Below are 57,671 nucleotides of genomic sequence, written 5' to 3' on the forward strand. Positions count from 1 at the left end.
TGCGGCACACAACACGCACCGCTTAATGCTGCTCGGTCTCCCGCCTGACATGGTTCACGGGGTCTTGTTGCACAGGGCCCACACATCTATATTTCGGAATTTCACACCCGTTTATACGAGCAGACGATGCTCTTTTAATATATTATCATAAAAGCAAACTTTTGTCAAGCAAAAATTTGAACAGAGCCCAGGTTCCCTGTACAGTCCTCGTTTTTTTCTGCAAAAAACAAGATTTATTGACATAATTTATACCTTGTGCTATACTTATATAAAATTACTTTTACGAAAGGACACGTTATGGACTCTCCCGAAATACTATACATGGTCGTTCCCTGCTATAATGAGCAGGAGGTCCTTCCCGAGACCTCAAAGCAGCTCAGGACTAAGTATTCAGCCCTTATGGAGCAAGGGCTCATCTCCCGTGAGAGCCGAATTGTTTTCGTGAACGACGGCTCAGCAGACCGTACTTGGAGCATTATACAGGAGCTTCACCGTACCGAGCCGCAGTTTTTCTCGGGTATCGACCTCGCCCACAACAGCGGTCATCAGAACGCTGTGCTTGCAGGACTCATGACTGTCAAGGATCTATGCGATATGTGCATAACTATAGACGCTGACCTGCAGGACGATATAAATACTATCGACGAAATGGTAAAGAAGTACTACGAGGGCAATCAGGTGGTATACGGTGTAAGAAGCGCCCGTGATACCGATACATTATTTAAGAAATCCACTGCCGAGGGCTTCTATAAGTTCATGAAGATAATGGGCGCGGACGTAATATACAACCACGCGGATTTCCGCCTTATGAGCAAAAGAGTTCTACAGGAGCTGTCAGGCTTCAAGGAGGTCAATCTCTTTCTCCGCGGAATGGTACCCCTTATCGGCTTTCAGAACTGCAAGGTGTACTACGAGCGCCATGAAAGAGCCGCAGGCGAGAGCAAATACCCTCTGAAAAAAATGCTCTCATTCGCCATAAACGGCATAACTTCCTTCAGCACCAAGCCGCTGAAGCTCATAACAGGTCTTGGACTTGTCATGTCCGCAGTCAGCATAATCGCGTTCATATGGGCGTTCATAACCAAAATAGTAGGCTTCACCGAGCACGGCTGGTCAAGCACCATGTGCTCTATATGGCTCATCGGCGGCCTGCAGCTGTTCTGCCTGGGTATAATCGGCGAGTACATTGGCAAGATATATGCCGAGGTCAAGCAGAGACCGCGTTATATCGTGGCGGAATTTCTCAGCGACGTGAATGAAAAGGAAAAGAAATAGCAGGTTATGGCTTTTTTCTCCTGCCCCCCTTGACAAACAGGAAAAACTGTGCTAAGATATTTGTATAATATTGCGAAAAACGTTGATGAGGAAGGCTTTTCCGATACCGTTTCAGAGAGCAGCCGCTCGGTGCGAGGCTGCACGGCATGGGATACCACAGCACACCGCCTCTGAGTACGCCCAATAAGCGTCGGGAGCTCCCGTTACAGAGCACTTGAGATACGGAGTATGCTCCGTGTGAATCAGGGTGGAACCACGGTGATCATCGTCCCTTATGCCTTATTACAGGCGTGAGGGGCGTTTTTTGTTATCATTTGCAGGGGAGGTGAGTATTTGAGCAATATCAGCTACAATAAGCAGGAAGAAGCCTTTGAGCTTCCATATAAGCTATGGGATAAGCCCATGACCGTCCGCTTCTACGTGGACGACGAAAAGCAGATAATGGATAACCTTTCCTCTATCGCAAAAAAACTGTCAAAGCTTGACAGCAGCCGCCGTCAGATAGCAGAGATCATCATAGACGAGGGCTACTATGAGGGCGCCGATCCCGACGCACTGGCTAAACTGCTGGAGCTCAGAAACGTCCATATTGATCTGGACGACGGAGATGTCATAGTCTGCTTCGATACGGGTACAAATGACGGATATATGAAGGATTTCGTGTACGTCGAATTGTTCGCCGAGATGTTCGAGATAACAGGCTGGGCGGATTGATATGGAAAGACCGGTACGAAAGGATATACGCCTCGATAATTACGATTATTCCCATAACGGCGCATATTTCATTACCATTTGCACCAAAAATAAAATGTGCATTTTCTGGGATAAAAACGATAAATATAAACCAATTGCGGACAACCAACCGCCAATTGTAGGGGCGCACAGTGTGCGCCCGCCCAAAGCCAATCAAAGTAAAAAGATACATTTGTCCGAAATCGGAAGAATAATAAAAATCGGATTACAGAATATAAACAATTATTATCCAATGGTATATGTAGACAAATTTGTAATTATGCCTAACCATATTCACGTAATTATTCGTATTGAAACGGATAATTTATTGAGTGTTGTTGGAAACGGGCGCACAATGTGCGCCCCTACATTATCAATGATAATAAAAAATTTCAAAGAATTTGTTACAAAACAGATTGGTTTTTCCGTGTGGCAAAAATCGTTTTACGACCGTATATTGCGGAATGAATGGGAATACCGCAACGCATGGCAATACATCGAAAACAACCCGATAAATTGGGAGAATGATGAATTATTCTGCAAGGAATAACAGTCATCACACAATTGATACGATAATTATGCATTACGCATTATGCATTATGAATTAATAAAAAGGAGAGATCATCATGATCAAATTAACATTACCAGACGGCAGCGTTCGTGAGATCGAGGCTGCACAGTCAGCAGCAGAGGTCATCAAGGGCATAGGCATGGGACTTTACAAGGCAGCTTGCTGTGTAAAGATAAACGGCGAGGTCAAGGACCTCCGCACTGTTATCGACAGCGACTGTCAGTTCGAGGTCTGCACATTTGACAGCCTTGACGGCAAAAAGACCTTCTGGCACACAGCTTCTCATATCCTTGCACAGGCTGTAAAGAGACTTTACCCTGCTGCAAAGTTGGCTATCGGTCCTGCTATCGACAACGGCTTCTACTATGACTTTGACCTCGAAAAGCCATTTACTCCCGAGGAGCTTGAAAAGATCGAGGCTGAGATGAAGAAGATCGTCAAGGAAGAGCTTGAGCTCGAAAAATTTGAGCTCTCACCTGCTGACGCTATCGCTAAGCTGAAGGAAATGGACGAGCCTTACAAGGTTGAGCTCTGCGAGGAACACGCTGACAAGGGCGAGCCTATCTCATTCTACAAGCAGGGCGAGTTCATCGACCTCTGCGCAGGTCCTCACCTTATGACAACAGCTCCTGTAAAGGCATTCAAGCTTCTTTCATGTACAGGTGCTTACTGGAGAGGAAACGAGAACAACAAGATGCTCAGCCGTGTATACGCTATCGCATTCCCGAAGGCTTCACAGCTTGACGAATACATCAAGATGATCGAGGAAGCTAAGCTCCGCGACCACAAGAAGCTTGGCAAGGAGCTCAGTCTCTTTATGTTCGACCACACAGCTCCCGGTATGCCTTACTGGCTCCCAAGAGGCTGGAAGCTCTTTAATGCACTTCTTGAATACTGGAGAGGCGTTCACGAGGATCACGGCTATACAGAGATCTCAGGTCCTGTTCTCTCAAAGAAGGAGCTCTGGGTAACATCAGGTCACTGGGACCACTATCAGGACGGTATGTTCGTTATCCCTTCCGAGGAGGAGAACGAGGTCTACTGCGCTAAGCCTATGAACTGCCCAAATGCTATCAAGGTTTATATGAACAAGCAGCGTTCCTACAAGGAGCTTCCTCTTAAATTCAATCAGGTTGACGTTATCCACCGTAAGGAGAAGTCAGGCGAGCTCAACGGTCTTTTCCGCGTACAGCAGTTCAGACAGGACGATGCTCATATCCTCGTAACTGAGGAGCAGATAGCTTCCGAGATAAACGATATAATGGACATCGCAACCGAGATATACAACACATTCGGTCTTGAATACAAGGCTGAGCTCTCAACTCGTCCTGACGATTTCATGGGCGATATAAAGGTATGGGACAAGGCTGAGGCTGATCTGAAGGCTATCCTCGAGGAGAAGTACGGTCCTGACGGATACGAGCTCAACGAGGGCGACGGTGCATTCTACGGTCCTAAGATCGACCTGAAGATGAAGGACGCTATCGGACGTGAGTGGCAGATGGGTACTATCCAGCTCGACTTCCAGCTTCCTCTCAACTTCAAGATGAAGTACATCGCTTCTGACGGCTCAGAGAAGCAGCCTGTAATGATACACAGAGCTATATTCGGTTCATTCGAGAGATTCATCGGTATCATCACCGAGAACTTCGCAGGCGCATTCCCGTTCTGGCTCTCACCAATGCAGGTAGGTATCGTTCCTATCAGAACAGACCACAACGACTACGCTAAGAAGGTAGCAGACCTCCTCAAGAAAAACCACATCAGAGCAGAGGTAGACTACACCGACGACAACATGAAGAACAAGATAAGACGCTTCAAGGACTACAAGGATCCGTATGTTGTCATCATTGGTGACAGCGAAGCTGAGAACGAGCAGGTCTCCATCAATATCAGAGGAAACAAGCAGCTCAAGAACGTGCCTCTTGACAAGTTCATCGAGATGTGCAGAACTATGAACGATGAGCACTCTCTCGATATCATAGACACTATTTGATAAGCAAATTAAGTGGCTGCCAACGGGCAGCCACTGATTTATACAGAATTATCATGTACAGGGCGGATTTTTTCCGCCTGTAAATAAAAAACAAACGGAGGGATATTTATGAACGAGCTTTGCATGATAATCAAGGACATGGTAATACCTAACTTTATGAACATAAGGACTTCTCTGCGAACTTACGACCGTGACGCGCTCTGCTGCGGAGCTCCCTGCTGGCGCTGGGCTTATCACGCTATCCATTCGGCGGACAAGTGGTTCATAAATCCCTGCGTTTACGATGAGCCGCCTTTCCATGAGGAGGGCATGGACAACCCCGATAATTCTACATCGGTAGTCCTCTCCGATGAGCAGCTTTTAGAGTACCTCGACGCGGTAGAGAAGAAAACTCTGGACTACATCGACACGCTCACAGATAATATGCTCTATGAGAAGCCCGAAAACTGCGAACATACACGCATGGAGCTTGTGCTCAGACAATTCAGGCATATATCATTCCACACGGGAATGCTCAACGGTCAGACAGCTCTGGCTACAGGAAAATTCCCAATGTGGGTTTCACAGGCTGATAAATACGTCGATGACGGCATATTCTTCGGCAGATACCGCAAGGGACAGGTAACTAAATGATAAAAGGACACCTATTAGGTGTCCTTTTTATGCATAATTAAAGGGCGGATAATATCCGCCCCTACTTTTTTGTGAATTGCGGAACTCCGAGAACGGCGTTCCCTGCAATCAGAATATCATCTTAGCTTCGAGGTATGCAACGAGGTCGTTGATATTTACTCTCTCCTGCTGCATTGTATCACGGTCGCGGACAGTTACGCAGTTGTCATTCTCCAGTGTATCGAAGTCGTATGTAATACAGAATGGTGTACCGATCTCGTCCTGACGGCGGTATCTCTTACCGATAGTACCTGCCTCGTCGAAGTCTACCATGAACTTCTTTGAAAGCATATCGTATACTTCCTCAGCCTTTGGTGTGAGCTTCTTGACCAGTGGGAGTACAGCTGCCTTGTAAGGTGCAAGAGCAGGGTGGAAGTGCATAACAGTTCTTGTTTCCTTCTTCTCCTTGCCGTCCTTGTCTGTGGAAACAAGCTCCTCCTCATCGTAAGCCTCTGTAACAACTGAGAGGAAGAGTCTCTCAACACCGAGAGAAGGCTCGATAACGTATGGTATATACTTCTCGTTTGTCTCAGGATCGAAGTATTCAAGTGACTTGCCGCTGGTGTTGATGTGCTGTGTCAGGTCATAGTCTGTTCTGTCAGCAACGCCCCAGAGCTCGCCCCAGCCGAATGGGAAGAGGTACTCGAAGTCTGTTGTAGCCTTTGAATAGAAGCAGAGCTCCTCCTTGTCGTGGTCACGGAGACGGATATTCTCCTCCTTGAGACCAAGTGAGAGAAGGAAGTTCTTGCAGTAGCTTCTCCAGTAGTCGAACCACTCAAGGTCAGTACCGGGCTTGCAGAAGAATTCAAGCTCCATCTGCTCGAACTCACGTACACGGAAGATAAAGTTACCGGGAGTTATCTCGTTACGGAAGGACTTACCTACCTGAGCAACACCGAAAGGAACCTTTTTACGTGTGGTTCTCTGGATATTAGCGAAGTTTACGAAGATACCCTGTGCAGTCTCGGGACGGAGATAAAGCTCAGACTTGCTGTCCTCGGTAACGCCCTGGAAGGTCTTGAACATAAGATTGAACTGACGTATATCTGTGAAGTTCTGCTTGCCGCAGTTAGGGCATACTATGCCTTTTTCCTTGATATAATTCATCATCTGCTCGTTGGACCAGCCTGCAACGTTAGTGCCGTCGAAGTCTTCGATGAGGTTGTCTGCACGGTGACGTGTCTTACACTCCTTACAGTCCATGAGAGGATCAGAGAAGCCGCCGATATGTCCCGAAGCCACCCATGTCTGAGGATTCATAAGGATAGCGGAGTCAAGACCTACGTTGTACTTATTCTCCTGTACGAACTTTTTGAGCCAAGCCTTTTTGATGTTGTTTTTGAGCTCAACGCCCAGCGGACCGTAGTCCCATGTATTTGCAAGACCGCCGTATATCTCAGAGCCCGGATAAACGAAGCCCTTTGACTTACAAAGGTCAACTATCTTGTCCATTACTTTTTCATTGTTTTTAAGCATAATAAGCAACCTCGCTTTTATTATTTAATAGTTACATTATATTGTAACTCAAACGGAAAAAAAAGTCAAGTGCTTAATAACATAGAGCGTAAACAGCGCACCATGCAGGCTGAAATTCAACATTCTGTTGAATACAACGTTAAAAATACCAAATTGACGGGTTGAAATGCGCCAAAAAATGTGATATAATATCAGCATAGCAGATATTATGATCATAAAATCCCCTCGCAGACAGTCATTCAGGGCAATAGTATCACAATGCTTTGCTTTTGTGATACCACACATAACTATACGGAAAAGTGATATTTACTATGGATAAGAATTTTGACCTTCAGAAATACCTGACCAACGGCGTTGAGAGCATTGTTGCCGAATCGCTCAGGGCAGTTCTGAAAGATCCGCGCGAAACAGCCTTCATGCTGAAATTCGCCGCGGCAAGCAAAAAGGCTTCAAAAAAACGTGCTCAGAGCGCTGAAAAAGGCGAGCACATACCGCCCTTTCTCATTGCCAGCATAACGTCAAGCTGCAACCTCCACTGTGCAGGCTGTTATTCAAGGTGCAGCAGCGCCACTACAGATACACCTCCCAAAGACCAGCTGACCGCCGAGGAATGGCTGAAAATATTCACCGAAGCTGATAATATCGGCATAAGCTACATACTCCTTGCAGGCGGCGAGCCCCTTATGCGCCGCGACGTTATAAACGCAGCAGCTTCTGTTAAAAATATCATATTCCCCATTCTCACTAACGGAACATTTATTAATCAGCAATACTTCGATATATTTGAAAAAAACCGCAACCTCATACCCGTTATGAGCATAGAGGGAGGCCGTGAAGCCACAGATTCAAGGCGCGGTGAGGGCGTTTATGATATGCTCTGCGGAAATATGGAAAAATTCCGTGAAAAGAGCCTGCTTTTCGGAGCCTCAGTAACGGTTACCACCGAAAATATCAGCGAGATAAGCTCTGACGAATTCATCGGCGGACTTGCGGAAAAGGGCTGCAAGCTGGTGATATTCGTGGAATACGTGCCTATGGACTCTGACAGCGAAGGGCTTGCTCCCACTGACAGCGAAAGGCAGCTGCTTACGGACAGGATAACTGCTCTCAGGAGCATCCACACCGATGTAGTGTTCCTGTCATTTCCGGGAGACGAAAAGTCCTCGGGCGGCTGTATCGCCGCAGGCAGGGGATTTTTCCACATCAATTCACACGGCGGTGCAGAGCCATGTCCCTTCTCGCCATATTCCGACATAAATGTCCGCGACACATCGCTGAGAGAGGCTTTGCGCTCACGGCTGTTCACTGCGCTCCGCAGCGGTGATATCCTTGCGGACGACCATGCAGGCGGCTGTGTGCTGTACCAAAAACGTGCAGCGGTAGAAGCTCTGCTAAAAAAATGATCATATAGGAGACCTTTAATGAATATTGAAATAACAAGAATAAATCAGGGAATAGAAAACGATCCAAAGGGCTATGTCAGGGTAGTCAACGAGGACTACCTCTACAAGCTGACACAGATAGCCAACGAAATAGCCGAAAATCACACCGAAAAGCCCGTAATACTCCTTTCGGGGCCATCAGGCTCGGGCAAGACAACAACGGCGATGATGATAGAAAAGCTCCTTGACGACATGGGGCACGAAACACACACTCTTTCTATGGATAACTGGTTCTGTCCGCTGACAGAAGCCGAAAAGGCTCTTGCGGCTGAGGGCAAAATGGACCTCGAATCTCCGCTCCGCGTGGACAGCCAGCTCCTCAACCAGCAGATAGAGGCTATAAGTGCCTGCCGCGAGATAGAGCTGCCCAAATACGACTTCAAGACCTCCACCCGTACAGGCTCGGGCAGGAAATTCAAACGAAACAAGGGCGAAATAGTTATATTCGAGGGCATACACGCTCTCAATCCCGCTGTCATAACCGTTCCCGACAGCATGATAAGCAAGATATATGTCAGCGTCCGCACCAGAATATCAGGGGAAAACATTCTTCTTCACCCATCAAGGGTAAGACTTATGCGCCGCATGATACGCGACAAGAACTTCCGCAAGCGCTCTCTCCGCGAGACCATGAATATGTTCCACAGCGTTGAGGCAGGCGAAAACAAGTACATAATGCCCTATAAATACCGCTCTGACTATGATGTTGACACATTTATGTCATATGAGCTTTCAGCCTACAGAAACGACCTCCTTGCACAGCTTGGCGAGCTTTCTGACGTTCCCGAGGTAAGAGAGTGCATAGCTGTGCTTGAGCAGCTCACTCCGCTTGACAAGGCGGATATAACTCCCGATTCGCTGATATGCGAATTTATAGGCCACGGACAATTCAAATACTGATGATCGGGACGGATAGTCCCATATAGAATAGGAGACAGAATAATATGGAATATCTCGAAAACCGAGAGCTTTCTTGGATAAAATTCAATAAAAGAGTCCTTGAAGAAGCTGTCGATCCCGATACGCCCCTTCTTGAAAGACTTTCATTTTCCGCAATATATCAGAGCAATCTGGACGAATTTTTCATGGTCCGTGTGGGCTCTGTAACAGAAAAAGCTAAGAAAAAAAATACTAAGCCCGACAAATTCTCGGGTATGACGCCTTCACAGCAGCTTGACGCTATTTTCACCGCTGTCCGCAGACTTCAGCCCTCTGTTGAGGGAGCTTTCCTCACCACCATGAGCGAGCTGGCAGAATTCGGCTATGAGCACGTTTCCTTTGACAAAATGACAAAGGAGGAGCTCTCACAGCTTGAGCTGTACTTCAAGCGCGAGATCAAGCCATTTATCTCGGGCATAGTCATCAATGACGCCCTGCCTTTCCCATTCCTCCAGAACAAGGAGATATACGCCGTGGTACAGCTGGGCTCAAAAAAAGGCATATCCATAGGTCTGATACCTGCCACCATAAACCGCTCTGAGCGCATAATCCCACTGGACGAAAACGGCAAGCGCTTTATCCTCGCCGAGGAGGTAATACTGCACTTTGCTCATCAGATGTTCAAGAATTACAAGGTCATAGACCGCACTCTCATAAGAGTTACCCGAAGCGCCGCTATTACGGCTTCGGGAACAGGTCCCGAGTTCCGCAGACGCATGGAGGAGCTGGTTGACAAGCGCCAGAAGCTCCAGCCTATGCGCCTTGAAATGTCGGGAGTTTTCAGCCGCGACGCACTGGATTACCTCTGCAAGAAGCTGAAAATAAAGAACGCCCGTGTATTCACATCGAGAATACCTCTTGACCTATCATACCTGTTCACATTGCAGGAATATGATGATGATCCCAAGCTCCATTATACTCCGCGTACTCCGCGAAAGCCTGCGGCTCTCTCAGATACGCGCCCTGTATTTTCACAGGTCAAGTCAAGGGATATACTGCTGAGCTATCCGTTTGAGTCCATAAATCAGTCGTTTATCAGGCTCTTACAGGAGTCTGCAAACGATCCTAAGGTTACCTCTATAAAGATAACTCTCTACCGTCTTGCACGAAACAGCAAGGTCATAGACGCACTGTGCACCGCCGCCGAAAACGGCAAGGACGTCCTCGTTATGATAGAGCTCCGCGCCCGATTTGACGAGGAAAACAACATAGAATGGTCAAAGCACTTGCAGGAGGCAGGCGTAAATGTCATTTACGGTCCCAAAGAGTACAAGGCTCACTCAAAGCTCCTGCTCATCACACGCAAGGCACAGGGCGGAAGCTTCGACTACGTGACACAGATAGGCACGGGCAACTATAACGAAAAGACCGCTGCCCTCTACACCGACTTGATGCTGCTGACCGCCGACAGGGACATAGCTGCCGACGCAGAGGCGGTATTCACAGCTCTGCAAAACGGCACTTTCGTAGAAAAGACCAATAAGCTCCTTGTGTCGCCCCTTGCTCTGAGACCGCAGGTGCTGGCTATGATGGACGAACAGATAGCTATTGCCAAAAGCGGCGGAAAGGGCTATATCGCCGCAAAGATAAACTCCCTCAATGACTCAGCCATTATCGCAAAGCTTGTTGAGGCTTCACAGGCCGGTGTCAAGGTAGAGCTCATAGTCCGCGGGCTGTGCTGCCTTATCGCAGGAGTTCAGGGATATACCGAGAATATCACCGTCCGCAGCATCGTGGGACGATTCCTCGAACACAGCCGTATATTCATATTCGGTGAGAACGGTGCTGACCAGAAGATATACATCGGCTCAGCCGACTATATGAGCAGAAATACTGTCCGCAGAGTAGAGGTCGCAGCTCCTGTCGAGGACGAGCGCCTGAAAAAGCGTATCCGCGAGATGTTCAGCGTCATCATGCGCGACAATACAAAGGCAAGGATAATGCTCAGCGACGGCACTTATATCCGTGAACGCAGAAATTCGGATATACCGTTCAATTCACAGGAATACTTCTACGAGGAGGCTTACAAAGCCCTTGAAAGCAAAAGCTCCCGTCAGGAGCAGCTAAGGAAAAACCGCGAAAAGGGCGCTGCTAAAAAGTCGGCTGCCAAAAAAGCTCCTGCTAAGAAAGCAGCAGAAAAAACTACAGCGGCAAAGACCACGGGAAGAAAAAAGACTGCAAAGCCTGCTCCCGGAAAGAATGAAACAGCTCCTAAAAGACGGGGAAGACCTAAAAAGACGGAATGACCGAAATTTTGCGTAAAATTCACAAAAAGTCCATATTTTACCTGAGGCATTTGAAAGAAAATACTTGAAACAAGTCGTTTTTTGTGATATAATAATCTGGTATTAAACTATCTGAGGTTTGGTTAAATGATTGGATACTATAACTATACGGTTATTCTTACATATATGAGCCTCGTTTCCTCCGTTATCGGTATGCTATTTGCAATAGGCTACGGCGGAACGAGACCTCACCCCGAATATGCCATAATATGTCTTATGGTGTCGGGGCTCTGTGATATGTTCGATGGTAAGGTCGCCCGTACAAAAAAAGACCGTACCGAGAGCGAAAAAAAATTCGGGATACAGATAGATTCCCTATGTGACGCTATCTGCTTCGGTGTCCTTCCTGCGGTGATCGGATATTCCATAGGCATGAAGGACTGGTGCGATCTGCCTATCCTTGTGCTTTTTCCGCTTTGCGCTGTCATAAGACTTGCATATTTCAACGTAGCCGAGGAGGAGCGCCAGAAAAAGACCTCTGAAAACCGCAAGGTCTATGAAGGTCTGCCCGTTACCAGTGTTGCGCTGATAATACCGCTGCTTTACAGCTTCCACAAGGACATCGGCGGAGACTGGTTCCCCGAGATATACGGCGGAGCTCTGCTGCTCATCGCACTGGCTTTCATAACTCGCTTCAAGGTGAAAAAGCCAAGCATGAAGACCATGCTGTGCTTCATCGGAGTAGGTATTATCGAGCTTATTTGGATGCTCTATAAGACCAAAACAAGGTAAGATCACAGGCTGCCGCACACTGCGGCAGCTTTTTTCGCAAAAAAGGACTTTACAACCTTTAAAATATAATGTATAATAATATGACCAAGATACTATACGAATCTTAGAAAGGATCACATATATGAAAAAGCAGTTTTTCTGCATATGCGCTGCGGCGGTACTCACTGTCTGCGGAGCCTCCTGCGGCAGCCGGCCTGCTTCAAAAAACGGGATAACGGTTTCCGTCGAGACTGTGAACAATGTCCCGATAAAGGACATCATTGCCAATACCACAGGCAAATGGGAGACTACAAAGGAATACCTCAACGGCAGAGAGCGCAGCAATTCAGATATGACCTATAACTGCTATGACCTTGCTGCTGACGGCAGCGGTATCTGCTATACCCCCGACGGAAACAAGCAGCAGGTAAGCTGGGAGGTCACCTCAGACGGCGGCGTAAGGATACTTTACGAGGAAATGGGCGAGCTCACCGAGTACTACGACTTTCTGGGCTGCGACCTCGTTACAAAAAAACAGACCGATGAGGGAACTCTCGATATATACCTTGCAAAGGTTACTAAATTCTCAGGCAAAGGAGCTGAAACATGAGAAAAATAATAGCTTTTACTCTTTCAGCCATAGTCCTTCTGTGCTGCCTTTCAGGCTGCGGTGCAAAGCGTGATCCCAAGTATTACGGCAAATGGGAAGCAGACTATATGACAATTGACGGTAAAAAGTATGAGGATATCATGCTCCCTGTAGGTGCGCTGTTCCGCTTTGAGCTGACAGACGACGGCAAGGTCACATGGAAATCTGCGGTGGATAATGCCATTATCCAGAACGCCAACGAGGACAAGGACATGATATGGAAGAATATCGAGGATAACAGGATAGAAATAAAAGTCACCGACCTTTCAGGCAAGACCGAACCTCAGACTATGGAGCTTGAATATATCGATGACGCTCTTGTCATTGATATGGACAGCACTCAGGTACACCTCGTCAAGGTCGACGAATTCAGCGAGATAGATCCGTATCTGATAAACAGCGTTGGAAGCGCTATACAGAATTTCGGCATTAAGGAGTAATAAAGGAGATATTATGAAAAAGATAATTTGTTTTTGCTTGTCAGCCTTCCTGCTTGCAGGTACCTTCTGCGGCTGTTCCGACAAAAAGTCCAAAAAGTCCGATAAGGAGAGCACCACAGAATCTACAACAGCTGAGACCACTGCAAATAATGAGCCAATAGACAACGAGGGAAAGCCTTTCCTCGGTAAATGGGAGTCATACAAGGCTCTTGTAATGGGCGAGGAATACGAAACAGAATATGCAGGCTATCCTCTCAGCGCAGTTGCGAAATTAGAGGTAAATGAGGATAAGACCGCTACGATGATAGTTGCTCTCAATCCCCACGGCAAGGAAAATACCTTTGATTTCTCATGGAACATCACCAATACCGATGGCGAGGACGTGCTTCATCTGGCAAGTCCTACTGACTTTTATGACTGCACCATAAAGCAGGGACAGATGCTTATGAGATACGGCGATTACGATGACGGAACTATCATCTATCTCATGAAAACCAATGAATTCACCGAGATAGAGCGTCCTACAGAGCCCGGGCTGGACAAAGCTGATTTCAGCGGCTTCATGGGCAAGTGGGAAGCTGAGGAGGTAACCTCTGACGGCACCGTATATAACGATAAGCTGGGCGAATACCCAATAAATGCGGCATTCAGGCTTGAGGTCTTTGAGGACAACAACGCGGCAATGTCAATAATCGGCGAAAACTCGTCCTATGAGTGGGAGCCCGACAAAAAGGATCAGCTCTATATGTGGCGTGATTACGAGGGCTTTACCATGAAGATAAACGACGGAAAGCTTTATCTTGACAACGAAATGGGACTTAAACTCAGACTTAAAAAGGTCGATAAATTCTCAGAGTACGACTTTAATGTGAGTCCCGAGGATATCCCCGAGGAGGATATTATCCTCAATCCCGAGGAGGGAACAGAAACCACAACATGATAAGCCTTGCGCTGATGCGCAAAGTTCAGAGTTGAGAGTGAAGAGTTTAGAGTTAATGTGTTCGCTCACATTATTTAAATCTTGTCGCCGCAGGCGACTCCATAACTCTCAGCTCTAAACTGAATAATGATCTCAAAAACAAGCGCAAAGTATCTTTTGCGCTTGTTTTTTTGTGGTTTTTTCAACATTCCCTTTGACATTGAACATCAAGGGTGATATAATAAATTAAGTGTTGATTATTAGCGCAGTCTCTGCGCTTGATCCTATTTTATGATAAAGGAGAGATCATATGCATAAGGAATTCTTAATGGGCAATGCCGCTATTGCAAGAGGTGCTGTTGCGGCAGGTCTGAATCTGGTCTCAGGCTATCCGGGTACTCCATCAACAGAGGTACTCGAAACTACCGCAAAAGTAAACGACGGTTCTATCTATGTTGAATGGTCGGTAAACGAAAAGGCTGCTCTGGAGCTTGGCGCAGGCGCTGCTTACAGCGGTGCCCGTTCAATGGTCACCATGAAGCAGGTAGGTCTTAATGTTGCCTCCGATCCTCTCATGAGCCTTGCCTATATCGGCGTAAAGGGCGGTATGGTAATACTCGTTGCCGACGATCCGGGACCTATATCCTCACAGACAGAGCAGGATACCCGTCATTTTGCTTCATTCTCAAAGCTCCCGTGCTTCGATCCGTCATCGGTTCAGGAAGCCTATGACATGATACAGGAGGCTTTTGAATATTCCGAAAAATACCATACTCCCGTGCTTTTCAGACCTACTACAAGAGTCTGTCACGGCTATGCTTCGATAGAAGTCAAGGATAATGAGGAATACAAGGTAAACAAGCCCGAGGGCTTTGTGAAGGATTCCTCAAAGTGGGTAATATTCCCACGTCTTTCCTATAACGCCCATATAAATATCGAAGCCAGAAATGTTGAGCTTTCGCAGGTATTCTCGGATTATAAGCGCAATATCATAACTGAGGCTGCCGATAAGAGCTGCCGCAGGGGTATCGCTGCTCACGGCATAAGCTATACATACACTTTGGAGGCTCTCCGCGGAAAGAGCGCACCTAAGGTATTCAAGGTTTCAACTCCTTTCCCGTTCCCCGAACAGGCAGCGTTGAAGTTCTTGGAGGGACTTGATGAGGTGCTCTGTATCGAGGAACTTGACCCCGTTATCGAGCGCGAGCTCACCTATATATGCGGAAAATATCACCTGAACACAAAAATACTCGGCAAGCTCACACACCATGTCAAGAACGCAGGCGAGAACACCTGTGCTTCTGTGGCTGAAAATATTGCCGATTTCATGGGCTGGGAGAAGCCTGCCGCTGCTGAAATGGAAGCTCCCCCTGCACTCCCTGTAAGACCTCCCGTACTCTGTGCAGGCTGTCCTCACAGAGCTTCATTCTTCGCAGTCAAGGAGGCGATGAAGGGCAAAAAATCCGTATTCTGCGGAGACATCGGCTGCTATACCCTCGGAAACGCTATGCCGCTCGATATGGTAGATACCTGCCTCTGCATGGGCGCAGGCGTGAATATCACACAGGGTATCGGCAAGATAGAGCCTGATACAAACTGCTTTGCATTTGTGGGAGATTCAACATTCTTCGCCTCTGCTATCACAGGCGCTGTAAATGCTGTTTACAATCAGGCTGATATGACTCTGGTAGTTCTTGATAACTCAACAACTGCCATGACAGGTCATCAGCCTCACCCCGGCACAGGACGCACCATGATGGGCGAGGTAGTCGAAAAGGTGAGCATACAGGATGTCCTCAGGGGCGTTGGCGTCAAGACAGTTGAGACCGTAAATCCGCTTGAGCTCAACAAGGCTATCGACACTGTAAAGCGTGTTTCCGCCGAAAAGGGCGTAAAGGCTATTATATTCAAATCTCCATGTGCTGTACTCATAAAGGGCAATAAGCCTGCTGTTATCGACAACGCTAAGTGTACATCATGCAAAAAGTGCATCAAGACTCTGGGCTGCCCGGGCATCGTACTTCGGGACGGCAGGGTAACTATAGAAAATTCGCTCTGTACAGGCTGCGGACTCTGTTCACAGGTATGTCCTTTCGGAGCAATAGGAGGTGGCGAAAATGCAGAGTAATATCCTTATCTGCGGCGTAGGCGGTCAGGGAATCGTCCTCACATCAAAGCTCATTGCCGCAACTGCTATGGAGCATGATATTCCCGTAATGAGCGCCGAAACTATCGGTATGGCTCAGAAGGGCGGAAGCGTTTTCAGCTTCCTCAGACTGGGTGATGATATATACTGCCCTATGTTTCCCGAGAAAACTGCTGATATAATCATCGGATTCGAGCCCGCAGAGGCAGTACGTATGCTGCCGTATCTGAAGGACGGCGGTCAGGTGGTAGTCAATACCCACCCTATAATGCCTGTTACCGCTACTCTCAGCGGCTCTGACTACACAGGACAGGAAATGATAGAGTACCTTCAGCGCAACGTGAAGAACGTACTTCTTGTTGACGGCACTAAAGCCTGTGAGGAGATAGGCTCGCCAAAGGTTCTCAATATGATAATGCTGGGAGCGTCAGTGCGCAACGACGTGCTGCCATTCTCTGTAGACGATATAGAAGACACCATGAAAAAGACAGTAAAACCACAGTTTGTGGAAATGAACAGCAAAGCACTTCGTTACACTAAGTAGGGGAGAGCGCCTTGCCCTCCCGAGACAAAAGAGAATCGTACAATGGGAGCCCGAGGGCTGGCTCCCCTACAAGTTATCAATCAAAAAACGAAAGGTATGAGAAAATGCAGATAACACAGGCACAGCTCGACCTGGTCAACGACCGTATACGCGCTCTCGTTGAAGCAGGCAGCTTCTACGGAAAAAAGCTTGCAGAGGCAGGCATAACACACGTTGATTCACCCGAGGACTTCACAAAGCTCCCGTTCTCAGAGAAAAAGGACCTCCGCGATGCTTATCCTCTGGGACTTATGACAGCTCCCGAGGAGGAGATTGTCCGTATCCACTCATCATCGGGAACTACAGGTACTCCCGTAATTATCCCCTATACAGCCAAGGACGTTGACGACTGGGCTATCATGTTCAAGCGCTGCTACGAGACAGCAGGCATCACAAACATGGACAGGATACAGATAACCCCAGGCTACGGTCTCTGGACAGCAGGTATCGGCTTCCAGAACGGCGCTGAGAAGCTTGGCGCTATGGTAATACCTATGGGCCCCGGAAATACCGACAAGCAGCTCCAGATGATGCAGGACATGAAGAGCACGGTTCTCTGCTCTACATCTTCATATGCACTTCTTCTCGCTGAGGAGATAGAAAAGCGCGGTATCAAGGACAAGATACACCTTAAAAAGGGCGTTATCGGCTCTGAGCGCTGGAGCGACAAAATGCGCGAGCGTATCCACAATGAGCTTGGGATCGAGCTTTTCGACATCTACGGCCTCACAGAGATATACGGCCCCGGCATCGGTATAAACTGCCCGGGCGAAACTGCTATGCACTATTGGGACGACTTCCTCTACATAGAGATAATCGATCCTAAGACAGGCGAGCCCGTTCCAGACGGCGAAATGGGCGAAATAGTCATCACAACTCTCGTCAAGGAGGGCGCTCCGCTTATCAGATACAGAACTCATGACCTTTCAAGGATAGTTCCCGGCAAGTGCAAGTGCGGACGCTGCTATCCGAGAATAGATGTTATCATGGGACGTACAGACGACATGATGAAGATAAAGGGCGTAAACGTATTCCCGAGCCAGATAGAGGAGGTCCTCGGTACCTTTGGTGAGATCTCCAGTGAGTATCAGATACGTATCTCTCATCTTGACGGCAAGGATACCATGCGTATCTACGTTGAGTCTACAGGCGATGTGGACTTCGCTTCACTCAGCAGCAAGATAGCCGAAAAGGTCAAGAGCAGAATAGGCTTTACTCCTATCGTAAAGGTAGTCGAGGTAGGTGTGCTCCCGAGAAGCATGAAGAAAACTGCCAGAGTTATCGACGAGAGATTCGACTAATAAAATACAGCTTTTACAGGGGCTCTCTCAGAGCCCCTCATATATACTCCCAAAAAGGCATTTTTTCAATGCAAACGGGTTGAATATCAGAAATATTTTTTTATTTTAATTATTACATGAACAGAAACGAACTTATTGCACTTCTCATTACAGGGCTTATAATAGCCTTTTGCGTGTGGCTGTACAGAAAGCTCCGCAAGCCCGACATAACCAAGCTTTACAACGCAAAGACCGTACTCACAGACCGCGAGTATGAATTCTACAAGAAGCTGAAGCCCCTCGCCGACGAGTACGGGCTGAGCATTTTCACAAAGGTGAGGCTTGCTGACCTTATCGAGCCGAAGCCCAAAGCCGAGAATCCATTCTGGATGGAATGCTTCAACAAGATAAAGTCAAAGCATATCGACTTTGCTCTTGCAGATGAGGATACGTCCATAGTGGCGCTTATCGAGCTGGACGATACCACTCATGCACGTCCTGACCGCGTTGAGCGCGATGACTTCGTGAATGCGGTGCTGGCAAATACGGGATATACCCTGCTCCGCACATACGGAGAGCTGGACGTTATTGAGGAATACCTTCGGTAATTTAGAACTAAGAGCTAAGAACTAAGATTGTAGGGGCTGATGCCTACATCAGCCCGATAAAATCAATCATAGATCACGGGGCGATGTGGGTGACTCCCTGTAGTACAGGGAGATGTCCGCAGGACAGAGGGTACGGGTGCCTGTTAGGCATCGCCCCCTACAATTCGTTTTTTTCGATGTTTTGCGCGGGCGCACAATGTGCGCCCCTACAGCTAAAGGCTAACGACTAAAAAAGGTGCGGAGATCCGCACCTTTTGTTATTTCTTCTTTACGATATATATCTTGTCTATTCTTTCATATTGGTGTGTATAGTCTGACGTATATGCATAAGATATTCCGCCGTTTTCATCCATGACCGCATATTCTTCCTGCATTTCTCCGTTTTCATCATCAAATACTGCCCCCGTCTTTATTACCTCCGTCTGACGGCTTGTCTCATTAAAAGTCAAACTGTCGGAAGTTATGCTCAGATCGCTGTAAATGCCGTCACTGACTATGGGATAGGTTATGCCAAGCTCGGGTATTATGCAATATACAGGCATTTTGAAGTTATTTCCCCTGTTTCCGATAAACAGCATACCGTTATACATCTCTATTTCATTGCCGTAGCCGTCTATGTTTGTAATGCGATGCTCCATTTTTTTAAGGTCGTATATATGGAGCTTCACGTTGTCATACAGCACAGCTATCCCATTATCGGCGTAGATTATACGTCCCGCGGTAAAAGCCGTGGGTATACTGTATAAGTCGTTGACCAACTCTAATTTCCGCTTGCCCTCACGCTTTACAAGATAGGAATTTATGCCATTTAAAAGATAGCTGTCTATAATTTTTCCCTCGGGAGCCTCTATCTCGCTATTTTTCACGAATTTGCCCTCTCTGCTGTTGTATATATAGCTTACAGCAGGCTCGCCGCTGACATTATGATATTCCATGAGCAAAATAATTCCATAACTATCTCTGCTGAGCCATATGTTTACATCTATGCCCTTGTCCTCATAAACCACAGTCTCTTTGCCTGTTTCAAGGTCAACCCGCCTTACCTGCGTCAGCAAGTTATCATTTTCCTCGTTTTTAAAATAATAGCAGAACATAGCTCCATCTTCAAAGCATACCTCTATGGCGGAGTGTTCATCGGGAGTTTCCGCTGACCAGCTGCATATCTTCTCAGGCTCACCGCCTGCCATATCATAGCTGTAAAGCTCCCAGTCAAATACTTCCAGATTATCATACATGACATAGATATAGCATTTGTCGTTCCAGATAAAGCACTTAGTTGGCACTCCCTTTACAGGCTTATCAACAAAATTCTGCCACTGAAACACAAGCTGTCCGTTGGCGCGCTCTTCTCTTTTATTGTAATAGTCCTCGACGAATTCTGCCTTATTGCACACGGGCACCTTCTCGCCGAAGTCAAAGCTGCTTATATCAATGCTTGTGACCTCTACAGGGGGCTCCTTGTCCACTACGCTCAGGTTAAGAGTCACGTCCTTGAAATCGGTCTCGGCATACTCTTTGAATACGGGCATTCCTGTCACCTCGGGAGCTTCGCTGGTTTCCTCGCGGTAGTCACCGACTGTTTCGCTCTCTGAGGGAACAGGCTCAGGCTTTTCCCTGTCCTCACAGCCCATATTTACCGATACTGCGAAAAGTATAAGAGCTGCCGCAAATGCTCTGATTCTTCTCTTACCCATTCATTTCATCTCCGTTCACCCAGTATATTATTTCCTCGTTATCATAATCCGCGTGTTTGATCTGACCGGTATCGGGATCTCTTTCCTCATTTTTCATTATGGCAATACTCTCCTGAAAACCGAAGCTCCTGTCGCCTCTGAACGCACCAAAGCTCATGCTAACTCTCTCGTCAGATATTTCGGGGAGCTTGCAAAGAGTGAATGTAAGTCCTATTTCGGGCATAATATAGTAAATATAGCCGCTTCCGCTTTGTGGATATACAAAGAGTCCGCCCTCGAAATACTGGCACATAGTCGCTAAGCCCGAACAATCCAACACATAATGCTCCATTTTTGCCATATCAAAGATGTGGACGATATTCTTGTTACTGAGCTTGACCACCAGCCTGTCGTGGTCTGCATAGAGGATATCCAAGCCCGTGATACCTGTACTTATACGGTATTCGTCGGTAACAACGTCCAGCTTGCGCTTTCTCTCGGGCTTTTCCGTATGCGCAGCAAGCTTGCCGTATACCCGAGGAAAATTATAATCAGGATCAACGTCCGAATACACTTCTTCCTGAGTGTATGTTTTTCTTGCTATCTCTTTCCACTCGTCTTTATCGGGAAGATACTCACTATAAATTCTTTCCTGCCCCGTAATAAGGTATTTCCTGCCGTCTTTTTCTTTCCAGTGCTCAGAGGGCTGTGGTTCGTAATCGTCGGGGAGCTGCTCTAATATGTCTTTAGTGCTCAAAAAGACCATTTTATCTGCGGCATCGCCCATAAGATAGTGGGAATAACCGTCAAGATAATTCATGGGTACCAGCTTGCCGCCGTCAAGGTACATCAGACCTTTATCCCTTATGGAAAGATATACCTTTCCATTGGGCGCAGCGATAGTATCTACACCAAAGCTGTTCTCGGGATCGGAATGACGGTATATCTCCGTGACTTTGCCTGTGAGACCGCCAACTCGGAATATTGATACATCATGGAGTCCGCCTGTGCAGTACTGGTCGTAGCTGACAGCGGCGTATATATCGTTTCCGCACATACGCCAGAAGCCGATACCGCCCTTTGTGGGCTCGGTGCATAACTTCTCCCAATCTGCATTAGCCTGTTCCATATATTCTCTGTATTCATCATCTGCATTATTCTCGGCGTCGAAAACAGGCTTGTATTTATCACGGTATTCGCCCTGCTTACATGGTGAGATACGCTCGCCGAAGTCTATATCGTTCAGCTTTATGCTGTGAAGCTGAAAAGACGGCTCCTTGTCGGTCTTGGAGAGGTTTACATTGATGGTTTTGAAGTCATCCTCTTTGAATTCGCGCAGCTCGGTCTGCTGCTGGATCACAGGCTCCTCTGCCGAGCCGTCTGTCACGGTTACAGATGTATCGCCGTCTAAAGGCTTACTATCGGACTTTGTGTCCTTTTCCTCGCTGCACGAAAAGCAGCCTGTCATAAGAGTAAAAGCAGCTAATATACTGATAATTTTTTTCATAATACCGCCCCTTTCGGAAGTTTAGAAATATTCTTATATATTTAAGTGATTTCTGAGAACAAAAAAGACGAAGTTTTTATTGTTAAAATATAAAAATATTTTACAGAGTTTATTTTTATATTACTATGTTTTCGGTATCATGTCAATAGGGGGTTTATATGGGCGATGCGGGCATCAGCCCCCTGCATGGCTATTTTTGCCATAAACTTGATATTTTTTTAAAGATGTGTTATAATGTTTTTTGGCAAACGTTTAACAATGTCTATAGGAGATGAAATATGAGTACCGAAACTTTAATGAAATACGATTTCCCAGCTGAGAGCTTCAGCGAAGCTCTCCCTATAGGTAACGGACGTATCGGAGCTATGATCTATGGTACTCCTGATAAGGAGTCTATAGTCCTCAATGAAGACTCCATATGGTCGGGCGGTCTGCGCCACAGGATAAATCCCGAGGCAAAAGACGGTTTCAGGGAGGCAAGAGCTCTCCTTATGGAGGGCAAGGCTCACGAGGCTGAGGAGGTCGCTCTCAGCAAAATGAAGGGCATTTCTCCAAATATGAGGCGGTATATGCCCCTCGGCGAGCTCCACATCGACCTTGAGCTGGGCGGTAAGGCTCTCAGCTACTCACGAAGCCTCGACATCGGCAGCGCAGTTGCGGACGCTTCATTTACTGCGGCGGATATAGTCTATACAAAGGAATATTTCATATCAGCTCCCGATGAAGTCATGGTGGTGCGTATCTCGGCTTCACAGCCTCAGTCGGTATCCCTTTCCTGCTATATGGACAGCCGTGAGGATAACTTCGACGACAACCGCCCCTGTGCAGACAATATGATACTATTTAACGGCGGCACAAACGGCAGCGGAGGCATACTATATGCCGCCTGTCTCGGTGCGGCTGCCAAAAACGGCGAGGTAAAGACACTTGGCAGCAAGCTCTGCGTAAAAAATGCAGACGAGGTAATGCTGATACTCTCTGTCCGCACAAGCTTCTACAGCCAGATATTCGAGGAATCCGCTCAGCTTGATGCGGAAATGGCTATGCAGTGCGACTTTGACGAGCTCTACTACCGTCATGTCAACGACTACAGAGAGCTTTTCGAGCGCGTTGAGCTCTCTCTCAACGACAACAGCGACAATGAGGAATTAGCATTTCTCAATACAAACGAGCGTATAGACAGACTAAAAGGCAACGAGCTGGACAATCTGGACTGCCGCCGCCTTATCAACGATAACAAGCTTTTCGAGCTCTATTTCAACTTCGGAAGATATTTATTGATCTCTTGCAGCCGTGCAGGTACTCAGCCTGCAAATCTGCAGGGACTGTGGAACGAAATGACAGCTCCCCCAAACGGCAGCCGATATACCCTTAATCTCAATACCGAGATGAACTACTGGCTCGCTGAGAGCTGTAACCTTTCCGAGTGCCATATGCCACTGTTTGACCTGCTTGAGCGCGTATGCGGCAACGGCAGAGTAACTGCAAAGGAAATGTACGGCGTCAGCAAGGGATTTGTATGCCATAACTCTACGGATATATGGGGAGATACAGCTCCTCAGGACGAGCTTGCAACGTCAAGCATATGGCCTATGGGCGGTGCATGGCTGGCTATACACGTATTTGAACACTATGAATATACCCTCGACAGGGATTTCCTTGCCGAGAAATACCATATCTTAAAGGAAGCATCGGAATTCTTTACGGAATATCTCACCGCTGACGAAAAGGGCAGATTGCTGACAGGTCCGTCGGTGTCTCCCGAAAACACTTATAAAGACGAAAACGGCGTAAAAGCAAGCCTCTGCATGAGCCCTGCAATGGATTCGCAGATACTCACTGTGCTTTTTGCCGACACAATAAAGGCTGCGAATATTCTGGGCAGAGATGAGGCATTCGCCGAAAAACTTGCAGATATGCTGAGAAAGCTGCCTATGCCGAGTATCGGCAGATTCGGTCAGATAATGGAATGGCTGGAGGACTATGATGAGACCGACATCGGTCACAGACATATCTCTCAGCTCTTTGCCCTGTACCCGGCAGACCTTATAAATCCCTATAAAACACCAAAGCTTGCCGACGCTGCAAGAGCTACTCTCGTCCGCAGACTTATCAACGGCGGCAGCCATATGGGCTATAGCTGCGCATGGGTGACAAATATGTGGGCAAGACTCTATGACGGCAATATGGTCTCTGAAAACCTCAAGCGCATGATCTCACATTACTGCAACCCGAATCTTACCGACTCCAAGCCGCCTTTACAGTTAGAAGGCAACTTCGGAGCTGCAGCCGCTATCGCTGAGGCTCTTATGCAGAGCTGCGGCGGAGAGATCAATCTGCTGCCTGCACTTCCCGAGGAATGGACTAACGGTCACATCAAGGGGCTTCGTGCAAAGGGCGGCTTCACCGTTGACATATACTGGGCTGAAAGCAGGCTCTGCTATGCCGACATCACCTCACATCTCGGCGGAGAGCTCCGCCTGAGGGCTAATACCGCTGTAACCGCAGCCTGCGGCGGAGAAACAGTTGACTGCGTTATCGAGGACGGCGTTATCATCATCAATACCGAAGAGGGTAAGACATACAATATCAAAGCCTGATAAAACAGGAGGATCAAATGGATATTCGCAAGATAATGGCTCTCGCCTGTGCTGTGGGAGCTGCCGCTTCGGCTTTCGCCGCCTGCGACAAGAAAAACAAAATGACGGCTTCTGTGCCTATAATAGAGGAAACTACCGCTAAAAAGCCTACAGAGCCCACTACTACCATACCTGTTGAGACCTTTCCCGACTATCCCGTTACCTATCCCGAGATAGAGAAAAAAACCTCGGGCAATCTCTACGAGGCAGAAAAGGCAGAGCTGAAGGGCGGTGCGAAGGCTGCCACAGACCTGCCCGAATTCAGCGGCGACGGCTATGTCACAGGCTTCGGCAGCGAGGGCAAGGCTTCGGTGGTATTTGAGATAGATGTGCCAAGCAATCAGCACTATGACCTTTCATTCAATATCTCAACGGACAGCGCTGTTACCTGCCGCCTGAAGCTGGGCGACGAGCAGCTGACAGAGTTCAGAACTACTGACAACGGAAAGTTCACATATATCACCATATACGGCGTTTTCCTCACAAAGGGCAAGCAAAAGCTGGAGATCACTCCCGTAAACGGTGATATGTACCTTGATTACCTTAAAATCGAGAACAATACCTCACTCAGCGATATAAGCTATGACGCAAAGGGCGAGCTTGTAAACAAAAAGGCAGGAGAATCCGCAAAGGAGCTTATGTCATTCCTGTCCGAGAACTACGGAAAATACATGATAACAGGTCAGTACGCCTACGGCGGCGGCAACTCTGAGCTGGACCTTGTTTACCGCACTACGGGAAAATATCCCGTTATACGCTTCTCTAATTTTGAAGTGCCCGACAACAGCTACGACGCAAGCTTCAAGGAGGTCGATGCTGCGGCTGAATGGTACCTGAACGGCGGTATTTCCTGCGTGAGCTGGTACTGGAAGGCTCCCTCTGAGAAAAAGAGCGGCATCCGCACAGAGGATACGGATTTTGATATTTCCAAAGCTGTGACTGATAAGGAGATAGCCGAGCTTACTGAGGAGGAGCTCCGCGAGCTCTACAGCAAGGGCGATATTTCCAGAGAATGCTACGGTCTTCTCCTTGATATAGACAATATGGCAGGTCAGCTCACCTCACTTAAAAACAGAGGAGTGCCTGTGCTTTGGAGACCTCTCCCCGAGGGCTGCGGCAACTGGTACTGGTGGGGCGCAAAGGGCGCAGAGAGCTATAAATGGCTCTGGCAGCTAATTTACGACCGATTTACAAAATATTTTGAGCTGGATAACCTCATCTGGATATGGAACGGTCAGAGCAACAGCGCTATGGTGGACAAACGCACCTTTGATATTGCCTCAGTTGACCTATACTTCAGCGGCGAAAAGGACTACGGCAGCCGATTCTATGAGGAATTTGCAGCAGTACAGAAATTTACCGGCACAGATAAGCTCATTGCCATAAGCGAATGCGGCAGCGTTCCCGATATGGATACGTCTTTCCGCGACAATGCGGTATGGTCATTCTTCGGCGTATGGTACGGCAAGTATGTTCAGAACGAAAACGGCGAATATAACGAGGAATTCACCAGCAAGGACGCTCTTATAAGGGCTTATAACTCAGACGGTGCCATGACTTTGGACGAATACAGGAAAATGCGCGGCATTGAGCCAAAAGAAAATACATCAGAAGCGGAGACCTCCGCAGAAACTACTTCCAAATAACGAAAAGAGGTGCGGAATGAACGACGAATTTTCACCATTAAGGCATAATTCCCCGTCACAGGACGAACTGACAGTAAAAATGCTCCACGAGGTGTCCCGCAACGACCACTCCGCCACAAGCTTCAAGATGTGGGACACGCTGGTGCTTATGCCATTTTCAAGAAACGAAGACATCTTTCTCTTTATGGAGGAGGACTTCGCTATGTTCAATACGGGAAGCAAGACCTTTTCCGAGCTGAGAACAGAGGCGCAGAAAGCTGCCGAAAAAAAATATGCCCTCAAGGGCAATGTAACTCTTGAAAAAATATACGACATATTCATGAAGATAAGCGGTCTTCCGCCTGCGGCAAGGGAAAAGCTGATGACAAGGGAATGTGACCTTGTTGAGCATTTCGCCTTTCCGCGTAAAATGGGAAAGCTTCTTTTCGATAAAGCAAAGGACTGCCGCCACAAGGTCATAGTGGTCTCGGATTCCTATTATCCGAGAGATGTGGTGGTAAAGATACTATGCAGCTGCGGCTACGGCTCATATGACGCTTTAGTTATCCCTGCCGAGCAGAATATCCCCGATTCCGCAGGCAGCGCCTACCTCGACGCTGTTATTAAAAAATCGGGCACAAGCGCAGGGAATGTCCTTCATATAGGCGGAAACTTTGCAAATGACGTTGAAGCGCCAATCGTCAAGGGTATGCGCTCGCTGATGCTTCAGCCTGTGCTGAATCTTATGGTAAAGTCAGGCAGACTTCGCGGCTACGTGGAGGAGGAACACCTCTACGACATAGACGAGGATAAATTCATGGCTCTGCGATGCGCCTTTGCGCTTTATGCCGCCTATGGCTTTGATATACCTCAGACAAAAATACCTAAAAGCGACTTCTGCGGCGATGACCATATGATAGGCTTTATGATCCTGGGACCTCTGGGCTTCATTGAGGACTTTGAGTCCGAAAATGACGAGCAGAAGGCTCTTATTGAAGGCATGAAGAACAATAAGGGCATTATGGACGGAAAAAGAGATTTTGAGGAGATGCTGGACTTCCACTTCGGAGACTTTCTCAGGAAATACGGCGGCGAAGGCTGTCAGCTGCCGCTAAAATTTCTCGAAAAACACAGCTATATCGGCGATAGAAATAAAATAATACCCTATCTTTCCGATAATGTGAAGAAAAAGTGGAGCAAAGCTGCCAGCGAGCCTAAGCTTGCCCCCGTTCATACAGAAACAGTCAAAAAGAACGCTTTGCAGAAGCTTGCCGACAAGCTTTTCCCCGAGGGTACAAGGGTGAGAGAAATGTCGGAGGGCGTCCTACACAGAAAAAAGCGGAAATAACTGCTTTATTCATAAATTTTCAGTTTTATGCGACAGCGGCTTTCGACGGCGATTTATTATACTTATATTTTACGGCATTTCCCGAATAAATAACGCAGAAAGTCTCATAATTAGCCGTTGCTGCTCCTTTTGCCATGTGTTATCATTAATCTTGCGGTAAAAATTCCGCCATGCAAAAGGAGGTATAAAATATGAATAACAAAATCAAGGTACTTATCGGCGACGACTCTGCCGAAACAGGCGTAAGCACAGCCAATAAGCTCCGCGAAAAGGGTATGTATGCCTATACAAGGCGCAAGGACTGCGGCGTTATACTGGAATCCATAAAAAAGGATCCCCCTGACGCTGCTGTACTGGATATATCGTCACAAAACGGCGATATTATCTCCCTTATGAAAAATGTACGTGAAATGGGTGTAAAACCGCCTGTTTTCATCGTCACCTCTGCCTATGACAACGAGTTCATAGAGAAACAGGTCATCGAGAACGGTGCTTCAAAATTCCTGCTCCGTCCTTGCAGTGCAGACGACTTGTGTGCCGCTATAAACTCGGCTCTCGGCGACAGAGCAAGCAGCTTCAGCGACGATATGGAGGTAGTAGTCACTGATATGATACACCAGCTGGGCGTTCCTGCCCATATAAAGGGTTATCACTATCTCAGAACGGCTATACTCTACTCAATAGAGGATAAAACTCTGCTTGACAGCGTTACAAAGCTGCTTTATCCCACTGTGGCTGGTATCTACGATACTACGTCCTCGCGCGTTGAACGCGCTATCCGTCATGCTATCGAGATAGCATGGGACAGAGGAAACGTGGATACTCTCAATTCCTTTTTCGGCTACACCGTAGATACGGGAAAAGGCAAGCCCACAAATTCGGAATTCATCGCACTTATCACCGATAAGCTCAGACTGCGATATAAATCAGCGCTGAGAACGCATTGATAATGTATAAGCCGTGATGATCCCGAATATCATATTAAATAATGTGTCTTCAATAACCGCTGTAATGCGGTATTGCCCTGAACCTTGTTCAGGGGGTGCAAATTCTTTATAAAATATTGAATTTGTACTTCACATTTCTTTATATCATGCTCATTTTGCCCTATCGGGCAAAACAAAGCGCAGGAAAATAATTGGAATATTTATTTTTTCCCGCACTTTGATAAAAAAATATTTTAAAGAGGAGATCAATCATGGCTTTCAGAAAAATTGCGATCAATGAGCTTTCATTCAACCCCTTCGATAAGATTGGAAAACAGTGGATGCTTCTCACAGGCGGCAATAAGGATAATTTCAATACCATGACCGCCTCATGGGGACAGCTGGGTGTACTCTGGAACAAGAACGTCCTTACCTGCTATATAAGACCTACTCGCTATACCTATGGATATATCGAGGATAACGAGTGCTTTACAGCTTCATTCCTCGGCGAGGAATACAGAAATGCCCTTTCCTTCTGCGGCTCAAATTCGGGCAGAGACTGCGACAAGGCAAAGGAAGCAGGGCTCACTCCTGCTGAAATAGACGGCTGTATGACATTTGCAGAGGCAGAGCTGGTTATTATATGCCGTAAGCTTTACAGCTATGAACTGCAGGAGAGCGGATTTGTTACAGATGACGGTATTCCTGAGAAATTCTTCAACGGCGATCCTTATCACCGTGCATACATTTCAGAAATAACAGGCGTATACGTAAAGGAATAAAAAACACTGTTTTAAAGGAGAGATCAGATGAAAAGCAACAACATTTTTAAAAATATCGCAAAACAGAACGGCGTAAGTGAAGAAGAAGTCAAGCGTGAGATCGAAAAGTCAATTGCAGAAGCGTGTAAAGATCCTAACGCGCCTATAAATAAGATCGGCAAGGGCAAGGTTCCTACTCCTGAGGAAGTAATGGAGCACGTTCTCCGCGAGGTTGCTAAATCTAAGATGAGTTAAGAAAAAGGCGTGATAAACTTTGTTTATCACGCCTTTTTAGTGATTAGTTGTTAGTTATTAGTGATTAGTTAAAAGAAGCCCGATTATTTTATAACTTTTTGCTTGGATATTTTGCCTTTTCATCTGTAAGCCCGAGTATATAATCAGTACTTGTATCATAAAGCTCTGCAAGCTTGATTATAACCTCTACCGGCACATCACGGAGTCCGCGCTCATACTTGGAGTAGAGAGACTGGTCGCAGAAAAGATATTCCGACACTTCGCGCTGTGTTTTGTCGCTGTCCTCGCGCAGATTCCTTATTCTGACGAACATACTTTCCCTCCCATATTTGTAAATTTACAAATTTCTATACTTATTATAAAACAGGAGAGATATTCTCTGAATGTTATAGGACAAATAGTCCTATTTGCGTTTTTTGTTAAATTTACAAATATGTTATTTACATAAAGATTTGTAAATTACGTGGAAAGTGTTGACAAATATGTTCAAAGCAGATATAATATTAATAGGACAATTTGTCCTATTAACAGCAAAGGAGCTTTACTATGAAATGTATCTTATGTGCAAAGGAAATACACGGAGAAAAAGTCAAATGGCTGAATGAAAGCAGTCCTCTTTGTGAGAAATGCGCTGCGATTACTTCGGAACAGACAGAAACGAATTACGAACCAGCCTATTCTGATAGCGAAAAAAACAAAACAGGTGCAATGATACAGACAGTTGCCTTTATTATCTGGATATTTGGTGCAATAGCCGCTATAATAGCATTTGCCGCTACGGGAGCTTCGCTAATTAGCCTTATCAGTTATCTATTCGCAGTTTTCGTTTCGGGACTTCTTATGTACGGACTGGGTGAGATAATAATACTCCTCGGGCAGATAAAGGATAGACTGCCAAATAAATGGAGATAACTCTCAATTCTCAGCTTTCAACTCTCAACTGAAATAAAAACATCCCCTTGCAGACCGTGAGTCGTCCGCAAGGGGATTTTGATTCTTATATGATAAGAGACCGATTACTCAGCAGAGTTGAGCTTCTTAGCGAGCTGTGACTTCTTTCTTGCAGCCTTATTCTTGTGCATAAGACCCTTTGCGCAAGCCTGATCAACTCTCTTGATAGCAACCTTGATTGCCTCTGCCTTATCAGCAGCGCCTGTTGCTACAGCTGCGTCAGCCTTCTTGAGAACAGTCTTGAGATTGGACTTTCTTGCCTTGTTAGCAGCAGCCTTTGTAGCATTGACCTTTACTCTCTTCTTTGCAGACTTAATGTTTGGCATTTTGTTACACCTCCTTGGATAATGCAGACTGTATATTCGTCCGCATCTTAACAGATAATAGGAGCAAACACGGGTTCGTTCACTCCCGACAGCTGCAACGCACAGCTGCCATACTGAGACAACTATAATTATAGCATTTTTCCACATTGTTTTCAATAGTTAAAAGTGAAATAATCCTTAGAAATATTTTCCACAATTAAAGCAATATGCACAATATGGAGGAAATCATGGAATTACGCACCGATCTGGCTCTTGAGAGCTTTTCCGCAGACAGCCTTCCCGAAACCGTTCATCTAAGGTCACGGGGCAGGGCTTTCAGAATCACCGAAATAACCATTGACGACGACAGCTGCCTCGAAACTATCGGCAAGGGAAAAGGACGTTACATCACCCTTGAAGGCAGCAGTTTAAGCCGATTTTCCGACGATTATCAGCTCATGGCTCAGGAGCTGTCACAGGAGCTCTCGGCACTTCTCCCCGAGGGTGAGGTCCTTGTGGTGGGACTTGGCAATAATGATATTACTCCCGACGCTATCGGTCCTCAGACCGCCGCAAAGGTCCTTGCTACGCGGCATTTGCGTGATGAGACAGACAGCGGTGAGGAGCTATTCCTCACTTCGCTTCGCCCTGTAAGTGCCTTTGCAGGGGGAGTAATGGGGCAGACAGGCATAGAGACCGCAGAGGTAGTACGTGCTGTATCGGCAGAGCTGAGACCTGCCGCAATAATCGCTGTTGACGCTCTTGCCTGCACGGATATAAGCCGCCTCGGCACTACCATACAGCTCACCGACACGGGTATCTCCCCGGGCAGCGGCGTTTCCAACGAGAGAAAGGAGCTCTCGAAAAAGGTCATGGGTGTGCCTGTTATCGCCGTGGGAGTCCCCACAGTTGTGGATATGCATACCATAGTGAGAAGTCTCACGGGCAAAAGAATAAACGGAGAGCTGCCAAATATGATGGTAACTCCCCGTGATATAGACCGCCTGACGGAAAGAGCCTCTCAGCTCCTTGCATTCGGGATAAATCTTGCCTTGCAGCCAACTCTCAGCTTTGAGGACGTAAGAGGGCTGTTTTAAATTCGGAATGCGGAATTAGGAATTATTAGGTGTGGAATAATCAAAATATTCGGGGCGATGTGGTCATCGCCTCCTACAATACGGTTAATCATATTTGTTACGTTAGGCGCGGACTGCCAAAGGCAGCCCCTACATTCCGCATATAATAATATACAATGCGCCGTAAGCGATGTACAGGTAACGGTTTTGGAAAAAGCGAGCGAGCTTGCAAGCGGCAACGTGGCAGCGGTCGAGCTGGCTCAGCTCGTCACCACATGAATTCAACATCAGGAGCTTTCACCATGTTTATCTCGGGCTCAGGCTGGGCGAGCTGCTGCTCCTTTTCTTCCCTGAGGATAGCCTTTGCAAGCTCCTCATCTTCAACTATCTCGTGGAAATAGTCGTTTACAGGCTGCAATGCCTTGAATACTTCAATAGCGTGGTCGGCTATTTTATGGGAGAAAAGCTCCTCGGGGCTGCTTACCCTTGTGTAAAGACTAAGTCCCTTTTTTATGAAGTATTTCTCCAGCTTCGGCTCGGGACAGGGCTTTTTGCGCTTGTACTCGTCGCCGCCGATTGTGAGTCCGTACTTTTCAACAATTTCGTCCACCATGTTGACAAACGAGTCGGAGTCCTCAAGAAGTCCGCTGCGGAAGCGCTCCATAACTGCGGCTTCGGGCTTTGAGATACGGAAGCCGAACTCTGCTCCCTCGGGAGAAAGCTCGAAATACAGGGTAGGAGTCTTGCTCCAGTACCATGCATCATAGCGGACATATATCCACATAGTGTCACGATAGTGGAGATATGGCGCGAAATTCTCGTCGCGGTATATCCTGCCCACCTTGTACATCATGCCGTCAATATCTGAAAACGGCGCAAAAAGCTCCTCGCCCAAAGCCTTCATGGGCTCGAATATCTTTCCGGTGTATACAGCCTTTCGCGGCTCGAACCATTCCTTATTGTTGTTATGCCTTATACCAAGCAGGAATTCCAGTGCTTCCTGCGAAAAACCCTGAAACATTTCATTCTCCTTTTGTGTGTCTGTGTAGGGACGCCGCCCCCTACAATATAATAACGTATATTTGCGGAAGCGTCAAGCGTTTTTTTATGGTATTATTGATCCGCAAGCTAATCCTTAGGAAAACAATAAGTCCACCTTTTGTGCACAGAATGTTTCATTTATTGCTGACTTTTTCATATTTAGTTCAAAATTTGCGCTGTCAGTTGACTTCATTTAGTGATAATGTTATACTGAAATTGCCAAATATCAGCATTTATTAAACTTTTAGTTCAAAAAACATCGCTTCAGACTTTCAGATAACTTTAAGATTATTTTAAGACTATTTCTTTATTATCTATTTAAGATATATCGAAAAAACGGGCGGTTTTAAGCTCAAAACATGAAAAATTACATTGGAGGGACGTTTTATGTTCAAGAAATCAGCTATGCGAACAGGCGCAGGAATCATGAGTCTTGCTATGCTCCTCGGCACAGCAGGTCTTATGCCTGTACAACAGGCTGCTGCGGCAGGCTCTGTTACAATCAATGAGGTATGCCCTAAGAACGGCTCATATACTGCACCTGACGGCGGTACATATGACTGGATAGAGCTCTACAACGGTTCAGGAAGCGCTGTAGACATCAGCGGCTGGGGCATCACAGATAAGGAGGATACTCCTTATCGCTACACTATCCCCGAGGGTACTACTCTTCAGGCAGGCGGCAGAAAGGTGATCTTCTGCGACGGCACAGCAGGCGAGACAAACAAGGAAATAGCTCCTTTCGGTCTTTCCACAAGCGGCGAGACTCTCACACTTACAGATAAATCAGGCAATATAGCTTCACAGGTAACATTCGGCGATATGGCTAAGGATACTTCCTACGGTCAGTACCCCGACGGCAGCGGCGAGTACTTTGTTCTTGCAGGCACTCCTAACGCTGAAAACAGAGCTCCCGAGGGCTCAAACGCAGTAAGAACTCCCGGCTTCTCAGCAGAGAGCGGATTTTATGACAGCGGCTTCTCACTTTCTATCGAAGTACCACAGGGTACTACAGTTTACTATACAACAGACGGAAGCGATCCAACAGCTTCTTCACTTAAATATTCTTCTCCGCTGACAATCAAGGACATGACAAGCGAGCCCAACAAGTACAGTGCGAGAACTGACATCACAGCTTATACAGATATTCTTGCTCCCGATGAGGGCGTTCTCAAGGCAGCTGTAGTTCGTGCAATCGCTGTTGACTCACAGGGCAGAGCAAGTGATATAATCACAAAGACATACTTCGTTGGCTCAGCTAACGTTGAAAGATACAAGAAGATGAAGGTCGTTTCTCTTGTTACAGATCCTGCAAATCTCTTAGATTACGACAAGGGTATCTACGTTCTTGGTAAGGTTTACGACCAGGGCGGCGGAGGCATGACTTTCCCTGGCATGGGCGGCAACTGGGGCAACCCCGGACAGGGACAGCAGCAGCCGGCTCAGGGACAGAATGGCCAGCAGCCTGCATGGAACTTCGGTGACCAGCAAGGTCAGGCAGGTCAGCAGCAGGGACAGCAGCAGGGCTGGAACTTCGGCGACCAGCAGGGTCAGGCAGGTCAGCAGCAGGGACAGAACGGTCAGCAGGCAGGCGGATTTGACTTTAGTCAGTTCGGCGGCGCAGCAGGCGGTGACGCTCAGCAGAACTGGGGCAACTTCCAGCTCGGCGGCGCAGGCGGTCCTGCGGTAAATGCAGATGAGGACGTTCAGCAGGGCGGCTTTAACATGGGCGGTCAGCAGGCTGGCGGATTCGACTGGAGCCAGTTCGGCGGTGCAGCAGGCGGTGACGCTCAGCAAGGCGGCGGCTTCGGCGGCTTTGGCGGCGGTCAGCAGGCAGGCGGTGGTCAGCAGGCTGGCGGCGGTTTCGGCGGCGGAATGGGCGGCTTCAACATGGGCGACATGGCATTCATGGCTCAGGCTAACTACAACCAGAAGGGCGCTGAATGGGAGCGTCCTGCAAGTATCGAGATATTCGACGGCGGAAAGAGCGTAGTTTCCCAGAATGTTGGCATCAGAACAAAGGGTGCTGCTTCACGTGCATGGGCTCAGAAGAGCTTCAACATCTTCGCTCGTCAGGATTACGGCAAGAGCAGCGTTGATTACGACCTCTTTGAGGGCAAGTCCACAAAGGAAAAGAATAACAAAGTCATCGACACATTCGACGGCTTCACTATAAGAAACGGCGGAAACGACAATATGGCAGGCTTCTTCCGTGACTCGGTGAACCAGTCTCTCGTTGGCGACAGAGATATGACCACACAGGCTACAAGCGAGTGCATACTCTTTATCGACGGCGAATTCTGGGGCATTTATCAGCTTATGGAGAAGTATAACTCTGATTACTTCAAGTCACACTACGGTATCAAGAAGAACGATGTTGCTTTCATCAAGAACGGTACTCTTGAGGACGGTAAGGATCAGGATCTCTCCGACTGGAACAGCCTTCTCAGCCAGATCTCAAGTGCAGATATGACAAGCGATGCAGCATATCAGCAGATAGCTCAGAAGCTTGATATCCAGAGCTTTATCGACTACTTTGCAGCTCAGATATACTGGGCTAACCACGACTGGCCAAACAACAACACAGGTGTATGGCGCGCAGACACAGTTGATGAGACTAATCCTTACGCAGACGGCAAGTGGCGTATGGTCCTGTTTGATACAGAGTATTCTGCAAACCTTGCAGATAAGGTAAATGAGGTAGGTCCTACATACAACAGCTTCAGCCAGTTCGGCGGCGGCGGTATGGGAGGCTGGGGCGGCTTCATGGGAGGCGGCGGCTCTATCAGCGGAGCTTTCACAAATCTCATGAAGAACGCAGAATTCAAGAAGCAGTTCGAGCTCAGCTTCATGGATATGGCAAACTACAACTTCGACACAAACAAGACAACAGCTGCTATCAACTACTACAAGGGCTTCAAGCAGCAGATACTCGATACATACAAGCGCTTCCCGTCATCTAAGAACATCCACAATGAGTCTACTTTCGATCAGGATTATCAGCTCCTTGAGACATTCTACAATACAAGATACAGCAATGTTACAAGCCAGATGAAGAACTACATGGGACTCACAGGCAGTCTTGCAAGCGTATCCGTAAGCAATGACGGCAGCAAGGGCTCTGTCAAGTTCAATACTATCAAGCTTGATGACTCACTCAGCACATGGAGCGGTAAGTACTTCACAGACTATCCTGTAACTGTAAAGGCTACAGCTAAGGAAGGCTACAGCTTCGATCACTGGGAGGTAACAGGCGCTAACGTAAGCAATACATCATCAGACGAGATAACAGTTCCTGTAAGTGAGGGCGTTTCTATCAAGGCAGTATACAAGCAGGGCAGTGCTCCAGCAGCAACAACAACAACAACAAAGCCTGTAACTACCACTACAAAGGCAACTACTACCACAAGAGTACAGTTCACAACAACTACTACAGTAAAGCCTAACGGTTCAAAGGTAACAAAGTACGGCGACGCTAACTACGACGGTCAGTTAGACCTTGCAGACGCAGTTATCATCATGCAGAGCCTTGCTAATCCTAATAAATTCGGTATAAACGGCTCTGATTCACATCACATCACAGAGACAGGATATGCAAATGCTGATGTAACAGGCAACAACGACGGTGTTACTACAGGCGACGCTCAGGCTATTCAGAGCTATCTCCTCGGTCTCATCAAGGAGCTTCCTACTAAATAATCGAATTCTACTATACCACCTTCATAAAAAACAGCGAAGAAAAATTCTTCGCTGTTTTTTTATATCCTGTTTATGATTTTACCTCTGTATAATAATACACTGCAAGCTGAGTTCTGTCGCGAAGCTCAAGCTTATCAAGGAGATTGCTGATATAATTTCGGATAGTTCCCTCGCCGAGGAATATCTTTTCCGATATTTCCTTATTGCTGAGACCTAATGCCACAAGCTCCATTATCTCCCGCTCCTTGTCGCTTATGCCGTGTGCCGCAAAGTCGAACTTCTTAGGCACTGTCAGCTCAGGGAGCTTGTTTATTATCTTGCTGCCGAATATGCTCTGTCCGCGCATTACCGCGTCAAGGGCAGGAGCTATGCCGTCAAAATCCTGCTTGAGTATATAGCCCTTTGCACCCATATTCAGCGCCTTGACTATATATTCATCATCGGAAAATGTGGTCAGGTAGAGTATCCTCGCCTCGGGAGCTTCTTTAAGTATTTTTTCGCCTGCTTCAATACCCGTCATGCCCTCCATACGTATATCCATCAGCATTATATCAGGGCAGTGACTGCGGTAGAGCTCTATTGCCTCCTCTCCGCTATAGCCCATTGCGGAAACAGTAACATTGCCTGTGCTTTCAAGTATTGTTTTCAGCGACAGCGCCACAAGCTTATCGTCGTCTATAACTACTATGTTCATAGGATCTCCTTATGTCTTTGTGATATTAATTTATGATTTCGGGACAGATACAAATATCCTGAATCCCTCCTGTGAGGGTGTAAAGCTTATCCTGCCCTTCAGAGCCTCTACGCGGTCACGCATATTTTTAAGTCCTATACCGCTTTCCTTTATCTCTGTACAGCTGCCGTTGTCCTCCAGCATGAGCTGATAGAATGCAGGGTGCTCGCGTACGATAATGCTTATACTGTCACCATTTGAGTGCTTAACCGCATTGGAAAGTCCCTCCTTGACCACACCTATCATGCACAGCTTAACATTGCCTGCCATATGCTCATTTACATCGCAGTCCAGCGTGACCGTAAACCTGCTGTCAACAGTTTTTATGCTGTCCTCAATTACCCTTTTCAGGTCAATAGAGTCATCATGGAGGTCATGAACGCTCTCTCGGATACTGGTCATAGCGCTGTCAAGAGTGCTTTTCAGACTCTCCAGCGGCTCGCGGAGCTGCTCGTCCTTGTTGATGACGATGAGAGCTCCCGACTGTAAAAGAGAGCGTGTGAGCATATGTCCCACGTTGTCATGTATCTCACGGGCGATACGGTTGCGCTCTTTTAGTGTAGCAAGGTGTATCTCGTTATCCTGAGCCTGTGCAAGGCGGATATTCTGCTCGCCCAGCTGTCTGTTCTTTCCTGCTATCTCATCACGAAGCAGTGTGAGCTTAGTAACAGTCAGTTCAAGTCCCGAAACACGAAGAAATATTATAGCAGTAACTGCCATAGCTGCCAAAGTCATGGCTATTTGCAGTATCTTTATATCACCTATATTTACCAGCACAGCCGCCGCAGGCAATACCAGCCACCATTTTTTCTCCCACAGTGCATCGTACAGCATAAGAGGCAGCATACAGAAAAACAGCGGAAATGCTCCGCAAACCAGCGAACAGGCGGCTATAATTATTGAAGCTGCCGTTTTCCCCGTCAGGAGCTGTGCAGCCGAGGAAGCTGTAACTGCTGCTATAGCAACGATAACAGGCTCAATAAAGCTGTCGCTCATGGTAAGGCTCATCATGCACATAAGAAGTATTGCAAGCTTGTCGATAAGTCTGTTCAATCTCACACCACCTTTCGGTTTTATTTTATATTTATTAAATTATAACATATAATTGTGAAAATAGCAACGAGAGCGGCGAAAAAATGGTGCGGACTTCTCACTCATAGCATATTCTCAGCAAAATAACAAGTAAACCTGCACAAATCTGTTTTTATTCATATATAGCGAAAAACAGAGTACTGCAAAATACAGGCTTCACATAAAAAAATCGCAATATAGTCCTAATTTGATTTCACATAGGGGTGGAAAAGTTTTCAACACGGTGTTGAATAGAGTGTGGATACATTTGTTTTATTGTTGATAACTCTGTTGAAATAGTGGAAAACAACGTAAAATACAGTTTCTGGAAGGGGGAAAAAGTTGAAAAGGCTGTGGATAATCAGGGAAAATGAGTAAACAATAAAAATACGCTGTGGAAAACAACTCCACAGCGAAACTCAGTAAAGGATATGATTTGTATGAAAAAGCTTTTAGCAATATGCTCCATATTTTTTACGGTTTGTGCAACTCTTACAGGCTGCGGAGACAATAACGACGGGCATTACACCGACGACGGAAACGGCGCAGTCATCGAGGACAGCACAACTGACAAAAGATACGAGAGTACTACCAACAAAAGGCAGGATAGCTCCGCTAAAGACAGGATAGACGATGCTGCTGACGGTATCGGCGACGCAGGTAAGGATATAGTAAGCGGTGCAGGCGATGCAGGCAAGGACATCATCGACGGCGCAAAGAACGCCGCTGATGACGTTATAGACGGTCTTGACGGCGATAAGGAACACGACAGCGAAACTTCATCTACTACCACAAAAACAGACAGATAACAAAAGGCGGACTTAAAGTCCGCCTTTTCAATTCATAATGCGTAATTGTAGTGTCCACTTCGCAAGCCAATTTAAAAGGGAACGCCTTCTCTTGCAAGGCGACACTAATCGTGTCCGGCACCCTCTGTCCTTCAGACATCTCCCTACACTGTAGGGAGTCACCCTCTTTCAAAACAGTCCACCGGACTGTTTTGAAATTCACCCTTTGCGAGGCGCCTGTCGGGTTCGGGGCAGAGCCCCGAACCCCGCAAGGGCTGTCAGCCCTTGACCTGACCAAAGGAACAAAGTCCCTTTGGAATCCCGTTCATGGACTCAAGAACATATCTCCGCCATAGCCTCTGCCATAATTTCCGCGTTTTTCAGCAGATTCTCCACAGTTATGAACTCGTCGGGGCAGTGCATATGACCGTCCTCATTGGGGAACTCCGCACCGAAGGCAACTCCGCCCTCTATCTCATGGACGTATGTCCCGCCGCCAATGGCTATACAGTGACCTTTATCACCTGTGACGCGCTCATACACACGCAGGAGCGTCTGCACAAATTCGCTGTTTTCGTCGGTACAGTGAGGCTCTGCTCCCTCGCATGAGTCAATATAAAAGCCAGCCTCACGGAGCTTTCCGCATATTATGCCGCTTACTTCTGCCTTTGTTCGGTCAAGAGGAAAACGTATATCTATACCGCCGCAAAGTCTGCCGTTTTCTGTGTTGAGCATTGAGAGCACACAGGTCATATCTCCGGATATATCGTCGCGGAAGCCAAGTCCGCAGCTCTTGCCGTTAAGCTCACCGTGAGGAAAGAGCTCAGAAAGATTTTTCAATACAGGAATGTCATTATGATTGTCTGAAAGAAATTTTGTTATGGCGTTCTCACCCTTTTCGGGTGTAGAAGCGTGAGCTGAACGTCCCTCAACAGTGCCGAAAATCGACTTTGGACCGGCTTTCTCAGCAACAAGCATCTGCACCTTACAGCTTGAAGGAACGGCATTGATAACTGTACCTGCCTGTATTTCAACATTTTTAGGTGCAGATGTTGAAAAGTAGACTCTCAGCATACCCTTTTCAGCATTGATAACGGGATACTCTCCGTCAGGAGTGAACACCATTGGCGGTAATTCGCGCTTTTTTCGGTAATATGCAAGGTCTGCGGAGCCGTTTTCCTCATTTGTACCGAAAATAAGCCGTATTCCCTTTTTAAGCGGTATACCAAGCTCCTTAATAGCTCTTGCAGCAAAGAGAGCCGCAGCAGCAGGTCCCTTATCGTCGATAGCGCCGCGTCCCACCAGCTTGCCCGTATCAGGCTCACAGCGCAGTACATAAGGCTCTGAAGTCCACCCTGTACCCACGGGAACTACGTCTAAATGAGTAAGTACAGCGAGCTGTGCAGGCATATCGTTTACATCAGCCGAGCCTGCGTAGTTTTCCACGTTCTCAACAGTAAAACCAAACTCCTCGCATTTTTTCAGCATAGCTTCCAACGCCTTTGCTGGCATTTTTCCGAAGGGATAGCCGTCCTCAGCCTCGCCCTGAACACTGGGTATTGCCACCAATTCCGCAAGAAAATCTATCATTTCCTGCTTATGTGCTTCAAGATAGTCTCTAATTTTGCTCATTATCTTCTCCTGTAGCTTATTTTTTTATATAACGCAAAAAACCGCAGTATATACTGCGGTGATCTGCGTGTACACAACGTCTTGCGGCGCTGTGTACCAAGAAAGAAAGGATAAATATGAAAAGAATTAATCAGTTTACAATAGCCTTTTCAGTTTCCTTATCGAAGATATGGATTCTGTTAGGATCGATAGCAACCTTGATGTCGTCACCAGGTCTTGCTGTAGATCTTGGGCTAACTCTTGCTGTGAGTGAGATACCCTCGCAAAGGAGATAGAGGTATGTCTCAGCACCCATCATTTCTGTGATCTCAACATTTGCCTCAATAATACCTGTAGAAGCATTAGAAAGATACATTTCCTCATCGTGGATAGACTCAGGACGTACGCCGAGAATGATCTCCTTGCCAACGTAAGCACCGAGGTCCTCGTTTACCTTTGACTCAGGAACGATGATCTGGAATCTGTTGCCTCTGCCGTTTGTTGCGCCGAATTCAACGATATACTGACCGTACTCTTCCTTGAGCTCTGCATCGATGAAGTTCATCTGAGGTGAGCCGAGGAAGCCTGCAACGAACTTGTTTACAGGGTTCTCGTAGAGGTTCTGAGGTGTATCGATCTGCTGAACGAAACCGTCCTTCATACAAACGATTCTGTCACCCATTGTCATAGCCTCTGTCTGGTCATGAGTTACGTAGATAAATGTAGTACCCAGCTTCTTGTGGATCTTAGCGATCTCGGTTCTCATCTGAGCACGGAGCTTAGCATCGAGGTTTGAGAGAGGCTCGTCGAGAAGGAATACCTTAGGTGAACGAACGATAGCACGACCGAGAGCAACTCTCTGTCTCTGACCGCCTGACATAGCCTTTGGCTTTCTGTCGAGAAGGTGTGTAAGGTCGAGTATCTTTGCAGCCTCGTTTACCTTTCTCTCGATCTCGTCCTTAGGAACCTTACGGAGCTTAAGACCGAAAGCCATGTTCTCAAATACTGTCATATGAGGGTAAAGAGCATAGTTCTGGAAAACCATTGCGATATCTCTGTCCTTAGGAGCAATATCATTAACGAGTCTGTCGCCTATATAAAGCTCGCCCTCTGATATTTCCTCAAGACCAGCGATCATACGGAGAGTTGTTGACTTACCGCAGCCGGAAGGTCCAACAAGAACGATAAACTCCTTATCTCTTATCTCTAAATTTACATCTGAAACAGCGACAACGCCGCCCGGATATTTCTTATAAATGTTTTTAAGTGTTAAGCCTGCCATTTTTAATCCTGTCCTCCAGTTAAAATTTTGTGCCGATATATTTTTTTCCGCTATCAGCTATGTTAATATGATACCATACTTTGCAAAATATTTCAAGTTGCTAAATTGCCAAAGTTATAAATCGTTGTTTATTAGATTTGCCGAAAAAACAGGGAAAAATTGAGTGTAAAAAAGGTCAAAATCCTGTGGTTTGAACAAGTTTTCAACATCTTTGTGCAATAATTCCATACACTCTCCGATTGCCAGTTTTTCGGGCAAAACCAGTGATCCCAGCGATACACGCGCCAATCTCTCTACGTGATTGCCCACAGCTGCGAACATTCTTTTAACTTGATGATATTTTCCTTCACATATTTGTATTATCGCCAATTTATCGCAGTTTTCCGATGATTTTACTCGTGCCGGCAGACAAGTTTCCCCGTCGGCGAGCCTGATTCCCTCTGCAAATTTGTTAATATAATTATTCTCAAATGGTCTGGCAAGTTTCACAATATAAATTTTGGTTATTTTACGGCGTGGTGACAATATTTGGTGAGCCAGCTCACCGTCATCTGTGATGAGCAGAGCACCTGTGCTGTCCTTGTCAAGACGTCCTGCGGGAAACATACCTTTTGTCCGCATTTCCTGCGGTATGAGCCTTAGCACGGTCTCACCGTCCTTGTCGTCGGTAGAGCAGACATAGCCTTGCGGCTTGTTCAGCAGTATGTATCTGTACCGCGAGCTTTTAAGCTCATGACCGCATACGTTCACTACAGCTGTTTCACTGTCTATCTTGGTGTCTGAGCGCTTTATAGTTACGCCGTCAACGGTTATCCGTCCCTTTGCAGCAAGCTCCTTTATCTGGCTTCTGGAGTACTCTGTGCGCTCGGATATGAATTTATCAAGTCTTATCTGCGCCATTGCGGCTCCTTTCGGTATAATGTACGAACTTAGGTGAATAGGATTTAATACTGACCAGTTATAGGAGTGATAGAATGAGAAAAACTATATTTATGGCTGCTGCGGCAGCATTTGCTCTTGCATCGTGCAGTACGCGTGAGACTAACACGGTATCGGCTGTAGCCGCCGAAAGCGCCGCTCAGCGCATAAGCTATTTTGCCTCTCACGGATGGGAGGTAGAGGAAATATCCGAAAGATACGTGACTATCCCCGAGAGCTTTTCCTCGGTATATGAGGAATATGCCCTCATGCAGGATAAACAGGGACTTCCTCTCCGCCGATATGCAGGCAGAAATGCAAGGCTTTTCGTCTATGAAGTGAAAAACTACAGCCCACAGAACAAGAAAATGCTTGCAGAGCTCCTTGTATGCGACAATACTGCCGTTGCCTCAATGGTATACAGCGAGGACAGCGGCAGTATCAGAATGCCTGTAAGCTGAATCAGAATACTTTGAGAAGACTTCCAACGTATGGCAGTCTCAGAGCCTTGCCGTTGATAGTGCCGTAAATGAAGCCAAAATCAACTGCAAGCACGAGAAGTGCGAAGATCAATCTGAAAAGTCCGCCAATAAATGGTATAACTCCTAAAATTCCGAATATAATTCCGAGAATAACAGCTACGATGAGCCATATAAGTGACTGATTTGCGTGGAATTTACAGAAAGTTGAGTTTCCGTCAATACAGATCGGAAGGAAGAAAAGGATCGGCACAAGATATGCGATAGCCGCAATTGCGGAATTTTTCTTTACCTCTGCCTCAACAAAAGTTGTTTCGGTATTGATGTCGTTGAAATTCTCAAGGAAATTGTCCAATCCGTTTGGTGTACCGTTGCTGCTCATAGTAAAAACCTCCATAAAATAATGATTACTGCCCCGAATCAAATTCAGGGGTATCTTCTGTTTTTTGCTTTTTTCCGTCAAATTCGCTTATTGCCGCTACAAAGCTGTCTATATCCGTAAAATCCTTGTAAACGGATGCAAATCTGATATACGATATGGGATCTATCTCACGAAGTCTGTCAAGCACAAGCTCGCCTATCTCAGTGGATTTTGCAACTGTTCTGAGGGCATTTGCGTAATAATTCTCAACATAATTTGCTATTTCAGTGACCTTCTCAGCAGAGACAGGTCTCTTTTTTATTGCAGAGACTATACCGTTTATCAGCTTTGCCTTGTCGAAAAGCTGAACACTGCCGTCTCTTTTTTCCACCATAAGTAGAGGTGCTTCAACAGCCTCAAATGTTGTGAATCTTTCACCGCATCTTACACATTCACGCCGCCTTTTAGTCTTGTCATCGACAGGTCGTGAATCTATTACCTTTAATTCTTCATATCCGCAGTATGGACACTTCATAAGCTTTGCTCCCTGCCGTAAGGTTCAGTCATCTTATTGAGCTTGTTATAGCTGGATATAAGGTCGCTTATACCCGAAAAACCGCCTCTGTAAAGCTCTAAGATAACGCTGCAATCCGAATTATATACCGCAAGCTTTTCAAAGAACTGCCTGAAATTGAATCTTCCTCTGCCTATCAGCAGACAGTCGCCCATTTCTCCCGAATCACTTATGTGTACGTGACATATCTTGTCACCCACCACGTCAAGGAATTTCATGGGATTTTCATTTGAGCGCAAAGCCTGTTTTGTATCAAGTACAAAGGCAAACTCGTCACCAAGCATATTCTTTATCTCTTTTATAAATACCGATGAGGCGCTTTTACACCGTGAAACATTCTCAACTGCAACTGTTATGCCGAATTCCCTGCCAAGTCTGTAAAGTCTTGAATATCTTTCACAGTAAAACTCGGGAGTGCATATCGAGGTGGGTTTTCCGCCGTGAAAAACGAATATATCGGCTCCCACGATATTCATAAAACGAAAGTAAAGCTTGTAATATTCAAGCATATCGTCAATTCTTCTCTCGTACTCCGAAAAGAACATCTGCGGCTCTATCTCGCAGGTAAATGGGTGTACAGAGGGACTTTTGACATCGAATCTTTTCATAAGATTGGCAATGCCGTGAGCGAAGCTCTTTTTCAGCTCTGAATGGGTATTGATGAACAGCTCAACGGTAGAAACTCCGTTGACTGCAAGCTCATAAAGAGACTCCTCAATGGGCTTGGGATACAGGCAAGCTGTAGAAACACCTGCTATCAAAATTATCCCTCCCATCAATATAACGATACACATTTTTATTATACCATATTCAGGCTGAAAGTCAATAAAAAATTTTTATGCAATGAAAAAAACCTCCCTTGACCACTGTTTATAGCGGCAGGGAGGGCTATTTCTCGTTATTTTTCCTGTATTAAACCTATATTTCGTAGACCACTATCTCAGGGGGACAGAAAAGTCTAAGCTTTCCCAGACCTGCCGAAACAAGGAGCTTTTTTCCGCCGAAGTCGTAGACTCCCTTTGAATACTCAGGAAAGAATTTTCTCTCGGGAGACAGCATTGCAACTCCGAAAAGCCGCACAATTCCGCCGTGAACATGACCGCTGAAGGTATAATCAGCGCCCCATTCCGCGTAGGCTTTGCCAAAAAACGGATTATGTGCAATGAGCAGCACCTCGCCATCGGGGCATTTTCCCAGCTTATCCTCGACGTATGCTTTGTCGATAACATCAAGGTCACGGTAGCTGCCGTTTTTCTTATAAACGCCGTAATGCTCCATAAGACCGTATATTTTCAGCACTCTGCCGCGGATATTCACGGTGGTATGCTGATTTTTCAGCATAATCTGCTTGTTCCGCTCAAACATTGCTTCAAGCTCGCCCCGCATTTCCTCGGAAATGCTCTGCTCGTGGTTGCCGTATATCATATACACGGGAGCTATTTCGCACAGCTCCCTCAGCGCCGCCTCAGCATTGCTGAGGGTGATTATTGACCTTGATACAAGGTCGCCGCTGAATATGATAATATCGGGCTTTTCTGCTCTTACCTTACGGCACAGACGTGAATTTCCCTCTCCGAAGTGCCTTTTATGCAGGTCGGAAAGATGTACTATGCGTATGCCGCTGCCAAGCTTTTCATGCCTGACAGTCAGAACAATTAAATTTTCAAACAGGGCATAGAGCAGAAAAACTGTAACTGCAAGTAAAAAATATATCAATGATTTTTTCCTTATAGTGGGATATTATTCCTCGTTATCGTCGTCCTCGGGCTCTGCTTCAACTACTACCTCGTTCTGCTCCTCAAGTGCAGCCTCGGCTTCTGCCTCCTTGAGCTGCTCATCAGTGAGCTGCTCTACCTTTTCGGTCTCGGCATTGTCGTCGTGCTCGGCACGGGTGAATGCAACTACATTTGCACCCTCGTTGACTCTCATAACACGGACGCCCTTTGCGATACGTCCCATGATACGGATATCGCTGGCAAGTATCCTGATAATGATACCGTCGCTGGAAACGAGGATAATATCGTCATCCTCGTCAACTATCTTGATACCGCAGACTTTGCCGCGGATATCGTCCGTCTTGTAGTTGGTAAGTCCGAAGCCGCCGCGGTTCTGGATACGATAGCTGTCAAGGTCGGTCTTCTTTCCGTAGCCGTTCTCGGTAACGGTAAGGAGGGAAGCTCCCTCGCGGACTCTTGCCATGCTTACAACGTAGTCGCCGTCACGGAGCTTGATTGCTCTTACGCCGTGAGCTGAACGTGAAAGTGCTCTTATCTTGCTCTCCTCAAGGCGTATAGCCATACCGTTGTGAGTTGCTACAAAGAGCTGAGCATTGCCGTCAGTCATGCGGACGCCCTCTATCTCGTCGTTCTCGTCAAGTCCTATAGCGATAAGACCATTCTTGCGGACGTTCTTGTAGAGTGAGAGGTTAGTTCTCTTTATTTTGCCGTTCTTTGTGACCATAGTGATGAACTTGTCATCATTGAAATCTGTGGTCTTTATCATAGCTGCTATCTTCTCATTTTCGGTGAGAGGAAGCAGATTTATGAGGTTGAAGCCTCTTGAAGCCTTTGAGCCGTCAGGAACTTCATAGCATTTCAGCTTGTACATGATACCCTTGTTGGATATGAACAGGATATTGTCGTGAGAGCCGCAGATGAACATTTCGTCCACGAAATCCTCCTCACGCTGCTTCATACCTGTGATACCGCGTCCGCCGCGGTGCTGTGTCTTATACTCTGTCAGCGGCATACGCTTGATATAGCCGTTGTTTGTGAGAGTAACGACGCAGTCCTCCTCAGGGATAAGATCCTCGATATCCACCTCACCGCTGACATTTTCGATGTCAGTGCGGCGTTTGTCGCTGAACTTTTTGCGGATAACGTTGAGGTCGTCCATGATTATCTGATAAACGCGGTTCACATCTGCAAGAATATCCTCGAAATCGGATATTTTGGTGAGAAGTGCATATAATTCATCGGTTATCTTCTGTCTTTCGAGACCTGTCAGCTGTCCTAATCTCATCTGAACGATAGCCTCAGCCTGTTCCTGTGAAAGACCTGTCTGAGCCTCAATGTGAAGTCCTGTGAGGTCGTACTGTGCGCGGTCAAGTAGAGCTGACATATCAACGTTCTTGAATCGCTCTATCATGCGGTCCTTAGCTTCCTGAACGGTAGCGCTGGAGCGGATTATGTCGATTACCTCGTCGATATAATCTGCCGCAAGGACAAAGCCCTGTAAGATATGGGCTCTTTCGAGAGCCTTGCGCAGGTCGAAGCGAGTTCTTCTCTGGATAACGTCTACCTGGAAATCAAGGTAGTGCTGGAGCATCTGCTTCAGAGTAAGTATCTTAGGCTCGTTGTTCACAAGGGCAAGCATGATGATGCCCACTGTATCCTGAAGCTGTGTAAGCGCAAAGAGCTTATTGAGGACGATATTTGGTACAGCGTCCTTTTTCAGCTCGATGACTACTCGCATACCTTCCTTGTCGGACTCGTCGCGGAGATCGTAAAGTCCCTCTATACGCTTGTCTCTTGCAAGCTGGCTTATGCTCTTGAGGAGTCTCTCCTTACGGAGCATATACGGAATTTCATCAATGATGATACAGTTTCTGCCCTTTATTTCCTCAAAGTGAGTACGGCTGCGGAGAGTTATCTTGCCCTTGCCTGTTGCATAGGCAGCACGTATGCCTGCTCTACCCATGATTATGCCGCCTGTAGGAAAGTCAGGACCCTGAATATGCTCCATGAGCTGTTCAAGGGTACAGTCCGGATCGTCGATAAGAAGCTGCAAAGCGTCAATTACCTCGCCGAGATTGTGGGGAGGGATATTTGTAGCCATACCAACAGCGATACCTACAGAGCCGTTTACAAGAAGGTTCGGAAAACGTGATGGAAGTACAGCAGGCTCTTTGAGACGGTCATCGTAGTTTGATACGAAGTCAACTGTCTCCTTGTTTATGTCCGTGAGCATATCAAGGGTGAGTTTTGCCATTTTTGCCTCGGTATAACGGTAAGCCGCAGGTCCGTCGCCGTCAATGGAGCCGAAGTTTCCGTGACCGTCAACAAGAGGATATCTCATAGAGAAATCCTGTGCAAGTCTTACCAGTGCGTCATATACCGATGCATCGCCGTGTGGGTGGTATCGTCCCAGAACAGCACCGACTGTATCGGCACATTTACGGTATGGCTTCTCGGGAGTAAGTCCGTTCTCATGGAGCGTGTACAGTATTCGTCTGTGTACAGGCTTCAGACCGTCTCTTACATCGGGGAGCGCTCTGGAAACAATTACCGACATGGCATAATTGAGCATGGAATTTTCCATTTCGTCAACTATCTCGGTATTTATTACCTTTGAGTTGTCTGTGTAAAGCATTTTTTCCTCCTGAGAGAATTGAATTTATTTTGAAATGGTGTCATATTACTTTATATCTCTGACTATTTTCAGCTCAGACTCGGAAAATCCTTCCTTCGGGAGTATATAGAACATTTCCTTTCCTGCCAGCATGAGGAAGAACCTGTCATATTCCATGAGCTGAAAGCTATCATCAACATTGAGCCTTGTCTTTTCGGGAAGGGGATCTGTTTCCTCGGGAATATCAGCATTTTCTTCGCTGTTTTCCTCCTCCTCGGGCTCGGCTATATTGCTGAGGTCGTCGGAAACTGTAGAAATATCGACGAATTTATCGCCAATGCCTATTTTGTATATTGGCTCGCCAAGTGCTCTTACGGATTCTGTAAGACTGCGGCGCATTTTTCGGGGATTGAACCACTCACGCAGTGAAAAGGCTGCGGCAACAATAAAAGCAAGATACATGATGTATTTTTGCTTTTTCGGAGCGTCATGCATAGCAAATATGCCGAAAATAAGCAAAGCTAACGCCAAAACACCAAATATTGCCATATAAATATAGCTTTTGGGATAAATATATTTCTTCTGAAATTCAAGATAAGCGTCACGAAACGTATCCGCAGGGACCTTGTATTCCTTTTCAAGCTTGTAATTTTCCATTGCTTCTCCTGTCATATATCAAGATCCTGTGCAAATCTGGCGTTTTTCTCTATAAAGTTACGTCTTGGCTCTACCTTGTCGCCCATGAGAATGCTGAATGTCTCGTCGGCTTTAAGAGCGTCCTCCATGCCTATCCTTACGATAGTACGATGCTCGGGGTCCATAGTGGTCTCCCAGAGCTGTTCGGGATCCATTTCACCAAGACCTTTGTAGCGCTGTACCTCGACATCCTTGTACTTGCCGTCCTCTGATAGCTCGGCAATGTATTTATCGCGCTCCTCGTCGGAGAATGCGTAGCATATCTTCTTTTTGCGCTCAACTCTGAACAGAGGAGGCTGCGCTATATAAACATTTCCGTTGGTTATGAGAGGTCTCATATAGCGGAAGAAGAAGGTGAGCAGAAGTGTTCTGATGTGCATACCGTCAACATCGGCATCAGCCATGATGATGACCTTGCCGTAACGGAGCTTCTCAATGTCGAAATCCTCGCCTATGCCTGTACCAAGTGCGGTAACAACAGGCTCAAGCTTATCATTGCCGTAGATTCGGTCTATACGAGCCTTTTCAACGTTGAGCATCTTGCCCCAGAGAGGAAGTATAGCCTGATAGCGTCTGTCACGTCCCTGCTTTGCAGAGCCGCCCGCAGAATCTCCCTCGACGATATAGACTTCGGTGTATCTTGCATCGCGCTCAGCGCAGTCTGCCAGCTTTTCGGGCATTGAAGCGTTTCCGAATGCGTTCTTTTTACGCTCGGCTTCTCTTGCTCGCTTTGCGGCTTCACGGGCTTTCAGAGCAGAAAGGCTCTTTTCAAAGATAAGATTTGCGACTTCGGGATTTTCTTCAAGGAAGTTCATAAACTTTTCCTGAACCATTTTCTCGATAAACGGACGAACCTCGGGATTTCCGAGACGTCCCTTTGTCTGTCCCTCAAACTCGCACTCTGTAAGCTTTACAGAGATTATGGCGGTAAGTCCCTCACGGACGTCCTCGCCCTTTAGCTTATCCTTAGCGTCCTTTATCTTGCCCATTTTCATGCCGTAGTCGTTTATTACCTTGGTCAGGGCATTTTTAAAGCCTGTTTCGTGTGAACCGCCGTCTTTTGTATGGATATTATTTGCAAATGAGAGTATTACCTCATTGTAGCTGTCATTGTACTGGAGAGCTACCTCCGCAAAAGAGTCGCCCTGAGTTCCCGAAAAATAAATTACCTCACTGTTGAGGGCTTCAAGACCTCTTGTAGCGTGGATATGCTCTACGAATTGACGGATACCGCCCTCATAATGGAGAGTTTCCGTCTGTATATTGTCCTTGTCGCGCTTGTCTGTGAAAACTATCTTTATGCCTGCGTTAAGGAAAGCCTGCTCGCGGAGACGTTTGAGAAGCACCTCATAGTCATAAACCGTACTCTCGAATATCTCTCCGTCAGCCTTGAACATAACGGAAGTACCTGTCTCTGTGGTATCGCCTATGATTTTGAGCTGTTCGTCGTAGTGACCGCGCTCAAAGCGCTGGAAGTAAACGTGTTCGCCGTCCTTGACAGTAAGCTCAAGCCACTCTGAGAGGGCATTTACTACGGAAGCACCAACACCGTGGAGTCCACCTGATACCTTATATCCGCCGCCGCCGAATTTACCGCCTGCATGGAGTATGGTATAAACGACTGTAGCTGCTGAGATACCTTCCTTCGGGTGGATACCAACAGGGATACCTCGTCCGTTATCGGAAACGCGGATAATATCGCCTTCCAGTATCTCAACGGTTATCTCGGTACAGTAGCCTGCCAGCGCTTCGTCGATAGAGTTGTCCACTATCTCGTAAACGAGGTGATGGAGTCCTCCCGGACCTGTAGAGCCGATGTACATACCCGGTCGCTTGCGGACCGCTTCAAGTCCTTCAAGGACTTGTATGTCATTTTCATCGTAGTTGTTGTTCTGCTGACTCATGATTTACCTCCAAAAATTCTGGTTGTATATGTCATTTCCCCAGTTTATGGGATTATTGTCAATGTAATCACAAATTTCAAGGAATTCCTTCTCATTACGTATAATGCGGTCGTGAAAAGACCTTTGCCATACCGAAAAACCTATTTGTTTCGTTGATATTGTTTTTAAACCATTGATAATCAGATTAACATATTTTGTAGGGGAGGCCGCCCTCGGCCTCCCGCCATTTTCCACATCATAATCTGAAACAAACAATATCATGTGTATATGGTCTGGCATTATAACGTATTTTTCTACGGAAACGTATTTATAAATCTCGTTTATTTTGAGAATATTATTATTTACTATTTTTCCAATATCTGTCAATCTTATATTCGGTAGGCCGAGGGCGGCCTCCCCTACTTCCGTTATTTCGGAAAAATAATGTATTCTGTTTTTGGCACATATGGTTATAAAATACAATCCGTTAGATGAATAATCGTAATTAGCCAATCTGATATATTTACGTGTAACTTTTTCCATATCAGAACCCGCCGCCCTCTTTAAGGCGTTTTCTCAATGTAGCTGCCGACAGCTGTGATATATATACTTGCTCTCTGCCGCTTTTTACGGTGATTATGAAGCTTTTCGGCATTTCATAGGTGGTATATATACAGTGATGTTCCTTTTCTGCTCTTTCAAGCAGCTTCTTGGTACACTTTTCAACAGTGGTATTCTCAATGTCGAAAATTCCAACCACATCCCTGATGTCCACAGAGTAATTATTCCCTATGTGCAGATACATTTTCTTCCACCTCTGCTATTCTGCCGCCGCTTATACGCAGTATCTTTCCCTTTATCTCGGGCAGAAGCGCATTTTCATTCGGAGTCGTGATAAATACCTGCATATCCTTTATCATGTCGAACACGAACCTCTGACGGCTCTCGTCAAGCTCGCCCATAACATCGTCAAGAAATATTACGGGAGCGTCCTTTGACTTCTGCATGAATATCTCAGCCTGTGCCAGCTTCATAACAAGAGCGGCACTCTTTATCTGTCCCTGTGAACCGTAGTCCTTTGCGCTGACTCCGTTTATCCTTATGATTATCTCGTCACGGTTTACACCTGCATGGGTGCTGCCCGTTCTGATGTCATATTCGGCAGTTTCCGCGAGCTTCCTGTAATACTGCTCATAAGCCTCGTCACCGCAGGGCTTCTCAAAATCCTCGGGACGGAAAACATTTGACTTGTATTCCAGCTCAAGCTCCTCAGCTCCGCCGGAAATGGTGCGGTATAGCCTGCCGCAGATAGAGTTGAATTTCTGTATATACTCATGGCGCATATAGGAGATCACTGCGCCCTCACGGGAAGCCTGTCTGTCCCATATCTCAAGTATGCCGCGGTCAGTATTTCCCTGCATTATGCCCTTCAGCAGAGCATTCCGCTGATTCATTATGGCATTGTTTTTATTGATGTGCATGACAAAGACGGGATTCAGCTGTGAAGCTGCCATATCCACGAAATTTCGCCTTTTTTCCGGCGAACCCTTGATAATATCAACGTCATCGGGGATAAAGGCAATGCACTTGAAAACATCAAAAAGAGCTCTCGTTCCCTTTTGTTTTACTCCGTTTAACGTGATATTCTTTGGATTTGCGGCACTTCTGGTCATCTCAAAGGTTATTTTCTGTTCGCGGACGCTGTCTAAGATCTTTATCTTTGATTCCATGCGGTTTCCGCCCAAACAGATATAATCCTTTTCCTTTGAGCCTCGAAAGCTCTTACAGCCCGAAAGTATCCACATTGCTTCAAGAAGATTGGTCTTGCCCTGAGCATTAGGTCCTGCAATGATATTGTATTTCGGATCAGGTGCAAAGGAAATCCCACTGAGATTTTTAAATCCGTCGATGTCAGCGTAGGTGATCATCACTCTACGATTACCTCTTTACAGTTCACGTAAACAGCGTCGCCGGGGCGTATCTTTTTGCCTCTCATAGTGCAGACCTCGCCGTTTACAAGAACCTCTCCGTTCTGTATCAGCTGCTTTGCTTCTCCGCCCGAATTTACCAGTGAGGCAAACTTCAAAAGAGAGTCAAGCTTGATGAATTCTGTATTGATCTTGATTCTTCCAGCCATGATTACCTGCCTTTCGGTATCAGTCAGTTTTAGTTTTTGAGCTGTATCGGCATTACAAGGAATATAAAGCTCTCTCCCTCAAGAGGAAGTATCTCTATTACCTTCATTGCGCCGTTGAAGCGTATTCTTACCTTATCCCCCTCTGCTGCACGGAGTGCTTCGAGAATGAGCTTGTTATTGAAGCCGATAGTTACAGTTTCTCCTGAAATATCGGCAGAAATTGTGTCATTTATCTTACCGATGCCCGTCTTGCAGCTTATTTTCATAACTCCGTTTCCTATCTCGCAGCGTATAGGAGACTTGTTCTTATCGTCGATAAGGAGCGAGCATCTTTCAAGACAGGTCGAGAAATCCCTTTTGCTGATGATGACCTCTGTCTTGCAGCCGTTTGGTATGCTCATCTTGTAGTTATGGAAAACGCCCTCAAGAAGCCTTGATATTACAAAAACGTTGCCAATTTCAAAGATTATATGGCGGTCATTGGTGCATACAGTACAAAGCTTCTCGTCGTCATCGTCCTTTATAAGGGTTGAAACTTCGAGAAGAGCTTTCTTCGGCACTACAAAGTGGTACTTCTCGGTGCAGTCAGTCATTTCTGTTCTGATAGCAAGTCTGAAGCCGTCTATAGCGACCATATTGAAGCTGCCTTCCTCTATATCGAAAAGCTCACCTGTGAGAACAGGCTTGCTTTCATTGAGTGAAGCAGCATAGCTTGTCATATTTATCATTGATTTGAGTATGCTCTGCTTTACGGAGAAGCTCCTTGCAGAGTCAACCTTTGGAAGCTCGGGATATTCGTTTGCTGACATTGCAGGGAAGCTGCACTCGGTAGCACTGCATGAAATGCTTATCACCAGATTATCATCAATATCATAGGTGATCTCGTCCCCTGACATACGTCTTGTGAACTCGCTGAAAAGTCTTGCGCTTACGACAAATTCTCCCTCACCCTCTGTATTTGCATTTATTGAGGTGCGTATACCCATTTCGAGGTTATAAGCGGTAAGCTCTACACTGTTCGGTGAGATACGTACCTTTATTCCTTCGAGAGCAGGGATAGTTGACTTTTGTGATACAGCTCGTGATACATTGCTGATCGCTTCGCTGATCTCATTTTTATCGCAGATGAATTTCATTATGATATGCCTCCGTGAAAATTCTTAGCAGAAATGAAGTAAGCTAAGATAAGATAAGAATAAATATATATTGTTGTTGTTATTGTGTCGGTGGAAAAGTTAGGATCGTTATTTTTTGAAGATATACGCCGAAAAGCTCGTCCACAAGGTTGTGTTGTGAAAATTTTGAAATTGTGAAAAGTATTTCCGGAAGGTCGGATCATGTGTTAAATTGGTTGAGCGTTGTGGAGTTGAAAAGGAAAAAAAGTTGAGAAAACGGTGGAAAGAAAGAATTTTTAATTTTTTTATGAAGCTTTTTTCACATTGATGTTGAGTGTTGAATGTTTCAGATGTTGAAATGATATCATATAAAAGTGGTGTACATGATCCGAAAAAACTTTTCGGCATAGGAAAATTTATGAGGTTTGAGTTTTAAAACAATTTTAAACACAGTGTTGAAAACTATGTTGAAATAACATTTTCAACATTTTTAAACGTTGACTCAGACCTTACTCTTGTCCTTGATGTTCTTGATGATGTCGTTTACAAGATTTTTGAGGTTTGAGTCCTTTTCCATAGACTCTGTAACGCTTGTTACCGAGTAAACTATAGTAGAATGGTCTCTGCCGCCGAACTCTGTACCGATAGAAGCAAGTGGCATCTGAGTTATCTCGCGGACTACATAAATAGCTACCTTACGGGCTGTTGATATTTGTGATGAACGCTTGCTTGAGCGCAGATCGTCTGGAGATACGCCGTAAACTGTGGATACCTCTGAGATGATCTTCTCAACGGTTATGGGGATAGGCTGCTCGTCAGCGAGGACATCGCGCATAACGCTCTGAGCCATAGATATGGTTATAGGGCTGCCTGCAAAGTGATTGAGAGCCTTTAAGCGTACAACTGCGCCCTCAAGCTGTCTGATGTTGGATTTCAGACGGTTAGCCATAAATTCAGCGACTTCGCTCGGCATTTTAAGCTCTAAGAGCTCGGATTTTCTGTTGATGATAGCAAGTCTGGTCTCATAATCAGGTGCAGATATATCGGCGATAAGTCCGCCCTCAAAACGTGTGCGCAGACGCTCTTCAAGGGTGAGGAGCTCCTTTGGCGGCTTATCTGAGGTGATAACGATCTGCTTGCCCTCCTGGTGGAGTTTGTAGAAGGTATGGAAGAATTCCTCCTGCATACGCTCTCTTCCGGAGAAGAACTGTATATCGTCTATGAGGAGTATATCCGCATTTCTGTACTTATCATGGAAATCGGATATAGAGCTCTTGTTGAGAGCGCTTACAAGGTCGCTGCCGAAGGTCTCGCTGGTAACATAAACGATGTTGAAATCGGGGTGATTTTTTCTTACCTCGTTGGCGATAGCTGTGATGAGGTGAGTTTTTCCCATTCCCGAAGGACCGTAGATAAACAGCGGATTGTAGTCCGGAACAGCCTTTGAGCCGCAGTTTTTGGCTACAGATTTACTGCAGGCAAGGGCAAACTCGTTTGAGCGTCCCTCGATGAAGGTATCGAAGGTATAGTCATAGTTTGCGAACTTGTATGACTGTTCGAGCTCAGCGTGTTTCTGCTCAAGCTCGGCATCTGTGGGGACCTTTATCTTTTCCGGCTCGTCTGATTCAACGTTGATGACGATATTGACATTAAGCCCGAGGACGTTAAGGAAAGCTTCCTTTAGTGTAGCCTCGTATGTAGTCATAACGATATTTTTCTGGAATTCGGTCTGAACGCTGAAAACAGCCTCAGTTCCGTTGAAATTAAGGGGAACAAGTGGATTTATCCATGTTTTTATTGCAATTTCAGGTATTTTTCCGTTTTCGAGACAGTAGCTCTTGACTTTCTCAAAAACCTCGTCAAATGAATTCATAGAAACCTCCGTATTTTTTGGTTGGAGAAAAAATAACGATACTCTCCTATATTAATATATAAGAACATTATATCATAAACACTGTTGAAATGCAAGTGATTTTCACTGTAAACCAGATAGAAAATAAAACTTCTTTCCACACACAAATTGACATATTGTTGAAAACTGTGTTGAATCATCTTAAAATTATCCCTCAAAGACTGATTTTGCGAGTGTGAAAATGTTGAAAGAGGGTGGTTTAAAAATTATTTTCTCAGAAGATCATATTTCTCAGCTTTTGAGAAAATGGCTGAAATTGGACAAAGTATTGAAATTATTCCCGTACTCGTTAAAGATATATTGGTAAAAAAACTGAAAATGAATGTGGAGATAAAAAAATTTCGGGAATTGCTTGACATGAGAGGCTTTTTAATATATAATGATTTAGTGTAATGCAGGGCGAAGTGTCTCTGCACGCAATTCACGTTTGTCAGAGCGGTTTTTACAGCTCTTGTATAACAATTCGAGAGAGGAGGACACTGAATATGAAAAGAACATATCAGCCTAAGAAGCTCCACAGGAAGAAGGAGCACGGCTTCATGAAGAGAATGGCTACTAAGAACGGCAGAAAGGTTTTAGCTCGTAGAAGATCTAAGGGCAGAGCAAGATTAACTCACTGACGAGGCTGACCACAAAATCTTTATTTTGTGGTCTTTTTTGTTAGTATAGTATGCTTATGGTATTATTATGCTTTATACTGAAATTTTAAACGATAATAAGGATTTTCTTACACTTTATAAAAAGGGAAAATATTCAGCATCTAAATATTCGGTCATATATGTGAAGCCTAACGGCAAACCTTTTAACCGACTTGGCATTACTGCCGGAAAAAAGGTAGGAAACGCCGTTTCACGCAACAGAGCTAAAAGACTTATCCGCCTTGCCTACAGGATGTCAGAGGTGAATATGCCTGTTGGTATGGATATCGTCATAGTGGCAAGAAGCTTCATTTGCAGTGTGAAATCTCAGGAATACTGCGGATATATGGAAAAATACGGTGTTCAGGATATTAACAGGATGTTCAGGAGCTTCGCTCCTAATAAGTCAAGGGTATGAGATATATTGCTGTTCTTCTGATAAAATTTTATCAGAAGTGTATATCTCCGCTCTTTCCGGCAAAGTGCAAGTATTATCCAACCTGCAGCCATTATGCTCTGGATGCTTTCAGAAGATTTGGTCTGATACGAGGTTTTTTACTCTCCGCCTGGAGAATACTTCGCTGTAATCCCTG

The 57,671-nt window shown here is 46.2% G+C and carries 54 protein-coding genes and 1 other RNA gene (1 of these 55 running past the window's edge); 30 read left to right on the top strand and 25 right to left on the bottom strand.

Going from position 1 to position 57,671, the window contains the following annotated elements:
- Positions 1-84, bottom strand: an RNA gene (gene ffs / locus K5677_RS11950) — signal recognition particle sRNA small type; the annotation flags it as partial.
- A gap of 213 nt (positions 85-297) precedes the next feature.
- Between ffs and K5677_RS11955 the strand changes: the two genes are divergently transcribed.
- The 5 genes from K5677_RS11955 to K5677_RS11975 all read left to right on the top strand — a co-directional run bounded on the left by K5677_RS11955 (position 298) and on the right by K5677_RS11975 (position 5,207).
- A complete protein-coding gene (locus K5677_RS11955) occupies positions 298-1,275 on the top strand; it encodes a glycosyltransferase family 2 protein (RefSeq protein ID WP_296728342.1) in 978 nt (325 codons plus the stop codon).
- A gap of 333 nt (positions 1,276-1,608) precedes the next feature.
- The gene (locus K5677_RS11960) at positions 1,609-1,989 is read left to right on the top strand and encodes a hypothetical protein (protein WP_296728344.1); all 381 of its coding nucleotides are present in this window, start codon (positions 1,609-1,611) and stop codon (positions 1,987-1,989) included.
- A 1-nt stretch (position 1,990) separates the two neighbouring features.
- Positions 1,991-2,557: a transposase gene (locus K5677_RS11965; protein ID WP_296728346.1), complete on the top strand. Its 567-nt coding sequence runs from the start codon at positions 1,991-1,993 to the stop codon at positions 2,555-2,557.
- A 76-nt stretch (positions 2,558-2,633) separates the two neighbouring features.
- Positions 2,634-4,574 (top strand): threonine--tRNA ligase, encoded by a 1,941-nt coding sequence (thrS, locus tag K5677_RS11970; RefSeq protein WP_296728348.1) that lies wholly within the window; start codon positions 2,634-2,636, stop codon positions 4,572-4,574.
- A 108-nt stretch (positions 4,575-4,682) separates the two neighbouring features.
- Entirely contained in the window at positions 4,683-5,207 is a 525-nt protein-coding gene (locus tag K5677_RS11975) for a DinB family protein (RefSeq protein ID WP_296728351.1), read from the top strand.
- A 108-nt stretch (positions 5,208-5,315) separates the two neighbouring features.
- Here the strand turns inward: K5677_RS11975 and K5677_RS11980 are convergent, their stop codons facing one another.
- A complete protein-coding gene (locus K5677_RS11980) occupies positions 5,316-6,722 on the bottom strand; it encodes a glycine--tRNA ligase (protein ID WP_296728353.1) in 1,407 nt (468 codons plus the stop codon).
- 311 nt (positions 6,723-7,033) lie between these two features.
- Here K5677_RS11980 and K5677_RS11985 point away from each other — a divergent pair, with 311 nt between their 5' ends.
- From K5677_RS11985 to K5677_RS12035, 11 genes are all read left to right on the top strand, one after another.
- Positions 7,034-8,125, top strand: a complete 1,092-nt coding sequence (locus tag K5677_RS11985) for a radical SAM protein (protein WP_296728355.1) — start codon at positions 7,034-7,036, stop codon at positions 8,123-8,125.
- A gap of 18 nt (positions 8,126-8,143) precedes the next feature.
- A complete protein-coding gene (locus K5677_RS11990; protein ID WP_296728358.1) occupies positions 8,144-9,064 on the top strand; it encodes a uridine kinase in 921 nt (306 codons plus the stop codon).
- A 44-nt stretch (positions 9,065-9,108) separates the two neighbouring features.
- Entirely contained in the window at positions 9,109-11,349 is a 2,241-nt protein-coding gene (gene ppk1 / locus K5677_RS11995) for a polyphosphate kinase 1 (RefSeq protein WP_296728361.1), read from the top strand.
- 126 nt (positions 11,350-11,475) lie between these two features.
- Entirely contained in the window at positions 11,476-12,120 is a 645-nt protein-coding gene (locus K5677_RS12000; RefSeq protein ID WP_296728363.1) for a CDP-alcohol phosphatidyltransferase family protein, read from the top strand.
- A gap of 121 nt (positions 12,121-12,241) precedes the next feature.
- Entirely contained in the window at positions 12,242-12,709 is a 468-nt protein-coding gene (locus K5677_RS12005; protein WP_296728366.1) for a hypothetical protein, read from the top strand.
- Entirely contained in the window at positions 12,706-13,188 is a 483-nt protein-coding gene (locus K5677_RS12010) for a hypothetical protein (protein ID WP_296728368.1), read from the top strand. The genes K5677_RS12005 and K5677_RS12010 overlap by 4 nt, the downstream gene beginning before the upstream one ends.
- Positions 13,189-13,201: 13 nt before the next feature.
- On the top strand, positions 13,202-14,128 hold the full coding sequence (locus tag K5677_RS12015) for a hypothetical protein (RefSeq protein ID WP_296728371.1): 927 nt from the start codon (positions 13,202-13,204) through the stop codon (positions 14,126-14,128).
- Positions 14,129-14,417: 289 nt separating this feature from the next.
- Positions 14,418-16,235 carry an indolepyruvate ferredoxin oxidoreductase subunit alpha gene (gene iorA, locus K5677_RS12020; RefSeq protein WP_296728375.1) on the top strand — a complete coding sequence of 606 codons (1,818 nt, stop codon included), beginning with the start codon at positions 14,418-14,420 and terminating at the stop codon, positions 16,233-16,235.
- Positions 16,225-16,797, top strand: a complete 573-nt coding sequence (locus tag K5677_RS12025) for an indolepyruvate oxidoreductase subunit beta (protein ID WP_296728377.1) — start codon at positions 16,225-16,227, stop codon at positions 16,795-16,797. The genes iorA and K5677_RS12025 overlap by 11 nt, the downstream gene beginning before the upstream one ends.
- A 104-nt stretch (positions 16,798-16,901) precedes the next feature.
- Complete coding sequence (locus K5677_RS12030) at positions 16,902-18,137, top strand: phenylacetate--CoA ligase (protein WP_296728382.1); 1,236 nt, start codon at positions 16,902-16,904, stop codon at positions 18,135-18,137.
- Positions 18,138-18,253: 116 nt separating this feature from the next.
- Positions 18,254-18,724, top strand: coding sequence for a DUF2726 domain-containing protein (locus K5677_RS12035; protein WP_296728383.1), 471 nt, complete (start codon positions 18,254-18,256; stop codon positions 18,722-18,724).
- A gap of 257 nt (positions 18,725-18,981) precedes the next feature.
- Here K5677_RS12035 and K5677_RS12040 read toward each other — a convergent pair whose 3' ends face one another.
- Complete coding sequence (locus K5677_RS12040) at positions 18,982-20,418, bottom strand: hypothetical protein (RefSeq protein WP_296728386.1); 1,437 nt, start codon at positions 20,416-20,418, stop codon at positions 18,982-18,984.
- Entirely contained in the window at positions 20,411-21,904 is a 1,494-nt protein-coding gene (locus K5677_RS12045; RefSeq protein ID WP_296728388.1) for a hypothetical protein, read from the bottom strand. Before K5677_RS12045 ends, K5677_RS12040 begins: the two co-directional genes overlap by 8 nt.
- A 278-nt stretch (positions 21,905-22,182) precedes the next feature.
- On the opposite strand from K5677_RS12045, the gene K5677_RS12050 reads away from it, so the two are divergent.
- From K5677_RS12050 to K5677_RS12075, 6 genes are all read left to right on the top strand, one after another.
- Positions 22,183-24,504: a glycoside hydrolase family 95 protein gene (locus K5677_RS12050; RefSeq protein ID WP_296728389.1), complete on the top strand. Its 2,322-nt coding sequence runs from the start codon at positions 22,183-22,185 to the stop codon at positions 24,502-24,504.
- Positions 24,505-24,521: 17 nt separating this feature from the next.
- Positions 24,522-26,189, top strand: coding sequence for a glycosyl hydrolase (locus K5677_RS12055; protein WP_296728392.1), 1,668 nt, complete (start codon positions 24,522-24,524; stop codon positions 26,187-26,189).
- 16 nt (positions 26,190-26,205) lie between these two features.
- Entirely contained in the window at positions 26,206-27,516 is a 1,311-nt protein-coding gene (locus tag K5677_RS12060) for a hypothetical protein (protein WP_296728395.1), read from the top strand.
- A gap of 191 nt (positions 27,517-27,707) precedes the next feature.
- On the top strand, positions 27,708-28,463 hold the full coding sequence (gene spo0A, locus K5677_RS12065) for a sporulation transcription factor Spo0A (protein WP_296728398.1): 756 nt from the start codon (positions 27,708-27,710) through the stop codon (positions 28,461-28,463).
- Positions 28,464-28,714: 251 nt separating this feature from the next.
- Positions 28,715-29,224, top strand: coding sequence for a flavin reductase (locus K5677_RS12070; RefSeq protein ID WP_296728401.1), 510 nt, complete (start codon positions 28,715-28,717; stop codon positions 29,222-29,224).
- A 27-nt stretch (positions 29,225-29,251) separates the two neighbouring features.
- The gene (locus K5677_RS12075; protein ID WP_296728403.1) at positions 29,252-29,458 is read left to right on the top strand and encodes a hypothetical protein; all 207 of its coding nucleotides are present in this window, start codon (positions 29,252-29,254) and stop codon (positions 29,456-29,458) included.
- An 88-nt stretch (positions 29,459-29,546) separates the two neighbouring features.
- Here K5677_RS12075 and K5677_RS12080 read toward each other — a convergent pair whose 3' ends face one another.
- On the bottom strand, positions 29,547-29,771 hold the full coding sequence (locus K5677_RS12080) for a helix-turn-helix transcriptional regulator (RefSeq protein WP_296728406.1): 225 nt from the start codon (positions 29,769-29,771) through the stop codon (positions 29,547-29,549).
- A gap of 233 nt (positions 29,772-30,004) precedes the next feature.
- Between K5677_RS12080 and K5677_RS12085 the strand changes: the two genes are divergently transcribed.
- Positions 30,005-30,370, top strand: a complete 366-nt coding sequence (locus K5677_RS12085) for a hypothetical protein (RefSeq protein ID WP_296728409.1) — start codon at positions 30,005-30,007, stop codon at positions 30,368-30,370.
- Positions 30,371-30,474: 104 nt separating this feature from the next.
- Here the strand turns inward: K5677_RS12085 and rpsT are convergent, their stop codons facing one another.
- Positions 30,475-30,735 (bottom strand): 30S ribosomal protein S20, encoded by a 261-nt coding sequence (gene rpsT / locus K5677_RS12090; RefSeq protein WP_024861246.1) that lies wholly within the window; start codon positions 30,733-30,735, stop codon positions 30,475-30,477.
- Positions 30,736-30,962: 227 nt separating this feature from the next.
- Between rpsT and gpr the strand changes: the two genes are divergently transcribed.
- Positions 30,963-31,811, top strand: coding sequence for a GPR endopeptidase (gpr, locus tag K5677_RS12095; protein ID WP_296728412.1), 849 nt, complete (start codon positions 30,963-30,965; stop codon positions 31,809-31,811).
- Positions 31,812-32,058: 247 nt separating this feature from the next.
- Here the strand turns inward: gpr and K5677_RS12100 are convergent, their stop codons facing one another.
- The gene (locus tag K5677_RS12100; protein ID WP_296728413.1) at positions 32,059-32,811 is read right to left on the bottom strand and encodes a DUF2461 family protein; all 753 of its coding nucleotides are present in this window, start codon (positions 32,809-32,811) and stop codon (positions 32,059-32,061) included.
- A gap of 407 nt (positions 32,812-33,218) precedes the next feature.
- Between K5677_RS12100 and K5677_RS12105 the strand changes: the two genes are divergently transcribed.
- On the top strand, positions 33,219-36,530 hold the full coding sequence (locus K5677_RS12105) for a CotH kinase family protein (protein ID WP_296728415.1): 3,312 nt from the start codon (positions 33,219-33,221) through the stop codon (positions 36,528-36,530).
- A gap of 70 nt (positions 36,531-36,600) precedes the next feature.
- On the opposite strand, the gene K5677_RS12110 is transcribed toward K5677_RS12105, so the two are convergent.
- Both K5677_RS12110 and K5677_RS12115 read right to left on the bottom strand, forming a co-directional pair.
- Positions 36,601-37,224, bottom strand: a complete 624-nt coding sequence (locus K5677_RS12110) for a response regulator transcription factor (protein WP_296728417.1) — start codon at positions 37,222-37,224, stop codon at positions 36,601-36,603.
- A 30-nt stretch (positions 37,225-37,254) separates the two neighbouring features.
- On the bottom strand, positions 37,255-38,316 hold the full coding sequence (locus K5677_RS12115) for a histidine kinase (protein ID WP_296728418.1): 1,062 nt from the start codon (positions 38,314-38,316) through the stop codon (positions 37,255-37,257).
- Between the two features lie 458 nt (positions 38,317-38,774).
- Between K5677_RS12115 and K5677_RS12120 the strand changes: the two genes are divergently transcribed.
- Entirely contained in the window at positions 38,775-39,143 is a 369-nt protein-coding gene (locus K5677_RS12120) for a hypothetical protein (protein WP_296728419.1), read from the top strand.
- A 312-nt stretch (positions 39,144-39,455) separates the two neighbouring features.
- On the opposite strand, the gene K5677_RS12125 is transcribed toward K5677_RS12120, so the two are convergent.
- The 3 genes from K5677_RS12125 to K5677_RS12135 form a co-directional block, all read right to left on the bottom strand.
- Positions 39,456-40,754, bottom strand: coding sequence for a Sapep family Mn(2+)-dependent dipeptidase (locus tag K5677_RS12125; RefSeq protein ID WP_296728424.1), 1,299 nt, complete (start codon positions 40,752-40,754; stop codon positions 39,456-39,458).
- Positions 40,755-40,884: 130 nt separating this feature from the next.
- Positions 40,885-42,015: a sn-glycerol-3-phosphate ABC transporter ATP-binding protein UgpC gene (gene ugpC / locus K5677_RS12130; RefSeq protein WP_296728426.1), complete on the bottom strand. Its 1,131-nt coding sequence runs from the start codon at positions 42,013-42,015 to the stop codon at positions 40,885-40,887.
- A 114-nt stretch (positions 42,016-42,129) separates the two neighbouring features.
- Complete coding sequence (locus tag K5677_RS12135; RefSeq protein ID WP_296728429.1) at positions 42,130-42,915, bottom strand: pseudouridine synthase; 786 nt, start codon at positions 42,913-42,915, stop codon at positions 42,130-42,132.
- Between the two features lie 74 nt (positions 42,916-42,989).
- On the opposite strand from K5677_RS12135, the gene K5677_RS12140 reads away from it, so the two are divergent.
- On the top strand, positions 42,990-43,394 hold the full coding sequence (locus tag K5677_RS12140) for a DUF4830 domain-containing protein (RefSeq protein ID WP_296728431.1): 405 nt from the start codon (positions 42,990-42,992) through the stop codon (positions 43,392-43,394).
- 1 nt (position 43,395) lies between these two features.
- Here K5677_RS12140 and K5677_RS12145 read toward each other — a convergent pair whose 3' ends face one another.
- From K5677_RS12145 to dnaA, 13 genes are all read right to left on the bottom strand, one after another.
- Positions 43,396-43,794 (bottom strand): hypothetical protein, encoded by a 399-nt coding sequence (locus tag K5677_RS12145; RefSeq protein ID WP_296728434.1) that lies wholly within the window; start codon positions 43,792-43,794, stop codon positions 43,396-43,398.
- Between the two features lie 25 nt (positions 43,795-43,819).
- Positions 43,820-44,308, bottom strand: coding sequence for a transcriptional regulator NrdR (nrdR, locus tag K5677_RS12150; protein WP_296728437.1), 489 nt, complete (start codon positions 44,306-44,308; stop codon positions 43,820-43,822).
- Positions 44,305-45,108: a sugar phosphate isomerase/epimerase gene (locus K5677_RS12155; RefSeq protein WP_296728440.1), complete on the bottom strand. Its 804-nt coding sequence runs from the start codon at positions 45,106-45,108 to the stop codon at positions 44,305-44,307. The genes nrdR and K5677_RS12155 overlap by 4 nt, the downstream gene beginning before the upstream one ends.
- A 157-nt stretch (positions 45,109-45,265) precedes the next feature.
- A complete protein-coding gene (locus K5677_RS12160; RefSeq protein WP_296728442.1) occupies positions 45,266-46,063 on the bottom strand; it encodes a metallophosphoesterase in 798 nt (265 codons plus the stop codon).
- A 24-nt stretch (positions 46,064-46,087) separates the two neighbouring features.
- A complete protein-coding gene (gyrA, locus tag K5677_RS12165) occupies positions 46,088-48,718 on the bottom strand; it encodes a DNA gyrase subunit A (RefSeq protein WP_296728445.1) in 2,631 nt (876 codons plus the stop codon).
- 45 nt (positions 48,719-48,763) lie between these two features.
- Positions 48,764-49,354, bottom strand: coding sequence for a YcxB family protein (locus K5677_RS12170; protein WP_296728448.1), 591 nt, complete (start codon positions 49,352-49,354; stop codon positions 48,764-48,766).
- Between the two features lie 11 nt (positions 49,355-49,365).
- Entirely contained in the window at positions 49,366-51,297 is a 1,932-nt protein-coding gene (gene gyrB, locus K5677_RS12175) for a DNA topoisomerase (ATP-hydrolyzing) subunit B (RefSeq protein ID WP_296728449.1), read from the bottom strand.
- 3 nt (positions 51,298-51,300) lie between these two features.
- Positions 51,301-51,819 (bottom strand): transposase, encoded by a 519-nt coding sequence (locus tag K5677_RS12180; protein WP_296728451.1) that lies wholly within the window; start codon positions 51,817-51,819, stop codon positions 51,301-51,303.
- 1 nt (position 51,820) lies between these two features.
- On the bottom strand, positions 51,821-52,081 hold the full coding sequence (remB, locus tag K5677_RS12185) for an extracellular matrix regulator RemB (RefSeq protein ID WP_296728453.1): 261 nt from the start codon (positions 52,079-52,081) through the stop codon (positions 51,821-51,823).
- Positions 52,059-53,204, bottom strand: coding sequence for a DNA replication/repair protein RecF (gene recF / locus K5677_RS12190; RefSeq protein WP_296728471.1), 1,146 nt, complete (start codon positions 53,202-53,204; stop codon positions 52,059-52,061). Before recF ends, remB begins: the two co-directional genes overlap by 23 nt.
- A complete protein-coding gene (gene yaaA / locus K5677_RS12195; RefSeq protein WP_296728455.1) occupies positions 53,204-53,413 on the bottom strand; it encodes a S4 domain-containing protein YaaA in 210 nt (69 codons plus the stop codon). Before yaaA ends, recF begins: the two co-directional genes overlap by 1 nt.
- Positions 53,414-53,442: 29 nt before the next feature.
- Positions 53,443-54,549 (bottom strand): DNA polymerase III subunit beta, encoded by a 1,107-nt coding sequence (gene dnaN, locus K5677_RS12200; RefSeq protein ID WP_296728456.1) that lies wholly within the window; start codon positions 54,547-54,549, stop codon positions 53,443-53,445.
- A gap of 481 nt (positions 54,550-55,030) precedes the next feature.
- On the bottom strand, positions 55,031-56,401 hold the full coding sequence (dnaA, locus tag K5677_RS12205; protein WP_296728458.1) for a chromosomal replication initiator protein DnaA: 1,371 nt from the start codon (positions 56,399-56,401) through the stop codon (positions 55,031-55,033).
- A gap of 524 nt (positions 56,402-56,925) precedes the next feature.
- Here dnaA and rpmH point away from each other — a divergent pair.
- The 3 genes from rpmH to yidD form a co-directional block, all read left to right on the top strand.
- Positions 56,926-57,060 carry a 50S ribosomal protein L34 gene (rpmH, locus tag K5677_RS12210; protein WP_009986162.1) on the top strand — a complete coding sequence of 45 codons (135 nt, stop codon included), beginning with the start codon at positions 56,926-56,928 and terminating at the stop codon, positions 57,058-57,060.
- Positions 57,061-57,127: 67 nt separating this feature from the next.
- A complete protein-coding gene (rnpA, locus tag K5677_RS12215; RefSeq protein ID WP_296728459.1) occupies positions 57,128-57,496 on the top strand; it encodes a ribonuclease P protein component in 369 nt (122 codons plus the stop codon).
- On the top strand, positions 57,493-57,671 hold the 5' portion of the coding sequence (gene yidD, locus K5677_RS12220; RefSeq protein WP_296728461.1) for a membrane protein insertion efficiency factor YidD. It continues 115 nt past the right edge of the window; the window shows 179 of its 294 coding nt (coding positions 1-179); its start codon is at positions 57,493-57,495; its stop codon lies beyond the right edge, outside the window. The genes rnpA and yidD overlap by 4 nt, the downstream gene beginning before the upstream one ends.

Source organism: Ruminococcus sp., from assembly GCF_024684275.1.

Coding starts and splice junctions, on each gene's coding strand:
- K5677_RS11955 (WP_296728342.1), top strand. CDS start 298: ATGGACTCTCCCGAAATACTATACATGGTCGTTCCCTGCTATAATGAG.
- K5677_RS11965 (WP_296728346.1), top strand. CDS start 1,991: ATGGAAAGACCGGTACGAAAGGATATACGCCTCGATAATTACGATTAT.
- thrS (WP_296728348.1), top strand. CDS start 2,634: ATGATCAAATTAACATTACCAGACGGCAGCGTTCGTGAGATCGAGGCT.
- K5677_RS11975 (WP_296728351.1), top strand. CDS start 4,683: ATGAACGAGCTTTGCATGATAATCAAGGACATGGTAATACCTAACTTT.
- K5677_RS11980 (WP_296728353.1), bottom strand. CDS start 6,722: ATGCTTAAAAACAATGAAAAAGTAATGGACAAGATAGTTGACCTTTGT.
- K5677_RS11985 (WP_296728355.1), top strand. CDS start 7,034: ATGGATAAGAATTTTGACCTTCAGAAATACCTGACCAACGGCGTTGAG.
- K5677_RS11990 (WP_296728358.1), top strand. CDS start 8,144: ATGAATATTGAAATAACAAGAATAAATCAGGGAATAGAAAACGATCCA.
- ppk1 (WP_296728361.1), top strand. CDS start 9,109: ATGGAATATCTCGAAAACCGAGAGCTTTCTTGGATAAAATTCAATAAA.
- K5677_RS12000 (WP_296728363.1), top strand. CDS start 11,476: ATGATTGGATACTATAACTATACGGTTATTCTTACATATATGAGCCTC.
- K5677_RS12005 (WP_296728366.1), top strand. CDS start 12,242: ATGAAAAAGCAGTTTTTCTGCATATGCGCTGCGGCGGTACTCACTGTC.
- K5677_RS12010 (WP_296728368.1), top strand. CDS start 12,706: ATGAGAAAAATAATAGCTTTTACTCTTTCAGCCATAGTCCTTCTGTGC.
- K5677_RS12015 (WP_296728371.1), top strand. CDS start 13,202: ATGAAAAAGATAATTTGTTTTTGCTTGTCAGCCTTCCTGCTTGCAGGT.
- iorA (WP_296728375.1), top strand. CDS start 14,418: ATGCATAAGGAATTCTTAATGGGCAATGCCGCTATTGCAAGAGGTGCT.
- K5677_RS12025 (WP_296728377.1), top strand. CDS start 16,225: ATGCAGAGTAATATCCTTATCTGCGGCGTAGGCGGTCAGGGAATCGTC.
- K5677_RS12030 (WP_296728382.1), top strand. CDS start 16,902: ATGCAGATAACACAGGCACAGCTCGACCTGGTCAACGACCGTATACGC.
- K5677_RS12035 (WP_296728383.1), top strand. CDS start 18,254: ATGAACAGAAACGAACTTATTGCACTTCTCATTACAGGGCTTATAATA.
- K5677_RS12040 (WP_296728386.1), bottom strand. CDS start 20,418: ATGGGTAAGAGAAGAATCAGAGCATTTGCGGCAGCTCTTATACTTTTC.
- K5677_RS12045 (WP_296728388.1), bottom strand. CDS start 21,904: ATGAAAAAAATTATCAGTATATTAGCTGCTTTTACTCTTATGACAGGC.
- K5677_RS12050 (WP_296728389.1), top strand. CDS start 22,183: ATGAGTACCGAAACTTTAATGAAATACGATTTCCCAGCTGAGAGCTTC.
- K5677_RS12055 (WP_296728392.1), top strand. CDS start 24,522: ATGGATATTCGCAAGATAATGGCTCTCGCCTGTGCTGTGGGAGCTGCC.
- K5677_RS12060 (WP_296728395.1), top strand. CDS start 26,206: ATGAACGACGAATTTTCACCATTAAGGCATAATTCCCCGTCACAGGAC.
- spo0A (WP_296728398.1), top strand. CDS start 27,708: ATGAATAACAAAATCAAGGTACTTATCGGCGACGACTCTGCCGAAACA.
- K5677_RS12070 (WP_296728401.1), top strand. CDS start 28,715: ATGGCTTTCAGAAAAATTGCGATCAATGAGCTTTCATTCAACCCCTTC.
- K5677_RS12075 (WP_296728403.1), top strand. CDS start 29,252: ATGAAAAGCAACAACATTTTTAAAAATATCGCAAAACAGAACGGCGTA.
- K5677_RS12080 (WP_296728406.1), bottom strand. CDS start 29,771: ATGTTCGTCAGAATAAGGAATCTGCGCGAGGACAGCGACAAAACACAG.
- K5677_RS12085 (WP_296728409.1), top strand. CDS start 30,005: ATGAAATGTATCTTATGTGCAAAGGAAATACACGGAGAAAAAGTCAAA.
- rpsT (WP_024861246.1), bottom strand. CDS start 30,735: ATGCCAAACATTAAGTCTGCAAAGAAGAGAGTAAAGGTCAATGCTACA.
- gpr (WP_296728412.1), top strand. CDS start 30,963: ATGGAATTACGCACCGATCTGGCTCTTGAGAGCTTTTCCGCAGACAGC.
- K5677_RS12100 (WP_296728413.1), bottom strand. CDS start 32,811: ATGTTTCAGGGTTTTTCGCAGGAAGCACTGGAATTCCTGCTTGGTATA.
- K5677_RS12105 (WP_296728415.1), top strand. CDS start 33,219: ATGTTCAAGAAATCAGCTATGCGAACAGGCGCAGGAATCATGAGTCTT.
- K5677_RS12110 (WP_296728417.1), bottom strand. CDS start 37,224: ATGAACATAGTAGTTATAGACGACGATAAGCTTGTGGCGCTGTCGCTG.
- K5677_RS12120 (WP_296728419.1), top strand. CDS start 38,775: ATGAAAAAGCTTTTAGCAATATGCTCCATATTTTTTACGGTTTGTGCA.
- K5677_RS12125 (WP_296728424.1), bottom strand. CDS start 40,754: ATGAGCAAAATTAGAGACTATCTTGAAGCACATAAGCAGGAAATGATA.
- ugpC (WP_296728426.1), bottom strand. CDS start 42,015: ATGGCAGGCTTAACACTTAAAAACATTTATAAGAAATATCCGGGCGGC.
- K5677_RS12135 (WP_296728429.1), bottom strand. CDS start 42,915: ATGGCGCAGATAAGACTTGATAAATTCATATCCGAGCGCACAGAGTAC.
- K5677_RS12140 (WP_296728431.1), top strand. CDS start 42,990: ATGAGAAAAACTATATTTATGGCTGCTGCGGCAGCATTTGCTCTTGCA.
- K5677_RS12145 (WP_296728434.1), bottom strand. CDS start 43,794: ATGAGCAGCAACGGTACACCAAACGGATTGGACAATTTCCTTGAGAAT.
- nrdR (WP_296728437.1), bottom strand. CDS start 44,308: ATGAAGTGTCCATACTGCGGATATGAAGAATTAAAGGTAATAGATTCA.
- gyrA (WP_296728445.1), bottom strand. CDS start 48,718: ATGCTTTACACAGACAACTCAAAGGTAATAAATACCGAGATAGTTGAC.
- K5677_RS12170 (WP_296728448.1), bottom strand. CDS start 49,354: ATGGAAAATTACAAGCTTGAAAAGGAATACAAGGTCCCTGCGGATACG.
- gyrB (WP_296728449.1), bottom strand. CDS start 51,297: ATGAGTCAGCAGAACAACAACTACGATGAAAATGACATACAAGTCCTT.
- K5677_RS12180 (WP_296728451.1), bottom strand. CDS start 51,819: ATGGAAAAAGTTACACGTAAATATATCAGATTGGCTAATTACGATTAT.
- remB (WP_296728453.1), bottom strand. CDS start 52,081: ATGTATCTGCACATAGGGAATAATTACTCTGTGGACATCAGGGATGTG.
- recF (WP_296728471.1), bottom strand. CDS start 53,204: ATGATCACCTACGCTGACATCGACGGATTTAAAAATCTCAGTGGGATT.
- yaaA (WP_296728455.1), bottom strand. CDS start 53,413: ATGGCTGGAAGAATCAAGATCAATACAGAATTCATCAAGCTTGACTCT.
- dnaN (WP_296728456.1), bottom strand. CDS start 54,549: ATGAAATTCATCTGCGATAAAAATGAGATCAGCGAAGCGATCAGCAAT.
- dnaA (WP_296728458.1), bottom strand. CDS start 56,401: ATGAATTCATTTGACGAGGTTTTTGAGAAAGTCAAGAGCTACTGTCTC.
- rpmH (WP_009986162.1), top strand. CDS start 56,926: ATGAAAAGAACATATCAGCCTAAGAAGCTCCACAGGAAGAAGGAGCAC.
- rnpA (WP_296728459.1), top strand. CDS start 57,128: ATGCTTTATACTGAAATTTTAAACGATAATAAGGATTTTCTTACACTT.